General features: G+C 53.7%; 55 protein-coding genes and 1 riboswitch (2 of these 56 cut by a window edge). Of the genes, 34 read left to right on the top strand and 21 right to left on the bottom strand.

The genetic code is table 11. The features are described from left to right. The 3 genes in view from galE to LKE28_04635 are tightly spaced (at most 14 nt apart) and all read right to left on the bottom strand, a layout consistent with a single transcriptional unit that may run on beyond the window. Window positions 1–430 carry the start of a UDP-glucose 4-epimerase GalE gene (gene galE, locus LKE28_04645; GenBank protein ID MCH3907540.1) on the bottom strand. It extends 560 nt beyond the left edge of the window, so the window shows 430 of its 990 coding nt (coding positions 1–430); the start codon lies at window positions 428–430; its stop codon lies beyond the left edge, outside the window. A gap of 14 nt (window positions 431–444) precedes the next feature. Next, window positions 445–1,776 carry a phosphomannomutase/phosphoglucomutase gene (locus tag LKE28_04640; GenBank protein MCH3907539.1) on the bottom strand — a complete coding sequence of 444 codons (1,332 nt, stop codon included), beginning with the start codon at window positions 1,774–1,776 and terminating at the stop codon, window positions 445–447. 1 nt (window position 1,777) lies between these two features. After that, on the bottom strand, window positions 1,778–2,248 hold the full coding sequence (locus LKE28_04635) for a hypothetical protein (GenBank protein MCH3907538.1): 471 nt from the start codon (window positions 2,246–2,248) through the stop codon (window positions 1,778–1,780). 73 nt (window positions 2,249–2,321) lie between these two features. Between LKE28_04635 and LKE28_04630 the strand changes: the two genes are divergently transcribed. The 3 genes from LKE28_04630 (at window position 2,322) to LKE28_04620 (ending at window position 5,818) form a co-directional block, all read left to right on the top strand. Continuing rightward, on the top strand, window positions 2,322–4,715 hold the full coding sequence (locus tag LKE28_04630; protein ID MCH3907537.1) for a class I SAM-dependent methyltransferase: 2,394 nt from the start codon (window positions 2,322–2,324) through the stop codon (window positions 4,713–4,715). Between the two features lie 149 nt (window positions 4,716–4,864). Beyond that, complete coding sequence (locus LKE28_04625; GenBank protein ID MCH3907536.1) at window positions 4,865–5,272, top strand: transcriptional repressor; 408 nt, start codon at window positions 4,865–4,867, stop codon at window positions 5,270–5,272. Window positions 5,273–5,275: 3 nt separating this feature from the next. Further along, complete coding sequence (locus tag LKE28_04620) at window positions 5,276–5,818, top strand: rubrerythrin family protein (GenBank protein ID MCH3907535.1); 543 nt, start codon at window positions 5,276–5,278, stop codon at window positions 5,816–5,818. Between the two features lie 47 nt (window positions 5,819–5,865). Here the strand turns inward: LKE28_04620 and LKE28_04615 are convergent, their stop codons facing one another. Both LKE28_04615 and LKE28_04610 read right to left on the bottom strand, forming a co-directional pair. Next, window positions 5,866–6,069, bottom strand: coding sequence for a hypothetical protein (locus LKE28_04615; protein MCH3907534.1), 204 nt, complete (start codon window positions 6,067–6,069; stop codon window positions 5,866–5,868). Further along, entirely contained in the window at window positions 6,066–7,322 is a 1,257-nt protein-coding gene (locus tag LKE28_04610) for an amidohydrolase (protein MCH3907533.1), read from the bottom strand. The genes LKE28_04615 and LKE28_04610 overlap by 4 nt, the downstream gene beginning before the upstream one ends. Window positions 7,323–7,552: 230 nt before the next feature. Here LKE28_04610 and LKE28_04605 point away from each other — a divergent pair, with 230 nt between their 5' ends. Together LKE28_04605 and LKE28_04600 are read left to right on the top strand one after the other, a co-directional pair. After that, a complete protein-coding gene (locus LKE28_04605; GenBank protein ID MCH3907532.1) occupies window positions 7,553–9,082 on the top strand; it encodes a hypothetical protein in 1,530 nt (509 codons plus the stop codon). Between the two features lie 192 nt (window positions 9,083–9,274). Beyond that, window positions 9,275–10,900 (top strand): hypothetical protein, encoded by a 1,626-nt coding sequence (locus tag LKE28_04600; GenBank protein ID MCH3907531.1) that lies wholly within the window; start codon window positions 9,275–9,277, stop codon window positions 10,898–10,900. A 30-nt stretch (window positions 10,901–10,930) separates the two neighbouring features. Here the strand turns inward: LKE28_04600 and LKE28_04595 are convergent, their stop codons facing one another. Continuing rightward, window positions 10,931–12,643: a glutamine--tRNA ligase/YqeY domain fusion protein gene (locus LKE28_04595; protein MCH3907530.1), complete on the bottom strand. Its 1,713-nt coding sequence runs from the start codon at window positions 12,641–12,643 to the stop codon at window positions 10,931–10,933. 73 nt (window positions 12,644–12,716) lie between these two features. Then, entirely contained in the window at window positions 12,717–13,244 is a 528-nt protein-coding gene (locus LKE28_04590; protein MCH3907529.1) for a hypothetical protein, read from the bottom strand. Between the two features lie 118 nt (window positions 13,245–13,362). On the opposite strand from LKE28_04590, the gene LKE28_04585 reads away from it, so the two are divergent. Genes LKE28_04585 through uvrB form a run of 4 tightly spaced genes read left to right on the top strand, consistent with a single transcriptional unit; the run spans window position 13,363 to window position 18,299 of the window. Next, window positions 13,363–14,130 (top strand): phosphohydrolase, encoded by a 768-nt coding sequence (locus LKE28_04585; protein MCH3907528.1) that lies wholly within the window; start codon window positions 13,363–13,365, stop codon window positions 14,128–14,130. Between the two features lie 10 nt (window positions 14,131–14,140). Further along, entirely contained in the window at window positions 14,141–14,914 is a 774-nt protein-coding gene (locus LKE28_04580) for a hypothetical protein (GenBank protein MCH3907527.1), read from the top strand. Continuing rightward, window positions 14,892–16,187 carry a trypsin-like peptidase domain-containing protein gene (locus LKE28_04575; protein MCH3907526.1) on the top strand — a complete coding sequence of 432 codons (1,296 nt, stop codon included), beginning with the start codon at window positions 14,892–14,894 and terminating at the stop codon, window positions 16,185–16,187. Before LKE28_04580 ends, LKE28_04575 begins: the two co-directional genes overlap by 23 nt. A 3-nt stretch (window positions 16,188–16,190) precedes the next feature. Then, a complete protein-coding gene (uvrB, locus tag LKE28_04570; GenBank protein ID MCH3907525.1) occupies window positions 16,191–18,299 on the top strand; it encodes an excinuclease ABC subunit B in 2,109 nt (702 codons plus the stop codon). Here the strand turns inward: uvrB and LKE28_04565 are convergent. The 4 genes from LKE28_04565 to LKE28_04550 form a co-directional block, all read right to left on the bottom strand. Next, window positions 18,281–18,622, bottom strand: coding sequence for a hypothetical protein (locus LKE28_04565; GenBank protein MCH3907524.1), 342 nt, complete (start codon window positions 18,620–18,622; stop codon window positions 18,281–18,283). The two genes, uvrB and LKE28_04565, sit on opposite strands and share 19 nt — an antisense overlap. Continuing rightward, window positions 18,609–19,172, bottom strand: a complete 564-nt coding sequence (locus LKE28_04560; protein ID MCH3907523.1) for a caspase family protein — start codon at window positions 19,170–19,172, stop codon at window positions 18,609–18,611. The genes LKE28_04565 and LKE28_04560 overlap by 14 nt, the downstream gene beginning before the upstream one ends. Before the next feature lie 66 nt (window positions 19,173–19,238). Continuing rightward, complete coding sequence (locus LKE28_04555; protein ID MCH3907522.1) at window positions 19,239–20,096, bottom strand: caspase family protein; 858 nt, start codon at window positions 20,094–20,096, stop codon at window positions 19,239–19,241. Next, window positions 20,086–20,658 carry a hypothetical protein gene (locus tag LKE28_04550; GenBank protein ID MCH3907521.1) on the bottom strand — a complete coding sequence of 191 codons (573 nt, stop codon included), beginning with the start codon at window positions 20,656–20,658 and terminating at the stop codon, window positions 20,086–20,088. Before LKE28_04550 ends, LKE28_04555 begins: the two co-directional genes overlap by 11 nt. Window positions 20,659–21,149: 491 nt before the next feature. On the opposite strand from LKE28_04550, the gene LKE28_04545 reads away from it, so the two are divergent. Further along, window positions 21,150–21,356: a hypothetical protein gene (locus LKE28_04545; protein MCH3907520.1), complete on the top strand. Its 207-nt coding sequence runs from the start codon at window positions 21,150–21,152 to the stop codon at window positions 21,354–21,356. Here the strand turns inward: LKE28_04545 and LKE28_04540 are convergent, their stop codons facing one another. From LKE28_04540 to LKE28_04530, 3 genes are read right to left on the bottom strand one after another with little or no spacing between them, the layout of a single operon-like run. Then, window positions 21,357–22,421, bottom strand: a complete 1,065-nt coding sequence (locus tag LKE28_04540; protein ID MCH3907519.1) for an ABC transporter ATP-binding protein — start codon at window positions 22,419–22,421, stop codon at window positions 21,357–21,359. After that, window positions 22,414–24,093, bottom strand: coding sequence for an iron ABC transporter permease (locus LKE28_04535; protein ID MCH3907518.1), 1,680 nt, complete (start codon window positions 24,091–24,093; stop codon window positions 22,414–22,416). Before LKE28_04535 ends, LKE28_04540 begins: the two co-directional genes overlap by 8 nt. 1 nt (window position 24,094) lies before the next feature. Continuing rightward, window positions 24,095–25,138 carry a thiamine ABC transporter substrate-binding protein gene (locus tag LKE28_04530; GenBank protein MCH3907517.1) on the bottom strand — a complete coding sequence of 348 codons (1,044 nt, stop codon included), beginning with the start codon at window positions 25,136–25,138 and terminating at the stop codon, window positions 24,095–24,097. A gap of 32 nt (window positions 25,139–25,170) precedes the next feature. Continuing rightward, window positions 25,171–25,263: riboswitch (TPP riboswitch) on the bottom strand. A gap of 73 nt (window positions 25,264–25,336) precedes the next feature. Between LKE28_04530 and LKE28_04525 the strand changes: the two genes are divergently transcribed. From LKE28_04525 to LKE28_04500, 6 genes are read left to right on the top strand one after another with little or no spacing between them, the layout of a single operon-like run. After that, entirely contained in the window at window positions 25,337–26,056 is a 720-nt protein-coding gene (locus LKE28_04525) for a hypothetical protein (GenBank protein ID MCH3907516.1), read from the top strand. Between the two features lie 22 nt (window positions 26,057–26,078). Further along, a complete protein-coding gene (locus tag LKE28_04520) occupies window positions 26,079–26,819 on the top strand; it encodes an NAD(P)H-hydrate dehydratase (protein MCH3907515.1) in 741 nt (246 codons plus the stop codon). After that, a complete protein-coding gene (locus tag LKE28_04515; GenBank protein ID MCH3907514.1) occupies window positions 26,816–27,010 on the top strand; it encodes a hypothetical protein in 195 nt (64 codons plus the stop codon). Before LKE28_04520 ends, LKE28_04515 begins: the two co-directional genes overlap by 4 nt. Before the next feature lie 10 nt (window positions 27,011–27,020). Then, a complete protein-coding gene (locus LKE28_04510) occupies window positions 27,021–27,233 on the top strand; it encodes a hypothetical protein (GenBank protein ID MCH3907513.1) in 213 nt (70 codons plus the stop codon). 8 nt (window positions 27,234–27,241) lie between these two features. Continuing rightward, the gene (locus LKE28_04505; GenBank protein ID MCH3907512.1) at window positions 27,242–27,652 is read left to right on the top strand and encodes an NUDIX domain-containing protein; all 411 of its coding nucleotides are present in this window, start codon (window positions 27,242–27,244) and stop codon (window positions 27,650–27,652) included. Between the two features lie 46 nt (window positions 27,653–27,698). After that, a complete protein-coding gene (locus LKE28_04500) occupies window positions 27,699–28,877 on the top strand; it encodes a glycosyltransferase (GenBank protein ID MCH3907511.1) in 1,179 nt (392 codons plus the stop codon). 55 nt (window positions 28,878–28,932) lie between these two features. Here the strand turns inward: LKE28_04500 and LKE28_04495 are convergent, their stop codons facing one another. Together LKE28_04495 and glgA are read right to left on the bottom strand one after the other, a co-directional pair. Further along, a complete protein-coding gene (locus tag LKE28_04495; protein MCH3907510.1) occupies window positions 28,933–30,228 on the bottom strand; it encodes a glucose-1-phosphate adenylyltransferase in 1,296 nt (431 codons plus the stop codon). A gap of 32 nt (window positions 30,229–30,260) precedes the next feature. After that, window positions 30,261–31,691 (bottom strand): glycogen synthase GlgA, encoded by a 1,431-nt coding sequence (gene glgA / locus LKE28_04490; protein ID MCH3907509.1) that lies wholly within the window; start codon window positions 31,689–31,691, stop codon window positions 30,261–30,263. A 104-nt stretch (window positions 31,692–31,795) separates the two neighbouring features. On the opposite strand from glgA, the gene LKE28_04485 reads away from it, so the two are divergent. Next, a complete protein-coding gene (locus tag LKE28_04485; GenBank protein ID MCH3907508.1) occupies window positions 31,796–33,217 on the top strand; it encodes a hypothetical protein in 1,422 nt (473 codons plus the stop codon). Window positions 33,218–33,250: 33 nt separating this feature from the next. Here the strand turns inward: LKE28_04485 and LKE28_04480 are convergent, their stop codons facing one another. The 3 genes from LKE28_04480 to LKE28_04470 all read right to left on the bottom strand — a co-directional run bounded on the left by LKE28_04480 (window position 33,251) and on the right by LKE28_04470 (window position 36,088). Continuing rightward, window positions 33,251–34,279, bottom strand: a complete 1,029-nt coding sequence (locus tag LKE28_04480) for a DbpA RNA binding domain-containing protein (protein MCH3907507.1) — start codon at window positions 34,277–34,279, stop codon at window positions 33,251–33,253. Next, window positions 34,242–35,051, bottom strand: coding sequence for a DEAD/DEAH box helicase (locus LKE28_04475; GenBank protein MCH3907506.1), 810 nt, complete (start codon window positions 35,049–35,051; stop codon window positions 34,242–34,244). The genes LKE28_04480 and LKE28_04475 overlap by 38 nt, the downstream gene beginning before the upstream one ends. 158 nt (window positions 35,052–35,209) lie before the next feature. Next, window positions 35,210–36,088, bottom strand: coding sequence for an AraC family transcriptional regulator (locus LKE28_04470; GenBank protein ID MCH3907505.1), 879 nt, complete (start codon window positions 36,086–36,088; stop codon window positions 35,210–35,212). A gap of 139 nt (window positions 36,089–36,227) precedes the next feature. Here LKE28_04470 and LKE28_04465 point away from each other — a divergent pair, with 139 nt between their 5' ends. From LKE28_04465 to gnpA, 5 genes are all read left to right on the top strand, one after another. Then, window positions 36,228–37,463 (top strand): ABC transporter substrate-binding protein, encoded by a 1,236-nt coding sequence (locus LKE28_04465; protein MCH3907504.1) that lies wholly within the window; start codon window positions 36,228–36,230, stop codon window positions 37,461–37,463. Between the two features lie 121 nt (window positions 37,464–37,584). Continuing rightward, on the top strand, window positions 37,585–38,223 hold the full coding sequence (locus tag LKE28_04460; GenBank protein MCH3907503.1) for a sugar ABC transporter permease: 639 nt from the start codon (window positions 37,585–37,587) through the stop codon (window positions 38,221–38,223). After that, window positions 38,220–38,480: a hypothetical protein gene (locus LKE28_04455; protein MCH3907502.1), complete on the top strand. Its 261-nt coding sequence runs from the start codon at window positions 38,220–38,222 to the stop codon at window positions 38,478–38,480. The genes LKE28_04460 and LKE28_04455 overlap by 4 nt, the downstream gene beginning before the upstream one ends. Before the next feature lie 9 nt (window positions 38,481–38,489). Continuing rightward, window positions 38,490–39,350 (top strand): carbohydrate ABC transporter permease, encoded by an 861-nt coding sequence (locus tag LKE28_04450; GenBank protein ID MCH3907501.1) that lies wholly within the window; start codon window positions 38,490–38,492, stop codon window positions 39,348–39,350. 63 nt (window positions 39,351–39,413) lie between these two features. After that, window positions 39,414–41,567: a 1,3-beta-galactosyl-N-acetylhexosamine phosphorylase gene (gnpA, locus tag LKE28_04445; protein ID MCH3907500.1), complete on the top strand. Its 2,154-nt coding sequence runs from the start codon at window positions 39,414–39,416 to the stop codon at window positions 41,565–41,567. A gap of 3 nt (window positions 41,568–41,570) precedes the next feature. On the opposite strand, the gene LKE28_04440 is transcribed toward gnpA, so the two are convergent. Both LKE28_04440 and LKE28_04435 read right to left on the bottom strand, forming a co-directional pair. Then, window positions 41,571–42,614: a DUF2804 domain-containing protein gene (locus LKE28_04440; protein ID MCH3907499.1), complete on the bottom strand. Its 1,044-nt coding sequence runs from the start codon at window positions 42,612–42,614 to the stop codon at window positions 41,571–41,573. Window positions 42,615–42,690: 76 nt separating this feature from the next. After that, entirely contained in the window at window positions 42,691–44,058 is a 1,368-nt protein-coding gene (locus LKE28_04435) for a SurA N-terminal domain-containing protein (GenBank protein MCH3907498.1), read from the bottom strand. A gap of 34 nt (window positions 44,059–44,092) precedes the next feature. Between LKE28_04435 and LKE28_04430 the strand changes: the two genes are divergently transcribed. The 12 genes from LKE28_04430 to LKE28_04375 form a co-directional block, all read left to right on the top strand. Then, the gene (locus LKE28_04430; protein MCH3907497.1) at window positions 44,093–44,518 is read left to right on the top strand and encodes a hypothetical protein; all 426 of its coding nucleotides are present in this window, start codon (window positions 44,093–44,095) and stop codon (window positions 44,516–44,518) included. A gap of 42 nt (window positions 44,519–44,560) precedes the next feature. After that, window positions 44,561–46,333, top strand: a complete 1,773-nt coding sequence (locus LKE28_04425) for a hypothetical protein (GenBank protein MCH3907496.1) — start codon at window positions 44,561–44,563, stop codon at window positions 46,331–46,333. A gap of 10 nt (window positions 46,334–46,343) precedes the next feature. After that, entirely contained in the window at window positions 46,344–48,098 is a 1,755-nt protein-coding gene (locus LKE28_04420) for a hypothetical protein (GenBank protein ID MCH3907495.1), read from the top strand. Window positions 48,099–48,172: 74 nt separating this feature from the next. Further along, window positions 48,173–49,912 carry a hypothetical protein gene (locus LKE28_04415; GenBank protein MCH3907494.1) on the top strand — a complete coding sequence of 580 codons (1,740 nt, stop codon included), beginning with the start codon at window positions 48,173–48,175 and terminating at the stop codon, window positions 49,910–49,912. Between the two features lie 89 nt (window positions 49,913–50,001). Continuing rightward, complete coding sequence (locus tag LKE28_04410) at window positions 50,002–50,829, top strand: hypothetical protein (GenBank protein MCH3907493.1); 828 nt, start codon at window positions 50,002–50,004, stop codon at window positions 50,827–50,829. Window positions 50,830–50,861: 32 nt separating this feature from the next. Further along, entirely contained in the window at window positions 50,862–50,945 is an 84-nt protein-coding gene (locus LKE28_04405) for a hypothetical protein (protein ID MCH3907492.1), read from the top strand. A 25-nt stretch (window positions 50,946–50,970) separates the two neighbouring features. Next, entirely contained in the window at window positions 50,971–51,207 is a 237-nt protein-coding gene (locus LKE28_04400; GenBank protein ID MCH3907491.1) for a hypothetical protein, read from the top strand. 1 nt (window position 51,208) lies between these two features. Further along, the gene (yidC, locus tag LKE28_04395; GenBank protein ID MCH3907490.1) at window positions 51,209–53,944 is read left to right on the top strand and encodes a membrane protein insertase YidC; all 2,736 of its coding nucleotides are present in this window, start codon (window positions 51,209–51,211) and stop codon (window positions 53,942–53,944) included. Window positions 53,945–53,958: 14 nt separating this feature from the next. Further along, window positions 53,959–54,204 carry an NTP transferase domain-containing protein gene (locus LKE28_04390; GenBank protein ID MCH3907489.1) on the top strand — a complete coding sequence of 82 codons (246 nt, stop codon included), beginning with the start codon at window positions 53,959–53,961 and terminating at the stop codon, window positions 54,202–54,204. Further along, window positions 54,113–55,789: an aminotransferase class I/II-fold pyridoxal phosphate-dependent enzyme gene (locus LKE28_04385; GenBank protein ID MCH3907488.1), complete on the top strand. Its 1,677-nt coding sequence runs from the start codon at window positions 54,113–54,115 to the stop codon at window positions 55,787–55,789. The genes LKE28_04390 and LKE28_04385 overlap by 92 nt, the downstream gene beginning before the upstream one ends. 266 nt (window positions 55,790–56,055) lie before the next feature. Further along, complete coding sequence (locus tag LKE28_04380; GenBank protein ID MCH3907487.1) at window positions 56,056–57,216, top strand: exopolysaccharide biosynthesis polyprenyl glycosylphosphotransferase; 1,161 nt, start codon at window positions 56,056–56,058, stop codon at window positions 57,214–57,216. Window positions 57,217–57,232: 16 nt separating this feature from the next. After that, on the top strand, window positions 57,233–57,671 hold the 5' portion of the coding sequence (locus LKE28_04375; protein ID MCH3907486.1) for a hypothetical protein. It continues 386 nt past the right edge of the window; only the first 439 of its 825 coding nucleotides appear in the window; the start codon lies at window positions 57,233–57,235; the stop codon falls past the right edge of the window.

Genomic DNA, 57,671 nt, shown 5'->3' with positions numbered 1-57,671 from the left:
TGGTGTATCCGTAGTAGTTGGTCGGGTTCTTGGGATGCTTCTCATCGACCGGGAGGTAGGCAGGTTCCCCGTATACCGCGGCGGAAGAGGAGAGGATGAAGTTCATCACATTGTGCTTGACGCACTCGGTGATCAGATTCAGGGAACCGGTGATGTTGTTCAGAGAGTACTTCTCCGGCTTCAGCATCGATTCTCCTGCCGCCTTGAACGCGGCAAGGTGAACCACGGCATCCCATCCCTCGGACAACACCTTTCCCACGTGCTCGGCATCCATGATGTCGCCTTCGTAGAATTTCGCGTTGGGGCTGATGTTGCTCTTCAGCCCGCTGGAGAGATTGTCGTAGATGCCGACTTCATCCCCCCGATCCAAAAACGCCATGGCGACGTGCGTGCCGATGTATCCGGCGCCTCCGAAAAGCAGTACTTTCATAGGTTGTTACTCCTTCAATCAAATCGCTTGATGATGGCGGAAAGTTCGGCGAATTTCTCGTCGAGCAGCGCCTTGTCCTTCGCTTCTACCACAAGCCTGAGGTAGGGTTCGGTGTTGCTCTTGCGCACGTTGAACCACCAGGTTTTGTATTCGATGCGGTAGCCGTCGAAATCCAGCACACGGTCGGCATTGGGCGCGTACGCGTCATACAACGCCTTCATCGCTTCATCCTTGTGCACCAGCTTGAAGTTGTTCTCTCCGCTGTTGGCGTACTTGACGATGGAGTCGACGAACGAACTGAATGTCTTTCCTTCCTTCTTCAGGCGCGCGACGACCTTCAGGACGATCATCGAGGCGAGAATACCGCTGTCGCAGTTGAAGAAGTCACGGAAGTAATAGTGGCCGGCGAGTTCTCCGCCGAAGATGCCGTGGATCTCACGGATCTTCATCTTGGCGAACGCGTGCCCTACCTTCCAGATGGTGACGTTGGAGCCCAGGCTTGCCAGGTATTCCGTCGTGGACCGGCTGGTGCGGATGTCCACCAGCGTATTTCCCTTTTCCTTGGAAAGCAGTTCGCTGCCGATGACGGCGGTGATGTAGTCCGGTTGGATGAACCGGCCCCGTTCATCGATGAACATCACCCGGTCGGCATCCCCGTCGTAGATGACGCCGACATCACTGTGGTTGGCAAGCACGGCCGCCTCGAGGTCTTTGCAGTTCTTCTCCTCAAGCGGGTTGGGCTCGTGGTGGGGGAAGGTGCCGTCCAGCGTGTCATACAGGTAGTGGGGACGTTCTCCCAGCAGGTCGTGGATCAGAATGGAGGACATGCCGTTGGAGCAGTCGATGCTGATGTCAAGGTTTGAGACATCCGGCACGTACTGTTTCTGGAACGCGATGTACGGGGTGAGGGCGTCTTTTTTGATTACCTTGCCTTTGACGGCGGCTTTCTTCACCTCTTGGGTGGTCACCAAGTGTTCCAGTTCCTTCAGCCCCGTGTCGTAGCCGACCGGAATGGCCCCTTTGCGGGAGATCTTCAACCCGTTGTACTGCGGCGGGTTGTGGCTTGCCGTGATCTGCACCGAGGCTTCCGCGTTGAAGTGCACGGTGGAATAGTAGACCATCGGGGTAGTGGCCAGCCCGATGTCCCATACATCACATCCCGCGTCGGTGATGCCGTCGCAGAGCGCCTGGAAGATTTCCGGGCTGGATGTGCGTACGTCGCGGCCTACCACGACGAACGAGGCCTGAAGCAGGCCGGGAAGAAACGTCCCGATCCGATAAACGGTGTCTTTGGTGAAATCCTGGCCATACACGCCGCGGATGTCATACGCTTTGAATGCACCCATGTCACTGTTCTCCTTTGCTTGCCAGTTGGGCGAGGAATTGCTTGCGGTCCATCAACTCAAAGAAATGGACGGTGCCGTCGGAAAGCGTCACCATCTCCACGATCTGGGAGAAGACGCGCTGCCAGCCGTTTGCTGTTTTGGCGAATTTGGGTTCCAGTCTGCCGGCAGCCACCCGTTCGGCGGTCGCCCGTGTGACGGGTTTGGTATCCTTCACCTGTTCCATAGGGAACGAGGCTTCATACTTGATGTACTTCGGGGCGTCCTTCTTCTGTTTGATGGGGAAGCCCAGAAACGTCGGAATCCGCTCGAAATCCTCAAACCAGAACGAATCGCCGGCGCGATACAGGAACACGCCGTATTCCCTTTGGACCCCGTCCGAGTTGGCGTACCACGTGGAATAGGTCTTCCAACGTATCTTCGACCCTCGCTTTTCTTCCAGTTCCTGGATGAATTTCCGCGCGTCGTCTTCCATCTTCGACCCCCATCTAGCTTTTTTTTATTCTATCATATATGATGCACGTTGCAAAAGAACCAATAGAGAGACCATGGAATATTTCGAGAAGGATTTCGGGAAGATTTTGAAAGCGAACGCGTTGAAGCAACGCCGCCTGATGCTGAAGTATGATACGGACTGCATGCGGGTGTATGACCGGAACCTGGAGGAATTTCCCGTTACGGTGGATCTCTATGGGAAATATGCGAGGATCACCGATTACAGCAGGGACGGAATGGATGACCCGGCGAGAGAGACGTGCTGCGACATCGCTGGACGCATGCTGTACATCGAGAAGGATCATGTGATCTTCTACCATCGCGAAAAACGCGAAGGGCGGGAGCAGCATGGAATCCTCAGCGATACATCGGTGGTCACCACGGTCAAGGAGAATGGTTTGACCTTCACCGTGGACCTTACCAAACGAATCGACACAGGCCTGTTCCTGGACCATGCCGTAACCCGGCAGATGGTCAGGGAGCATAGCCAAGGGCTGAGGGTGCTGAACCTGTTCTCCTATACGGGCGCGTTTTCCGTATACGCGATGGGCGGGGGTGCCCGTTCGGTGGTGTCGGTCGATTTATCCGCGACGTATACGGATTGGGCGAGGAAAAACCTCCAGGACAATGGGTTTTCTGGGGAAGCGTGCCCGTGTGTGGCTATGGACGCATGGAAATACGTGGGGGGAGCGGTTCGGGATGGAAAGAAGTTTGATTTGATCATCTTCGATCCTCCGGCGTTCTCCAACAGCCACAAGATGGATTCGGACTTTGATGTACAGCGCGATTACGCGCGTTGGCTGAGGGTGCTGAATGTGTTGTTGGCCGATGACGGCCTGCTCTTGTTCTCGAATAATCTGGGAAGTTTCCAGTTGGACAAGCGCTTGATCAGCGGTTTTGATGTGAGGGAGATCACCTGGGAGGTCGCAGCACCAGGATTTGCCCATAAGAAAGGGACCGCGCGAACTTGGCTGTTAGCCAAGACTGAGACGGTGAGGCTCCACCAGGATGAACTGGTGTTCCCACCGATGAATGAAGCTGCGGAAGTGCAGCAGGATGTACCACAAATGAGTGAAGAAGAAAAGAAACAAGAAGGTTTGGATGAAGCGGCGGTGACGGAAACCGACCAGCATGTCGAACAAGAGGCGCCGAAGGCGAAGAAGACAACCAAGAAGAGCACCAAAACGACGAAGTCCGCTTCCAAGAAAACGGAAGCTCCGGAAGACGAAGTGAAGACGGATGCCGAGACTCCAACCCAGCCGGAAGCGGAAGCTCCTGCTTCTGAGACGGTCGAACCGTCTGCTGATTCCCAGCCGGAAGCTGAGGAGAAGGCGGATGACGATGTATTGACGCTCCATTGGTCTGATGACGAGCCGAAGACGGCAAAGAATGCTGAGGATGAGTCCGAAGCGGATGCGTCCGAGGATGCGGAGCCGGAGACGGAAGAAGACCGGATGGCCATCGCCAAGAAAGCGTTCCAGCCTCGTCCGTACGGCCAGGGCCGCAAGGACCATGATGACCAGGATGAAGATGCCGAAGGTGAGGAAGAAGAGGATGCTGACGCGGAATCTTCTGATGCCGGAGACGAAGATTCTGATCGCCGGGGAGGTGACCGTGGCGGCTATGGACGCCGCGATGATGACCGCCGTGGTGGATACGGTGATCGTGGTGGCTATGGACGTCGTGATGACGACCGCCGTGGCGGCTATGGCGACCGTGGCGGCTATGGACGTCGTGATGACAGCCGTGGAAGCTATGGTGACCGTGGCGGCTATGGACGTCGTGATGACGACCGCCGTGGCGGCTATGGTGATCGTGGTGGCTATGGGCGTCGTGATGACAGCCGTGGAAGCTATGGTGATCGTGGCGGCTATGGACGTCGTGATGACGACCGCCGTGGCGGCTATGGTGATCGTGGTGGCTATGGGCGTCGTGATGACAGCCGTGGAAGCTATGGTGATCGTGGCGGCTATGGGCGTCGTGATGACAGCCGTGGAAGCTATGGTGATCGTGGCGGCTATGGACGTCGTGATGACGACCGCCGTGGCGGCTATGGTGATCGTGGTGGCTATGGGCGTCGTGATGACAGCCGTGGAAGCTATGGTGATCGTGGTGGCTATGGGCGTCGTGATGACAGCCGTGGAGGCTATGGTGATCGTGGTGGCTATGGGCGTCGTGATGACAGCCGTGGCGGCTATGGTGATCGTGGTGGTTTCGGCCGCCGTGATGACAACCGTCGTGGTGGATTCGGCGGAGACCGTGGATTCTCACGTCCTGACCGCTACAGCGATGATCGCCGTGGTGGATTTGGAAAGGATCGCCCGGACCGCAAGCCGAAGCCGTATGGATTCGACAAGTTCCGTGACACCAAGACCAGAGGAGAGAACGAGAACGATAATTTCTTCTGGCTTGATGACGACAAGAAGAATAAGAAAGACGACACGTAAGTTTCATTTAGTGTCCGATACAGGGGATTCCTCGAAAGAGGAGTCCCTTTTTTGTTTGGGATGAGAATGGTCAGCGAAAGGGACCATCTTTTTCTAAAAAATATTGACACATTCTCCTTGATAGAATAAAGTACTAATAAGAATCAAATATGATTACTGAAAAACGGCAGACCATACAAAAGGAATTGGTTCTGGAAGCGGTGCTTGCGTCCGATGATCATCCCAATGCTGATGAAGTGTATCAGCGGGTGGCACGGAAGCATCCGTCCATCAGCAGGTCCACGGTGTATCGGAACCTCCACAATCTTGTCGATGAGAAAAAGATCCGTGCGGTTCGTGTCACAGACGGGCCTGAACATTTTGACAGAACGCTTTCCTCACACTATCATATCCAGTGTACGGTTTGTGGGCGGGTTAGTGATTTGTGCGTAACTTCGGGCGAAAGTCTGGAAACCATCGTTGATGCTTCCGGATACCTGGTGGAGGGCAAAGATGTCATCTACCGGGGGGTTTGTCCCGATTGTCAACATAAATTCCATCATTGTGAAGGAGTGTAAGGTATGGAACTGAAAGGATCGCAGACGGAAAAGAATTTGCAGACGGCGTTTGCCGGTGAGTCTCAGGCTCGGAACAAGTATACCTACTTTGCTTCGAAAGCCCGCAAGGAAGGGTATGTGCAGATCGGAAACATTTTCGAGGAGACCGCCAACAACGAGAAGGAGCATGCAAAGATCTGGTTCAAACTCCTGCAGGAATCTGGTGATATCGCGGATACCGCTTCCAACCTGAAGGCCGCTGCCGCTGGTGAGAACTACGAGTGGACCGACATGTACAAAGGGTTCGCCAAGGTTGCCCATGAGGAAGGGTTCACCAAGATCGCGACGTTGTTCGAGATGGTTGCCGCCATTGAGAAGACCCACGAGGAACGCTATCTCGCCCTGCTGAAGAACGTCCAGGATGGTCTGGTGTTCAGCCGCGACGGCGAGCAGATCTGGAGATGCTCCAACTGTGGACACATCGTCATCGGCAAGAAAGCCCCTGGCGTCTGCCCGGTTTGTGGTCATCCGCAGGCCTATTTCGAGCTGGTTGCCAAGAACTACTAGGTTCTGGAAAACTCGGTATGCCGGAGGCGATGTCGTCTCCGGTTTTTTCATGCCTTCTGGATGGCGTCAAGAATCCGCTCCTGGATGGCAGTGTCCGAAGCCGACTGCTCGGTTTCCATCACGGCGTCGAATATCTCATCCAGATCATCGTCATCCAGCTCTTCATCCCCTTCAAAATCCAACAAAAACAGACGGGGGATACGGGAGAGAAAGGTGATCTCTTCTGGTGTGAACAGTTCACTTGGTTTCATTCGTGCTCCTTCAGTCCGAGGAACGCCATCGGATTGGCCTGGGCGAAGCGGATCACATCCTGGTCGGAGAAACCGCTTCGGGCGAACAGTTCGTAGTATTCCAGATAGGACTCCACTTTCAGCAGGTTGATGGAAAAATCACTTCCGAACATCATCCGTCCCTTGAGGTGTTCCCGTGTCTCATCATCCTGGGCATTCAGGAAGGAAAGCACCTCGGCATAAAATGTCTCGATGGTTCCGGAGAACGAGAAGTCGCTCATCACATGAGGATAGATCTTCATCAGGTCGATGATCTGGTAGAACCACGGGGATCGTGGTTGGCCGGCGACGGTGGCTGCCAGGGAGTTGAGATTTGCCTTGGACAACCCATTGTATTGGGTTCCAAAATGGGCGAAATCAATCCGCAATTCAGGATATTGTTCCAAAGCGGGTATATAATGGTTTGGACTGGTCCATTCCCATGAGTATTTCGTCGGGTAGGTTCGGAAGCCCTGGTCGTCGCAGTGGGTGATGATGGGAAGGTCATACGTGGTGCAGAACGTATAAATGGCTTCCACCTTTTTCCGTTCTTCCTTGTCTTTCGGCCAGGCGTCGAATCCAAGGGGTGGGTAGAACTTTACGCCGAAGAACCGTTTCCTTGTATGTTCTTCCCGCACGATGGCGTGATCGGTGACTACATAGGTGTCCAGAAGATGTTCGATGTCTTGGAGCGTATGCGCTTTTGGATTGATGCCAAGGAGCGGGAAGATGTCAAACAGGTGGTTTGGGCGTTGGGCATAGTATTCCTCGATGCCTTGGACGGTCTCTTCGGCGTATTCGGTGATCTTGTTCTCTCCGGTACGTGTGTAGTACATCTTCTGGTTCTCCGATTCAAGGATGGAGAAATCCATCAGAAGCGGACAGAGGCCGACACGGTCGAACTCCATGCCACGGAAATGGAACTTCCCATCCCTGAAGAATGGTTCTTTGGGGTAGGGAAGCGTCGGATTACGATGTGTGTACACGCCTGCAAGATCGTCTTCCATCAGGGCGAAGATGCGGGCGATGGGCCCGTCAAACGCGCGGAGCGTGTTCATCAACGAAGAGAACATGTTGCTGACGTTCAGGTTCCTGCCGGTGAGGATATAGGAAGGTGAGAGCGCCCCGCTTCGGATGAAGTCGGGGAGACTGGAATCGATGGAGTTGATGAAACTTACCAGATTGGGGTGCTGCAACGTCATCACGTGACAATGGGGGTCGAAGAAATACCTCATGCCGACATGATACCGGAGAGAATGGGGGACGGCAAGGGTAAAGAGAATACGAGTTTTCCTGAAAAGGTGTATACTGTATACTCAGGATTACAAAAACAAAGATGGTGGTTTGTATGAGGAAAAAGTGTGCATTGGGTATATGTGTCGTCTTGTCCTTGACGTTGGCCCTTGGAGCAAGGTCAAACTTTGAGAAAATCTATCCCATCGATGATCCTTCCTACAAGGTAATCGTGGATTTGTACCGTATCCAAGGTCTTGCTTTGCCTTCATCTTCCGGTCCGTATAGCGGATCGGAACTGATGGCAATGCTGGAACGCATCAATGAGGCGTCGTTGAACTCCACGGAAAAGGAATGGTATACCCAGGTTCGGAACACCATCACGGGTGATGCGTCCTCTCCGGTGTTCTCCGGCCATCTTGCGGTGAACGAAGAGATGTATCTCAATACCAATTCTGATTCGTCTTACTTCCAAGGAAGAGACAATTGGATACGAGGATGGGCGAATGAGAAGCCATTCCTCCAGTTGATCTCCGAAGAGCATATCGGAAACAATTTCTATGGATACTTCGATTTCTCCTTTGGTGTGACCAAACATCTTTCCAATGGAAGAGAATTCGGAGACAGCCTGTTCTGGTCGAACACACCGTTTCTTCTGCCTGACCAGAATGATATGAAGCAGCTTGATTTCAACATGCCACTCCGGGCGTTTGTTTCTGCGGGCGGGAATCACTGGTCGTTCCAAATGGGTCGTGACCGTCTTTCCTGGGGAAATGGCACTACCGGTAATTTCATCATAGGTGACCATATCAAATACCACAACATGGCCCGGATCGCCGCTTTTGACGACAACTTCAAATATACCTTCCTGGTATCGGCGTTCCCCCATCCGCAGAATTATTATAAATATGATTCTACGGATACTTCAGCCAATGGGGTGTATACCAATGGAACGGGGGGAGTAGGATATGGACAGTCCCATCTCCTCAACGGCATCAGCATGTTCATCGCCCATCGCTTGGAGTGGAGGACGTTCTGGGACCATGTGGGGATCGCGCTGACTGAAGGGGTGATGTACATGAGTGCGGACAACCGCATCGACCTTGCCGTACTGAATCCTGCCATGCTGTACCATAACAACTATACCCGTTCCCTTTCCAATTCGATTCTCGGGCTGGAAATGGATTACACCCCGATTCCGGGATGGAACTTGTATGGACAGTGGGTCATCGACGAGTCGGTGTTGCCAGGGGAAGCCATTCCCGGAAACGATACCCGAGCAGCTGAACCGGGGGCGATGGGATACATGCTGGGTAGCACGTACACCACGACAGTAGGGGACGGCGCGTTGTCGTTCAACCTGGAAGGGGCGTACACCGATCCGTACCTGTATCTCCGTGATGGCGACGCGCAATCCAATGGAGGAACAGGACGTAACCAAGAGGTGGGACAATACGGTATCAACTACGTGGTAGGCCGTACGGGAAATGATCGGAGCAGGAGGGACGGAATACTACGACGAGCAGTTCCTTGGATACAAGTACGGTGGAGATGCCATCGTGGGGAACCTGAACGTCAAGTATGCCGTTCCGTTCCGCTGGTCGGTAAGCGGGAACCTGTTCTACATGGCCCACGGAACCCACGACAAGTGGACCGTGTGGACCCAGGTGAATACGGAGGGAATGGTCAACCAGACGACGCCCACCACGCATCACCAGACGGGGAACCAAAAGGACTCCAGCGCCACGACCACGCGAGATAGTGTCTGGCATACGTTCGTCGCCGGGGTCAATGGGGCGATGAAATTCGGACATGGCTTCAGCGGATTCCTGCAGACGGACTACATCATGATGGTCAATCCTGGGAATATCGCGGCGAATGGGTTGATCCAGGATGTCCAGATAACTTTGGGAGTGTCGTATTCAATGTGAAAAGATGGCGATTGGTATGGGTGATGCTTTTCCTGGCCTCGGCCCTTTGGGCCGCGCCAGGTGACATCATCCCGTTGCAGGATGACTTGTACGACCAGATGGACCGGTTGTTCCTTCTTGTGGGAACCGCAGGACCATCTACAGCGCGTCCGTGGTCGATGGTTGAGGCGGAGCATGAGTTCCTCCGTTTGGATGAACAGGAAATCCCTGGCGAGGTGAAACCCTTATATGAAAAGGTCGCGCGACGGTTTCAGCAGGCAACGTCAGAATTCCAGCTTGGGTTGACCATCGCTCCTGAACTGTACGTCCACCAGAACACCGATTTTACTACGGACAGCATGTGGGTGTATGGGTGGACGCGCCGTAAGCCATTCGCCAGCTTGTTCCTGCGGGTGTCGGTCGGTGGATTCTCCCTGTCAACGGGCCTGGAGTACGGTTGGGGTCGTGTGACCTACAAAGATGATCTTGTGCGTTTGGATTCCTTGGCTTCCCCATGGGTCGGTATCGGTGCGCTGGTTCCGGCATCAGATGGATCCATTCTTACCGTAGGAAACTCGTATGTGTATCAGCAACAGATCGTGGGAAATTTCCCTAATGTCACCATGCTTGAGATTGATACGCCACGACGCACCACCTTTTCGTTCGCCCTGCCATATCTTGCGATATCCGTCAGCCGTGATCAGATTTCATGGGGAACGTCCCATATCGGAAATTTCATTTTCGACGCTCATGTGGATCGCGCCGATTACCTGAGACTCAGCGTGTTTGGGAATCAGGTGGGGATGACGTTTGTGCTGATGCCGTTGGATATGGACTACAGCAATGCAAACAGTGTGGACAGCACGGTCCCCACACGGTTGTTTCTCGCCCATCGTCTTGATTGGAAACCGGTCAGATGGTTTTCCTTTGCTCTTTCCGAAAATATCATGTATTGTACGGATCAGGTGAAACTGCAGTACCTGAACCCAGCGTTCATCTATCACAACCTGAACGCTTCGGATGTGTTCAACGCAATCGCGCATTTGGAACTGGAGGTGGTTCCTGTGGCGGGATGGAAACTGTTCACTCAGTTCTGTCTTGACCAGGCGAAAGCCATTACGGAAAACGAGAAGCAACCCACCTCTTGGGGGCTCTCTGGTGGGGTGCGGCACGCGGCGCGGTGGGGGAATGGCGTAATGACCGCTTCCTTGGAAGGGGCATATACCACCCCATGGTTGTACCGAAGGCAAAACGTTGATTTCCTGATCTTCCATCGGTACGCGACGAATGTGAACTACAAGAAAATCCCTCTGTTCACCTATCTTGGGTTTCCCTATGGGGGAGACGCCATTGTCGGCGAGGCTGATCTCTCCTGGAAATCGTTTGAAGGATGGGAGATTTCTTTGAAAGGATTGTACCTGGTGCATGGGGAGGTTTCTCTGTTTTCCGCCCATAATGACAGGGGAAACCAATATGCCCCCAACAAAAGTGCGGACAAAACTCCGACAGGGGATCCGTGGTATGCCGGGTACGGGGAGATCGGTGCATCCTACCCGTTTGAGAAAAAGTGGGGAACTATGCGGTTTCGTACCGATCTTGCCGTGGTCTCGTATCAAGGAATGTGGGATGTCCAGGGGATGGTCGGAGGAGAAATACAGTTCCGGACATAAGAACGGCGCCCGTGATGGGCGCCGTCAGTGTTACGCGTTCTGGTTCTGCATCTTGTCTTTCAGCTTGGCCCAGCTGTCCTTCAGCGTCACGGTGCGGTTGAACACCATGTGTTCCGGAGTGCTGTCCTTGCAGTCCACGCAGAAATACCCGTTGCGGACAAACTGGAGGTAATCACCGACTTTGGCATTCTTCACCTCCGGTTCGCCCTTGGACTGGATGACCTTCAGGGAGTCAGGATTCAGGTCATCCATGTAGTTGCCTGTTTTCTCGCCGGGATATTCGGTGAGGAACAACTTGTCATACAGACGGACCTCGATGTCCGCGGCATCCTTTGCCGAAACCCAATGGGAAGTGCCGCGCACCTTGCGTCCATCCGGCGTGGAACCGCCTCTGCTCTCTGGGTCGTAGGTGCAGTGGACGCAGACGATGTTGCCGTCTTTGTCCTTCTCCACGGAGGTCGCCGTGATGTAGTAGGCGTACTTCAGGCGGATCTCATTGCCGGGATACAACCGATGATACCCTTTGATGGGATGCTCCATGAAGTCTTCCTTCTCGATGTACAGTTCCTTGCCGAACGGAATCGGATGGATCCCGCTGTTTTCCACTTCCGGGTTGTTTTCCGCGTCGAAGTACTCCGTCTTGTCTTCCGGATAGTTGTCGATGACCAGTTTCAGCGGATCAAGGACGACCATCAGACGCTTGGCGCGCTTGTTCAGATCCTCACGGACACAGAATTCCATCAAGGAATAGTCTACCATTGACTCGACTTTGGCCACACCCACACGGGCGATGAAATCCTTCATCGACTCCGGGCTGTAGCCACGTCTGCGGATTCCACTGATGGTGGGCATCCGTGGATCGTCCCATCCGTCGACGATCTTCAGGTTGACCAGGTTGAGCAACCGCCGCTTGCTCATCAACAGGTAGCTGACGTTCAAGCGGGCGAACTCGTACTGGTGCGGGGTGTTCTCGATGCCGTCGATGGAAGTCGCCCAGTCATAAGCGGGACGATGATCCTCGAACTCCAGCGTGCAGATCGAATGGGTGATGCCTTCGATGGCGTCACTGATCGGATGGGTGAAGTCGTACATCGGATAGACGCACCACGTGTTGCCCGTCCTGGGATGGGTGGCATATTTGATCCGGTACAGCGTCGGGTCTCGGAGATTGATGTTCGGGCTGGCCATGTCGATCTTCGCCCGAAGGATGTATTTCCCCTCGGGATATTTGCCGTCCTTCATTTCCTGGAACAAACGGAGGTTCTCTTCGATCGGGCGGTCACGGTCCGGGCTGTTCTTGCCCGGTTCAGTGAGTGTGCCGCGGTATTCCTTGACCAGCTCCGGGCTGAGGCTGTCCACGTACGCTTTGCCTTCCTTGATCAACCGAAGAGCGATCTCATACAGCTGTTGGTAGTAATCCGACGCGTAGTACTCGTGTTTTCCCCAATCGAACCCCAGCCAGTGGATGTCCTTTTTGATGGACTCGATGTACTCCATGTTCTCTTTCTCCGGGTTGGTGTCATCCAGCCGGAGGTGGCAGATCCCATGGTACTTCTCCGCCAGTCCGAAGTTGATGCAGATCGACTTGATGTGCCCGATGTGCAGATATCCGTTGGGCTCCGGAGGGAAACGGGTGACAATGGTGTTGTTCGGTACCCTCCCGTTGGCCAGATCATCCTCGATGATCTTCTCCAAAAAATTCGCGGGCGCTCCCTCGTCTTTCTTCAGCGTCGTTTCATCCATACCAAAACCTTCCTTTCGTCCTTCCAAAGGGACGTTCGAAAAAGATGCATTGATAGTACCACGATGTTGCGCTTTACGAAAGCGGCACAACGTGGAATTCACCGCATTCCGCGGAGAAAGGGACCTTTGTCGCGTTGGCGAAGTAAAACCCGAAGCTGAAGCTGCTCTCCGCTCCGGGAAGGCGGGAGGTCACGAGGGGGATGAACGTCTCTCCTGAAAAGCTGTAGCTGATCTTGAATTGGTCTTCGTTTCGTTCCAGGCGCATCCAGATATCCTTTCGTCCATTCATCGGGCAGGATACGTGTGTTTCGGTAAGATATCCCATCACCATGGAATGGATGAGAAAGCCATTCTGATGAGCTCCCGCGGCAATCTGGCTTTGGTCCGTCTGGAACACCAGCATCCCGCATTCCCCACCCGAGGGGGCGATGGAAAGAAGCACCGTGGCCGCCAGATTCTGGTCAGAAACGGCAAGGATGCTTGCGTTCCGCCCGGGGTAGGTGGTGCCGGGATCGACGGTCAGGGACAGGGAACGGTAATCCTTGTGCCATGTTTCCGGTTTTCCCAGCCACTTCAGACTGCGCATTGTCAGTTTTGCCATACGCGTATTGTAACGGTTTCTTTCCCGCAGTGCTACTGCCTCTTTCCTGTTGCGCCATTCCTGTGTATTGTATGGGTATATGAAATCACCAAAAGAAATCACACTTGAACAGCATTTGATGTCCATGCTCGATCCCAAGGAACTGAGCCATACGATAGGGTTGGCGTTGATCGCCGATCAAGAGATCCAGTATCTGCAGGAGTACGCCAACGAAGTCTCCATCAAACGGCTGGGATACAACGACCATGGCCCGGTGCACATGCGCCAGGTTGCCATCAACAGCCTGGTGATGCTGAAGATCCTTCACGAGAGTGGTGTGAAAACCAGTTTGGAAAAAGAAGAAGGCGGGACGTTTGATGATTCCGTCTGCGGCGTGTTGCTTGCTTCGTTCCTTCACGACCTGGGAATGACCGTCTCCCGGACGGATCATGAGACGATGAGTTGCATGATCGCCCGGCCCATCATGCAGCGGATTCTGGATGGTTTGATCCCTTCCAACCCACAGGAAAAGATTGCAATCCTTTCCATCGCGACGGAGGGAATCCTCGGCCACATGGCTTCCAAGAAGATCCACAGCGTGGAAGCCGGCCTGATCCTCATTGCCGACGGCTGCGATATGGAGAAGGGGCGTGCCCGCATCCCGTTGATCCTCAACACCGAGGCGAAAGTGGGCGATATCCACAAGTACAGTTCCAAGGCCATCGAGCGGGTGACCATCGGCAAAGGGGAGTCGCATCCCATCAAGATCGAGGTGGAGATGTCCAGTGACGTGGGGTTCTTCCAGATCGAGGAAGTGTTGCTGCAGAAGATCGCCATGAGCCCTGACAAAGGGTTGGTGGAGGTGTACGCCTGGGTGACGGGACAACCGAAGAAGCAGTATCTGTGAGGAGAGGAACATGATTGTCGCGATGGGTGAAGTGATTGCAGAACCAAATGGGTTTTCCGGCGTGGGCTGGGAGACAGCCGTTTCCGCGGTGAATGCTGGTGCGCCCGTGGCGTTGTTTTCTCCCATTTCCTTTGATCCGCAAGGACAGGCCATGTTGGAAAAACTGGTGGATCTGTGCATCCTGTTTGACCCAGACCTGTGCGATAATCCGGCTCCTTCCATGACTCCTGGGCATGTGGAAGGAACGGCGCCACTCTGTATTGACGAGGAGAAATTGCTTTCCGCGTTACGGGTGAACACGGATGTCCGTGTGATTTTGATGGGAGGCGTTCCGCTTTGGACGGAATCCTCCGCGAAGCCGATGCTCTCGGCCGTCCGTCGCTACGCTCCCCATCCGTCGGTGGTGTTGGAACCGAATCTGCCTGCTGGTGGCGTGGATGACCCCGTGTGGGTAAGAACGTGCCTGTCCCAAGCCGCCGAGGAGGCGGATGCCTTGATCCTCTGGGATGAGGATTCGGAGGTTTGGGGCATGGGGTGGCAGGATATCCAGCGCCAGTGTGGCGCCCATGTGATCCTCAACGGAATCTGGCACGCCCCTGATGGCACCGTCGTGACCTCTGAGGCCCCGCGTGATCGTCACGCCTATGCGGGGGCCTTGCTTGCCGCGTTGCATCAGGCTGGTGTGTTCGGGGGTGATGGTCAGGAGCCGTCGTTCTTCTGGGACGAACGGGTCATCGCCCAGGCGTTGTCGGAGGCCGCCCATGCTGAAAGCGACAAAACGTAGGATACGACGCCTGTTGGTGGAGTTCCTCGTGGTGGTGGCTGCCATCGTTGTCGCCTCGTTGTTGGTGCGATGGACACGGTCCATCGCGCGGGACAAGCAACGTGAGGAACTGAAAAAGACCTTGAAAACCGTGGTGGATACGGAAGGCGAACAGGCGTTGTTCGATCTCGCCGACCTGCATGTCAACCAGATCCTGTACGGAGACGATGGCCTGACCGTCCTTGCCGGGGACAACGCCGACTGGCAGTACAGTTTTGATGAGATGCAGAACATCCGGGTGTACCAGGATGTCAGCCCCAGTGTGGTATACATCACCACGACCGCAGCCGTCCCGTCGGCAAGCGCCTACATGGAAGTACTGCCATCCCAAGGAACGGGAAGCGGATTTGTCATCTCGCGGGATGGATACATTCTGACCAACGCCCACGTGGTGGAAGGCGCCACCAATGTCATCGTCGGGCTTTCCGACCAGAAGCAGTTCAACGGGAAACTGGTGGGATTGGATAAAGAGGATGACCTTGCGGTGATCAAGATCAACGTAGACAAGAACACCCCGTTGAAGCCGGTGAAACTGGGGACCAGTGAAGACCTCAAGGTGGGGCAGAAGGTTATCGCCATCGGCAATCCGTTCGGGTATGAACGCGCCATGACCACCGGGGTGGTCAGCGGGCTGAACCGGCCGGTAAAGACGGAAGCGGGACGGATCATCATGAACGCCATTCAGACGGACGCGTCCATCAATCCGGGCAACAGCGGCGGACCGCTGCTCAACGGAAAAGGAGAGGTCATTGGCATTTCCAGCTCGATTTATTCGGTTACCGGGTCAAGCCAAGGCATCAGCTTCGCCATTCCGATCGACACGGCCGTCTCCTTGATCCCTGATTTGATCAAATACGGCGCCGTCCGTCGGGGCTGGATGGACATCGTACCGGTCCAGCTGACCAAAGCGTTGGCGGACTACGCCAATCTCACCGTCACCCAGGGAGTTCTGGTCAGCCAGGTGCAACGTGGCGGGGAAGCGGAGAAGGCGGGGATTCTCGGTGGCAAGGAGCAGGTGAAGTACGGTTCTTCCGTCATGTACCTGGGTGGCGATGTGATCACCGCCATTGGCGACATGCAGATCACCGGCCTGAACGATTTCTACCTGGCGTTGCTTAACACGCGTGAAGGTGATAAGGTAAAGGTCACCATCAACAGGAAGGGGGAGACCAAAGTACTTACCGTCACGCTCCGGGCTCGTACCGGCGAGGATGTCAGTTCGTTGGTGAAATAGGGTATGGAAGAGATCAAGGTCGACGGTTCGTGGGGCGGACAGGAGATCACCAACATCCATGGGGAGCAGGCCATCGGTGGCCAGAAACGGTTCCGCGTGGTCGCGCCGTTCGAACCGGCGGGAGACCAGCAGCAGGCCATCGACGAGCTGGTGGAAGGAATCCGTGCCGGAGACCGTTGGCAGACGCTCAAAGGGGTCACTGGAAGCGGGAAGACCTACACGATGGCCAAGGTCATCGAGCAGATCCAACGCCCCACACTCATCCTGTCCCACAACAAGACGCTCTCCGCCCAGCTGTACCGGGAGTTCAAGACGTTCTTTCCGGACAACGCCGTCGAGTATTTCGTTTCCACATACGATTACTACCAGCCTGAGGCGTACGTCCCAGGCAAAGACCTGTACATCGAAAAAGACGCGGACATCAACGCCGAGATCGATCGTCTCCGGCTCTCCGCCTCATTCTCTCTGATGGAACGCAGGGACATCATCGTCGTCGCCACGGTCAGCTGCATCTACGGCTTGGCCAACCCAGTCTCCATCCGGGACATGGTGTGCACGTTCTCCGTAGGACAACCATTCGACCATCACAAGATGCTGGACCAGCTGGTCCGGATGCAGTACGAGCGGAACGACATGGTGCTGCAGCGCGGCGCGTTCCGGGTGCGGGGGGACACGATTGAAATCTGTCCGTCCTATCTGGAGAACGCCATCAGGATCGACATTGACTGGGACACCATCGCCCGAATCCAGTGGTTTGATCCGGTAAGCGGGGAGAAGCAGGATACGGTGCAAAGTTTTACGCTGTACCCTGCCAAACAGTTCGTCATGCCACCAGAGCAGGTCAAGGCTGCCATCGGAAGGATCCGCAGCGAGATGGAGGACCAGTACCAGTACTTCCTTTCCAACGGCAAACCGTTGGAGGCGGAGCGGATCAAGACGCGGGTGGAGTATGACTTGGAGATGCTTGAGGAGATCGGGTACTGCTCCGGCATCGAGAACTACTCCCGTCCGCTTTCCGACCGCAAGGAAGGGGAACGACCGGCCGTATTGTTGGATTATTTCCCACCGGATTTCCTTACGTTCATCGATGAGAGCCACGTGACGTTGCCCCAGGTGGGGGCGATGTACGAAGGGGACCGCTCCCGCAAGCTCAATCTGGTCAACTACGGATTCCGTCTTCCGTCGGCATTGGACAACCGCCCGTTGAAGTATGACGAGTTTGACCAGATCGTCGGCCAGCGGATCTGTTGTTCCGCAACGCCGGGGAAGATCGAGCTGGAGCATTCCTCCCAGGTGGTGGAGCAGTTGATCAGGCCCACCGGGTTGTTGGATCCGGAGATTGTCGTCAAGCCCACCGAAGGGCAGATGGAAGACCTGTACGGTGAGATACGAAAGGTCATCGCCAAGCATGAACGGGTGTTGGTCACCACGTTGACCAAGAAGATGTCGGAAGACCTCACCGATTACTTCGCCAACATGGGATTGAAGGTCCGGTACCTGCACAGCGAGGTGGAGACGGTGGAGCGAGTCGAGATCCTCCGGGATCTTCGGCTTGGAAAATTCGATGTGCTGGTTGGCATCAACCTGCTTCGGGAAGGGTTGGACCTTCCGGAAGTCTCCCTGGTGGCCATTCTGGATGCCGACAAGATCGGGTTCCTCCGCTCAGCCACCAGTTTGGTGCAGACCATCGGACGGGCGGCCCGCAACGCCGACGGCCATGTGATCATGTACGCCGACCACATCTCCGACGCCATGAAGGAAGCCATCGATGAGACGCGGCATCGCCGTGCCGTCCAGATGGCGTTCAACGAGGAGCATCACATCACACCGAAGACCATCGTCAAGAAGGTGCAGGACATCATCCAGAGGGAGAACACCGAGGCGAAGGAAAGCTTCAAGGAAAACCTGAAGATCGAACGGGCCGGGTACAATCTGCTGGAGAAAGAGGGCCGGAAGAAGTACGTCAAGGCATTGGAGAAGCAGATGCTGGAATGCGCCAAGAACCTTCAGTACGAACAGGCTGCCGCCATCCGTGATGAGATTGATCGGATCACCAAAGGGGAGCTGAACGGGACGCAGATGGATGATTCCTATCAGTTCCCGTTCGCCTGATACAACACCAGGTTTTCCGTACCCTGGAACACCATGGGGTGTTGCCCATAGGTTCCAGAAAGTGATATCTGCTGTGTTTGTTTGATGGTCCGGTACAACCCATCCAATGTAAGCGTGTCCGGTGGATCGAGGTTTCCTTGGTGATTCCATCCCATGGCGTCCAGGAGCGCCTGGGTGAAGTATCCGTGCTTGTGGCTCCACAGCCTGCTTTCTTTTCCCGTGTTGTCCGCCGTGGTGCAAGAGAGGACGAAAAGATCGTTCTGGTAGGAATGCCGGGTAAAGAACGCGCGGAACACTTCCCCAAACGGGTCATCCTCGCCCACCAACGAAACGGTTGATCCGTTTTCCTTGCACGAACGCGCCACTGTAGCAGGAATCATTGATGAAGAGTTTGGTCCCGGGAATCGCTTCCAACGCCGCGAGCAATTCGTCCACGCCAAGCAGACTCTCTGGGTTGATCGTTTCATCCTCCCTGAGAATCGGGTTTGCGTAAAGCACCAACGAACCATCTTCCACACCATGACCACTGTAGTACACAATGGTAAGATCGGCTTGGGGAAGGGAGGACAATTGCTGCAGTACGGCGGCCTTTGTCGCTTTGTCGTCTGTAAGAAGAGCAGATGATACGATTGCCGTTCCGTACAGTTGCGCAAAGGCCTCATACACTTCCGTCGCGTCGTTGATCGTCCCTCCCAGTGTGTTCGCGTTGGTGCCTGAATAGGACAGCCCGATGGAAAGCAGGTTCACCCGCTGGGTCTGCGGACTCTGGATGAATTCGCAGGAAACAAGCACCGCGCAGAGCAGCATCCCGATGATGCATCGGGACAGCGATGAGAGGATTCGTCGTAACGGTGTTCCCTCTGGCAGGTTCATGATCCTACTATCCCGGACTCTTTTCCCGTTGTCCATTCCATAAACAGGGGAGATGGGAAAAGAGGGTCAATATGAGAACAAGACAAGATCGTCCGCCGTTCCGTTGACCGTCACCCGCTGTCGGGTATCGTGCTTGGTATCCTCAAATTCCAACGCTTTGGGAAGAATGTAGGCGTACAGGGAATCCACCGTGACGTTTCCGTCTTCATCCAACGCCCCCGGGGTGGAGAGCGTGGCATCACTATCACTCGTCCATCCAAGGCCTTTCAGCAAGTAGTAGGTGAAGACCCCATGCTGGAGGCTGTCTGTTTCGATGGAGGTGGTCTCGCTGGTGGAAGAGGAGAGGATGAACAAGTCAGAGAGACCGTAGGAAGCGTCGCTGAAGAAAACGCTCCAAGGGTTGCTTCCCCATACGTTGGTATTGGAGGTTAGTCCATAGGTGTCGGCAAACGCGCCGCTGTAACAGGAGTCAAGCACAAGGAGCTTCCTCCCAGGGATCGGGCTGACCAGATCCAGCAGTTTCTTCGGTGTCATGGTCTGATATCCTGATGTATCCGGAAACGCCAAGGAACCATCCTCGAATCCATGCCCGCTATAGGTGATGATGGTAAGGTCGTGTGAAGATGCTGAAGACTGGAGTGCCTGAAGTTGTAATACAAAATCAACCTTGCTTGGTTCGGAGGTCAGTATTTTGCCGGATGGAGTACGTCCGGAATGACTGCCCCACAGGGCGAAGGCCTTCGCCAATGAAACGGCATCGTCATCCGTATAGGTGAGTGTGTCCAGATTATCATTGGTTCCTGTGTACGTGATCCCCACCACCACGTAGTTGATCTTCCCCTCCGTGGGTTCCTGGGTGAGGAACTCACAGCTTGCCAGAAGCAGCGAGCAGGCAAGGAGACCAAGGATGTGTTTAATAGCCATAGGAAAGGTTCCTCACCTCTGCTTCGTTCTGGTCGTAGGAGAGCCGGAGGACGATACCGACAGAAACGCCGATAATGTCCTTGCGGAAATCAAAGCCCAGGGGGATGGCAACGGAAACGCGCCAAAGATTGCGGGAGACGAGTTCCCAGAACGGGCCTGTTTTTGCTCCGAATGACAGGAATGCCTGGTCGACGAGATACCAGTTGTAAGAGACGAAGCCGGAGCCAAACCAGCCGAATTTGTTGGTTGCCAGCATCCGGAAATCCATACCGATGCCAAGTGAATAGAACTCTCTGCGAGAAAGATTGTCAAATACCGGGGAAGCGGAAGTGTAGCGGAACGGCGCGATGGCGGAGATTTCCCAGCGTCCATCACGGACGCCCATTGCGGTGTCGACGTCAATGGTATAGCTGGAGCGGAATGGGATGCTGTCTTGATAGCGGGCGAATCCTGCATACCAGGATGTGCCACTCTGGATGGACGTGAACATGCGCGCCGTCCCAAACAGAGGCGTGAAGGAAAGCGTGAGGGCGATAAGGCACCAGAATAACCGCTTTGACATGGCATCCACTGTACTCGATTTGGTTTCGCTTGGTAAGCTCTTTGAGCAGTATTTTTCTAATTGTTTATATAGTAATGAATAAATATGATTTTCACTGATAAAATGCGTCTTATTTAGGGATTTCATACGGAAAGGAGCGCCGTGTGAAAAATCTTTGAAATATGCTTCAGTGGTATCGTTGTTATATAAGAATGAAATAGGTCCTATTTACAAAAGAACATTCTTGCAGTACTATTGGATGCAAGGGAGAGCGTGGAATATGCCAAGGATAGATTTACGAACGCGCAGCATTGAAGCAATGCTGGCCCTATCCTTGTTTGTTCTCGACCGCGAATATGAAGGGCTGAACGACAAGAAATCCAAAGCCTGGATCAACAGCGGGGCATACCACGAGCCTCCGCAATGACACTTCCGTCTGCATGAATTCAGCGTTGGTCGAAAGACTCCTTGGCTTGAGCCAAGGGAAACGTTTCCGCACAGAAGGTGTCATCATGTTTGCCGCATTTTTTCATAAACTCAACGAGAATAATTTGTTGTCCTATCTTGCCAAGATGCGTAATCCCCAGCAAGTCGTCGTCGATCTTCACGCCCAAGGCGTGGATGTCTGCTTTGATCAGGCGGAGCGCCTGTATCATGGCATCCATGAGGAAGGGATGAATGAGGACGACGTCGAGGATATCTGCGGACTTGGCGCGTGATCACAACATGACGGCTTGACCGTCAAGAAACTGGTGGATGTCAAGCAATCGAACCCCAAGGGTGGCGGTACGCCCCTTGGGGCGTCTGTCTGAGATCGCCATGATCTGATACTCGTTCCAATGATACACCAGTTGGTAGAAGCTTCCCTGGAACACACAGGAAGCCAGCGTGGCGTCCTTGAATTCCAGATGGGGAAGAAATTCCGGAAGGGGAAGGAGCGCGTCTGACTGGAGCGTCACCTGTTCGGGACGGAAGAATATGGTCTGTTCCCCGCTTTTCGGGCTGAACACCACATAGTCGTTTCCCTCGCTTGCCAGTGTCTGGGTGATGATGCTGTAGGGGAGCGTGTTGCCTTCTCCCATGAAGGTGGCGGCGAACAGCGTCTTGGGATGGGCGTACAACTCCTCCGGAGACGCGATCTGCTCGATGCTTCCGTGGTTCATCACGATGATGGAATCAGCGATGGCCATCGCTTCGTTCTGGTCATGGGTGACGTACAGCATCGTCACTCCCGTCTCATCGTGGATGCGACGGATCTCCTCCCTGAGGTGTTTGCGCAGTTTGGTGTCCAGCGCGGACAATGGTTCATCCAAAAGCAGCAGTTTCGGTTCGCTCGCCAATGCGCGCGCCAATGCGACGCGTTGCCGTTCCCCGCCGGAAAGCTGGCCGGGTTTGCGTTTCTGAAATCCTGGAAGGGAGACGAGATCCAACAGCGCGCTTACCTTGCGCGTGCGCTCCATCTTGGGGATTTTTCTCAGCTTCATCGGGTAGGCGATGTTGTCCTCCACCGTCATCTGGGGGAACAAAGCGTAATCCTGGAACACCAACGCAACCTGACGCTGTTCCGTCGGAAGGTGGAGGATGTCCGCCCCTTCCAGCGTGATGGATGAACCATTTCCCGGTTTGATCAACCCACTGAGGAGTTGCAACGTGGTGGTTTTTCCGCATCCGGACGGTCCGATGATGCAGGCAAGTTCACCGCGCTTGACGGAGAACGAGACGTCCAACGTGAAGTCAGGATAAGATGCTTTCAGCGTACAGTCGAGACCACGGGTTTCAGGCATGGCGGTTTCCTTTCAATCCCTCGGTGAGAAGAAACACCAGGAGGGACGCGATGATCAAAATGGTGCCGAGGGCGCAAGCCCCCTGATAATTATACGAGCCGATCAACTGGTACATGACGATGGGGAGGGTCACGATGGTGCTGTCCGACAGCGTCAGTGTAGCGTTCAACTCTCCAAGACTCAGCGCGAAGGCGAACATCGCTCCGGTGATCAAACTGTTCTTCAACAGCGGAGCCTCGATCGTCCAGAACGTATACAGCCTGCTGGCTCCCAACGTACGGGCGGCCGCCACATACTGGATGGGGATCTTCCGCGCTTCAGGAATGACGCTCCGGAGCGCGAACGGGATGACAATGACCAGATGGGCCAGCACCACCAACAGATACCCTTTGGTGTGGATGTGTCGGGCAATGAAATAGTAGCCCAGTCCGATGATCACCGAACTGACCGCCATGGGCAGCATGCCAAGCAGTTCCAGACTGGAAGGAAGCCATCCTTTTCCTTTCGCCGCCGCTGCCAGAGAGAGGCTGGCAGGGATGGTCGCCAAAGCGACCACCACGGCGATGGAAAGGCTGTTCTGCAAGGCGATCCATGCGCTCTTCATGTTGTCTTTGCCTGCGATGATGCCGAACAGTTGCCGGTACCAGACAAGACTCCATTGGGACGGCGCGCTACGGCTTGCCGTCATGGTGAAGGAACGGGCCACGACGCTGATGATCGGGCCGAGGACGAAGACCGCCGTCAATACGGAATACAAGATGATCAAGGTTTTCCCCAGGGGGCTGGTAGGCTGTTGCTGGACGACGGAATGGGTGTATTCCTCCTGGGTTTTCAAACGTTTCTGCAACGCGAGGTAGATGACCAGCAACGTGATGGTGACGATCAGGGACATCAAGGCAAGAGCTGCTGCGCCGGGACCGTCCAGGCTCATCCTCGCCTTGCGGTAGATTTCCGTTTCCATGGTGGTGTAGGCGGGGCCTCCGCCCAACACCAGAATGATGGCGAAGCTGTTGTAGCAGAACAGGAACACCAAGGTGCTTGCCGAAAAAAGGGCGGGAAGCAGACGGGGCAGCGTGATGGTGCGGAAAACCGTGCCGCGGGACGCCCCCAAGGTCAGCGCCGCCTGTTCCGGATGCCGGTCCATCTGCTCCCAGTAGGTGGAGACAAGGTTCATGATGACAGGGAAGTTGTAAAACGCGTGGGCAAGGATGATCGCCCGGAGGGAATACAGGATATGGAGTGGCGGCTCATCGGTGTGGAAGAGCACCATCAGGGCGCGATTGAGGATTCCATTGTTTCCATAGAAAATGACAAATCCAAGCACCACCAGGATGGAGGGAAGCACAAACGGAACCGTGGCGACCGCCGTGACGATTTTTTTGCCGGGAAACCGGTAATTGGCAAGGAGATACGCGCCGGGGAGACCGATGGCGGTGGAAGCAAGGGTGGAATACAGTGCCTGCCGGAGGGTGAAGCCCAACACCCTGAGGGTGTACGGCTGGGAAAAGGTCGTCCGTAAGGTGGAGAGGGACAGGTGTCCCTCCCCATCAGTGAACGCTTTCGCGAGCGTGGCGCACAACGGGACCAAGAACAGGAACGCGAGGAGGAGAAACGCAGGGATTCCCATCCATGCGAGCTCTGCTGTCTTGGTCTTGCCGTGTGTGTTGGCCATGTTATTTGGTACTCATCCCCTGTTCCCACAAGGTTAGCCATGTATCCATCTTTTTGGCAAGCGTCGCGGGATCGGTGTACAGATCTTTCGGCGGTTTCGGAGCGTAGGTAAACGCGTCGGGAAGCTTTACCGAACTATTGGTCGGATACATTGAGTTGGTCATGGCGATGTCGATCTGCCCATCGGAGAGCATGTAATCGATGAACGACTTTGCCGCCTCAAGATGGCGGGAGCTCTTCAGGATACCCACGCCTTCGATGGTGGTGTCATGGCCTTCCGGGAAGATCAACGCCTGATAGCGGGTGGTGTTCTCGTACGTCACGTGGTACACCGGGCTGGTGGTGTAGGAGATGACGATCGGCGCCTCACCGCTGGTGAACAGGCCATAGGCGCTGGACCAGCCGTCGGCGATGGTCAACGCGACGTTCTGCATCGCTTTCCACCAATCCATGAAGTGGTCTTCTCCAAACACCTCGATGGTCCAGAGCAACAGACCCTGGCCGACGCTGCTGGTACGGGGATCGATCAAGATCACCTTGCCCTTGTATTTCGGGTCGGTCAGATCCTGCAGGGAATGCGGGACCATGTCCCCGGTGATCTTTTCCGTATCATAGACGAAGGCGAAGTTGCCGTAGTCGTAGGGAAGCAGACGATGGACCGGGTCGAACTGGAGGAACGTCGGGATGTCCTTCAACATCGGGCTTTCGTACGTGGCAAGCAGGTCAGCCTGATAAATCTTCTCGGCCATGGTGGTCGGAATGCCGACGACGACATCCGCTTTGGGATTGTCTTTTTCGCTGATCAGCTTGGTGACCATTTCACCGGTGCTGCCGCAGTCGACCAGATTGACGGTGTACCCCGTCTTCTCTTGGAACGCTTTCGCCAATGATGGGCCGGCACCCCATTCTCCACAGAATGAACTGGACGAGTACACCGTCAGAACATTCCCTTTGGCTCCCTCTTCTTGCGCGGGTTGCGCGGACAGAACCGCCGCGAAGCAAACCATGATGGCAAGAACCGCAAAGAAACCATGATGCTTTTGCATAAGCACCTCCTGTAGTTTTGCCGGGGACTGTATTGTTGATTGTTCTCCACTCCCTACGCTGGTATGATCCAGATCAGGTTATCGGGTATAATCTCAGGCCTTTCAGGCCACCCCCAGGACACTTCAAGCCTAGCGCGGAGGGCCCATCGTGTCAACAAAGCAGTTGACCCCCCATTGGGCGTGGGGTACAGTTGGGGCATGAAGAAGCTGGTGTACTGCTCCCAAATGGAAGCCATCGACCGTGAGACACAGAAGACAATGCTCCCCATCCTGTTGATCGAGCAGGCCGCACTCCGTCTATGGACGCGCGCCAGGGAAGTCTTTCCAGAATTGGATGCGGACAGCAAGCTGGTGTTCCTCTGCGGTGGGGGGAACAATGGAAGCGACGCGTTGGCGGCGGCGCGGTGCGCCGCGTGCGAAGGGTATCGCGACATCACCTGCATTGTGTTGCCACGGGGCAACGAGCTTCACCAAATGGAACAGTTTTTCCTTGAAACCTATCCGGTGAAACTGGTGCATCCGGAAGAAGCTGTTCCGGTGGTGCGGGATGCCGATTTCATCTTCGAAGGGTTGTGCGGCACCGGCTTGAAGAACGCGTTGGGAGGAATGGCAAAAGTACTGGTGGATGAAGCCAATGAAAACCACCACGCGCGGAAGATCGCCATTGACGTCCCCGCGGGGTTGGCGGATGAGCTCCCCTGTTCGGATGCCACGGTCTTCCATGCCGACCTCACCGTGACGATGGGATTGGAGAAAGTGGTGTTCACCCATCCGCTTCTGCGGGCAATATGCGGACGCATCGACGTGGTAAATCCCTGTTTCCCGCTCGCTCGTCTTGAGGCATGCGACACTTCGTTCTTTGAGGCGGATGACTGGGATGTGTTCCCCTTGAAGGGCGTTGCCTTCCGACGCCTATAAGAAAACACGGGGTCATTTGTACGTGTTTGGCGGAAGTTCCCGCTTCCCCGGAGCCGCGCGGCTTTCCTGTCGCGCCGCGTTCCATAGCCGTGCCGGACTGATCACTTGGTATGTGGATGATGATTGTCTCCCCATAGCCGCGTCGGAAAGCCCGTCGGTGATGGTCCGCCGTCTTTCCGATGGATTTGACCTTGCCCCAGCTGACGCGGTGCTGGCCGGTCCGGGGTGGGGCGAGGGAAGGGGGGATTTGCTCCTTCAGATCCTGAAGGCAGGACGTCCCACCGTGCTGGATGCCGATGGCATCCGCGCCTATGCCGCGGTGTGGAAAGAACAAGCGCCGACGCAAGGCCTTCTGGTGATGACCCCTCATCTGGGGGAGCTTGCCGTACTTTCCAAAGCGGTGCTTGGCCTGGATGTCTCCCATGGAAGTATCCGGGAGTTCTTGGAAGGGATCCAGGAGATCGCACGGAAGACAAAGAGCGTGCTGGTCGTCAAAGGCAGCGTGGTGGACGTCGCCACGGCGACGGATGTCACCGTTTTTGATGGCGGCAATCCTTCCCTCGGGGTGGCGGGAAGCGGGGATGTGCTCTCCGGGGTCATCGGCGCGTTGCTCGCCGGCGGCATGTCCGTCAAGGACGCCGCGTTGACAGGTACGGCGCTCCACCAGAAAGCAGGCAGGCGCGCATCGGAGGCGGAAGGATATTATGACAGTGAAGCGTTGATCGCCCTATTGGGACAGGTGGTGCGGGAGGCGGAGCGATGAGCCAGGTGTACTTCCTGGAAATCATTTTCTTGGTGTTCGGGGCGTTGTTGCTCCTCTCTGACTCCCATGGGGTGAAATATCCGTTGCTTTTGTCCCTCCGGTATGGATTTCGGAACAAACGGTGGCTGCGTGTCCTGTTGATCACCATGGGGTGCGCTGCTGACTGTTCTTTCCGCGGTGGTCCCGTATGATCCTGGCCCAATGTTCCTGGGAGACCTTTTGGTGACCATCACCATTTTCATCCTGACGGTGTGGTACATCGCCATGGCGACGCATCCGGTGCGCACCGGGGAAGAGAAGACGGTGTTGGATGAGGCTACCACCTATATCGAACGGAACAAGGATTTCTTTGGTCTGGCGGTGATCATCGTGGCGGTGGTGCATTTCTGCGTGCCGATGCTGGTGTTGCTGTAGGAGGGAACATGGAAGAGCGTATCACGACTGCCGGGGTGTTGGAGAAGGACGGCAGATATCTGGTCGGGCTCCGGATCAAAGGCGGGGCCATCGGGGGGCGATGGGAATTTCCCGGAGGAAAGAACCGGTGGGGCGAGACGGAAGCGGATACCCTCCGGAGGGAATGGATGGAAGAGCTCAATCTGGCCATCACCGTGGGTGAACTGGTCACCGCTTCCGATTTTGTGAACAAGGAAATGTTGTATCATCTCAGGGCCTACGTTGTTTTCTGTAATGACCTCTCTCCCATGACACTTCATTTTCATACCGAAACGCGGTTCCTTTCCCTCGAGGAGATGGAAAACCTGCCGTTCGCACCCAGTGACCGAACCATCATCGCTGCGCTTGCAGAGGCCAAGGGTTCATTGCCAAAGGCGTGACCTTCTGGTATTGTGAAGCGGTTTGGGGAGACCCAAAGGAGTACCTGTGATTATTGGTGAGTTCAACGATTCTTTCCCGCCGTTGATGGATGGTGTGGGCAACGTTGTCAACAATTATCGGAAGGAACTGACTGCGTTAGGAGATACCGTATATGTCGTGACGGGTGGGTATGCCGATGCCGCCGCGTACGACGAAAAGATGGGGTGGGGGGACCGGGTGTTCCGCATGCCGGGGAAAGTGGTCGAACGCCTCAAGCCGTACGGCATCCTGAAGACGCCTCATGAGCTTCGCAAACGACTGATGGACATTCCGTTTGATCTGATCCACGTCCATTGCCCATTTTATTCGGGACGTTTGGGAATGGAGATCGCCAAAGCGAAGCATATTCCGTTGGTCGGGACGTTTCATACCCAGTTCCGCGATGATATCAATGGGTACGTGCATGATTTCAAACCGTTGACCGAGATGGTTGTCCGGTTTGAGATGAAGGTGTATCAGGCGTGTGACGCGGTATGGACGCCAAGCGACGCGACACGGAGAGTGCTTCTTTCCTCGTATTATTGCCATCGCCCCGTAACGGTGATGGAAAACGCCTGTGACATGGTCATTCCGACACCGCAAGAGCTGGAAGCGATGCGCTCCCGTGCGTTTTCCTATGCCCATGTTACGGATGAAGCCCCCATTTTCCTGTACATCGGCCAACATAAGGACTGCAAGAACATTCCGTTGATCCTTGATTCGTTGGATCTCTTGCACCAACAAGGTGTTTCGTTCCAGATGTTGTTCGTCGGGGTTGGCCCCCAGATGGAAGCATACCAAAAGTATGTACAGGAACATGATCTTGCATCCTGTGTGCATTTCCTTGGCAGGATCAGTGACCGTTCCTTGGTCGCTTCCCTGTATGCCATCTCCACGTTGTTCCTGTTTCCTTCCTTGTATGACACTTCCTGTCTGGTGATGCGTGAAGCCGCTTGTTTCCAGGTCCCTGTGGTGTTTATCCGGGGGGCGTGCACTTCGGAAGGCATCGTGGATGGCGAGAACGGATACTTGGCGGAGAACACCCCAGAGTCATTCGGTGGAGCCATCAAACGGGCAATCCTCAATCCGGAAGAACATGACCGAGTGGGAAAGCAAGCCCAAAAAAGCCTGTATCGCAGCTGGACGGAGGTTGGGGGAATTGTCAGGTCCGCGTATCAACAGATCATCCAGGAACACCAAAGATAAAAAAGAAAACGTCCTTGCCTGCTGGCAAGGACGTCAGGAAACAAGAAGGAAAGAGTTACATCACCGTCCCGTTCTTGATGACGGCGTTCTTGTTGATGACGATGATTCCGTCATGGATGGAGTACATCTCGAAATCCCCTTCCTGTCGTGGAATATCGTCGATGCCGATGCGGCACCCGTCACCGATTCGGACGTTCTGGTCGATGATCGCTTTGCGGATGATCGTCCCTTTGCCAATTCCGATGTTGGGGATTCCGTTTCGGGCATTCTCCGCTTTCTGTCCTTCCGTCTCGTAGTACTGGGCGCCCATGCAGTACACGCCATCCAGGCTTGCTCCCGATTCAATGATCGTTCGTACACCGATGATGGAGTTGACGATGTAGGCGTTGGTGATGATCGACCCTTCGGAAGCCAATGAACAGCTGATGTTGCAGAAGTTCATCTTGGTCGCCGGCAGATGACGGCGATGGGTGTAGATCGGCATCTCCTCGTCGTAGAAGTTGAACTGCGGGTTGATGGACGCCAGATCCAGGTTGGTCTCATAGAACGCCTTGATCGTCCCGATGTCTTCCCAGAAGCCGTCGAACAGGAACGCTGCGACTTTCCGGGTTTTGATCACATCCGGGATGATTTCCTTTCCGAAGTCCGTCTTGTCGTTGTTCAGCACTTCCTCCATCGTCTTGGCGTTGAAGATGTAGATGCCCATGCTGGCGAGATACTCATTGGAGCTGTCCACGTTCTTGTGAAGGGCGTTCTGCATCAGCTCCGGCGGCGTCTTGTAGTCGGTGATGTCCAGATCGATCGCCGGTTTCTCGTAGAACTTGGTGATGAATCCATCCTTGTCCGCTCCGATGATGCCCAGTCCGGTCGCCTGGGAACGGGAAATCGGCTTGGCTGCGATGGTCAGCTCGGCGCCGCTTTCGATGTGGCGTTGCAACATTTCCCTGAAATCCATCCGGTACAACTGGTCTCCGGAGAGGATCAGATAGTAGTCCGCTTTCTGGTCATGGAAGTGGACCATGTTCTTCCGTACCGCGTCTGCCGTGCCCTGATACCAGCTTTCGCTGTGATACGTCTGCTCCGCCGCCAGGATCTCAACGAATCCATTGGTGAACGTATCGAAGATGTACGTGTTTGCGATATGGTTGTGGAGTGACGCTGAGTTGAACTGCGTCAGAATATAAATCTGCTTGATGTCACTGTTGATGCAGTTGGAGATCGGAATGTCCACCAACCGGTACTTGCCGGCGAACGGAACGGCTGGTTTGGATCGATCCATCGTCAATGGGTACAGGCGTGTGCCTTTCCCACCTCCCAGAACAATCGCCACGACCCTTTGTTTGTTGCTCATTGATGCTCCTCCTTCTTTCGTTTCCCTATTTCCTATGATACCTCATACAAGGCAAAATAGGAATGAGCAGATCGCTCCCATGAAAAATCGCGTGTCATGGCGCGCGTCCGTAATTTGTCCAATTGTCCATAGAACGAAAGCGCTCGCTCCAACGCCTTCTCGATTTCTTCACCTCGTTGTTCGGTGTACAGGAATCCATCACCTTGGTCAGGGTGTTCGCCCATGTCGACGATACTGTCCGCCAGTCCTCCGGTCCGTCGCGCGACGGGGATCGTGCCATACCGGAGGGAGTACAGCTGGTTGAGGCCGCACGGTTCAAAACGGCTTGGCATCAGGAAGTAATCTGCTCCCGCTTCCACCAAGTGGGCCAGGCGGTTGGAGAACAGGATGTTGACGGAGAGGTTGGGGTAGCGTGATGCGATCTCCACCATCTTGTCTTCCATCTGATTGTCTCCCGTCCCGATGATCACCATCTGGAGGTGGTGGTCCCGCACGATACGCTCCAGAGCGCAGGGGCTGCCGTCCAACAACTCGCGAAAGCCTTTCTGGTCTGCGATTCTGCTGATCATCGCAACCAGCGGGATATCAGGGGCGAGAGGAAGGCCGAACTCCTTCTGCGCTGCCGCTTTGTTGATGGTTTTCCCTTTCAAATCGTTCGCGTCAAAGTGCGCGGGGAGATTGGAATCTGTTTCGGGATTCCAATCCTGGTAATCGATGCCGTTGATGATGCCGCTCAATACGGTCTGTCGCTGTCTGAGAAGGCCGTCGAGTCCGCATCCATACGGTTCGGTGCAGATTTCCTCTGCGTAGGTCGGACTTACCGTGGTGATCCTGTCAGCGAATTCCAATCCCGCCTTCAGCATGTTGCACCGCGCGTTCCGTCCCATACCGAGAAAAAGCTTTGGGTCGGATGGGATGTCCGTCTTCAGGAAATCCAGACGGGAAAAGTCCCCTTGGTAAGCGAGATTATGGATGGTGAAGAAACTTTTGGTCGCCACGAAGAAGGGATCGTGGGAGTTCTTCAGCAGATAGGGGGCGAACCCGGTCGTCCAGTCATGGCAATGGAGCACATCCGGCTTCCACTGCAACGCTTTGCACAGTGCCAACGCCCCCTTGTCCAGGAGCGTGTATCGCTCCAGGTTATCCTCGTAGGGAAGGAACGACGTATCTCCGTAGATTCCCTTCCGCTGGGTGAACCATGGATGGTCGATGAAGTAGTAGGGTACATCTTTGACGGTTTTTGTGCGGAAGCGGACGGTTTCCGTCTGCCCATTGACCGGAATGTCACAGGAGACGCCGGCATCCCGCATTCCGTCCGTATCGATCGATCCATACAGAGGGAGCAGAATCCGCACATCGGCGCCAAGCTGATGGAGCGCGGGACTGAGGGCCCCCACCACGTCGGCGAGCCCCCCTGATTTGCAAAAAGGCACCGCCTCGCTGGAAAGCATCAATACGTTCATAATTTCATCAAACCACCGAACGGGAGTCGCGTCAAGCGAAAAAACGATGAGCGACCTGCCAGCATCCCGTTGACTTTCATCAAGACGCGTCACCAAAATGCAGTGTGACCCAGAAGAAAGATTCGGCGATGGGGAAGTTTTCCGCATCTCTTTTCGCCAATATATTCAATGTATCCATCTCCACGCTCACTGGATTATTGATCCCCAAGCTGATGGGGGCGACGCAGTACGGCTATTGGCAGTTGTATGTGCTGTACATCACCTATATTCCCTATTTCCACTTTGGGTGGGTGGATGGCATGTATCTCAGGGAAGGTGGCCTCCCATACGATCAATTGGACAAGCGAGGCCTTTCCGCCCAGTTCCGTCTGTATTGGCTGTTTGATGTCCTTGTTGCCGTGGGTATCTTGGCCTTGGGATACGCGTTTTCCGGAGGAGAGCGCCACGTGATGCGGTTCGCCGCCATCGCCGCGGTGATTCTTCTCCCCCGTCTGTTTTTCCAATACCTCCTGCAGGCAAGCGGCAGAGTGAAGGAATACGCCGACAATCTGGTGTGGGAGCGGATCATCTGCGCCGTCCTGCAGGTGATCGCGCTTTCGACGGGTCATCGAGGCTATACGGCGATGATCGCCTCTGATCTGGTGGCGAAGTCGGTGACGTTGATCCTGATCCTTGTCACCTGCAAGGATATCGCGTTCGGCACGCCGGGACCGACGAAAAAGGCGCTCGCGGAAACCGGAGAAGATTTCCGCGCAGGAAGCAAACTGACCTTCTCGACGATCAGCGGCATGCTGTTGATCGGCCTGTTGCAGTTCATGGTTGAGCTCAAATGGTCCATCGAAGTGTTTGGCATGGTGAGCTTCGCTTTGGTGTGCGTACAGGGGATACTGGCGTTTCTCGCCCAGATTTCCGTGGTGCTGTTTCCCATCCTGAAGGCGAGCAGTCCCGACCGCTACCCGCTGGTGTTCCATCGTACCGGGTGTTACATCACCAGCTTGTGCACGTTCCTCCTGGTGCTGTTTTTCCCCTTGGAAGCGATACTCCAGTGGATGCTTCCGGAATACCAGACCGGCATCCTGTTTTTGGGCATCATCGTTCCGATGATTCTGTTTGAAGGGCGCAACACGCTGTTGTTGTACACGTTGCTCAAGACGCTCCGCAGGGAGACGGACATGCTGGTCATCAACATCATCATGGCGCTCGCCGCCGTAGGGTTGACCTATCTGTCTGTCTTCGCCCTGCATGATCTGACGTTGGTGGTTTTCAGCACTTTGGCGTTGCTAACGCTCCGTTGCCTGCTCTCCGACCTGTACGTCCAGAAGCGACTCTCCATCACGGCTCCGGGAGAAATGCTGTGCAGTCTGCTCACCGCAGCCGTTTTCCTTGTTTCCTGCCTTGTCATCAAGGGGTGGATGGGAATGGCGGTGTATACCGGCTATGCGGCAGGGTATGGACTCCTCAGGAAAAACGCGTACCACAAGGCCCGCTTGTTTTTCCACGAAGCCAAAACATCGTCGGTGGTATAAACGAACGAGCCGCTTTCCAGCGGCTCGTATGCTTCAACGTTTTCCTTCGGCGTTGCTTTTCCCTTTTCGTTTCCCGCCGGAACGGCGGTCATCACGGCTCCCAAAACGGGGGCGGAACGGTTCATCGTCAAACCTGCGTCTGCCGCCACCACGACGAGCAAGATGCCTGCCGTTGGGGTTGTCCGGCCGCGCTTTGGTGATGATGGGTCGTTGGGAGGGATCCTTGGTGGCGAACGCTTTCAGGACACGCTCCGCCACATCAAGCGGGGCGGAGACAAAACTGAATTCGTCCTGGACGGTGACATCCTGGAAATCCGATTCTCTGGCGCCCACCTGTTCGGTCAGGTAATCCGTCAGCGTCTGCTTGTCCAGGCCATCCTTCTCACCACGGGCGATGAACAGCCGGGTGTAGCCGTCATTCGCTTCACTGGGGGCTTCGTCGTCGTCGCGTCTGCGTCTGTGGTCCTTGCGGTCCGACCTCCCAGAACGATCAAAGCGCGCGTCGACGGTATCCAGATCATGGTACTTGGATTCATCCAGCGCGTCTTTGTAGCAGTATTCCAACAGCGAAGAGACCACTTCCTTGGGGTCATGGTCGGCAAGGAGCTGTTCAGCGATGCCATCATAGACGGAGAAGTCGTGCTCGTCGGAGAGACGGTTCATCATCTCTGACAGGATTCGTGCCCGTTTGGCCGTCACCACCTGAGAGGGATCGGGAACTTCCTCACGCCGGATCTCCGCTTTTGCGACCCGCTGGATGAAGGAAAGTTTGCGGAATTCCCTCGGGGTGATGAACGTGATGGCGGTTCCTGATTTTCCCGCTCGTCCGGTACGTCCGATCCGGTGGATGTATTCCTCCGGGGCTTCCGGGAGCGAGTAGTTGATCACATGGGTGAGGTTCTGGATGTCGATGCCACGGGCGGCGACGTCGGTGGCCACGACGATGGAGATCAAATGCTCCTTCATTTTGCGTAGGATCGCTTCACGAGCCGGCTGGGAGAGATCTCCATGGAGCGCCTCGGCGTCATATCCCGCGGGCCTGCAGCTTCCGTCCGATCTCATCGCACTGGATCTTGGTACGGCAGAAAACAATGCCGTAGAAGTTATCCTCCATGTCGATGATCCGGGTGAGGGCCTCGAACTTGTCTGACTCCCGCACTTCGAAATAGACCTGGTCGGTCAGCACCGGGGTGATGGATTCCTGTTTGACCCGTACGATTTCCGGATCATGCATGAACTTCTCCGCAAGGCGCATGATGGGTGCGGGCATTGTGGCGGAGAAACAGAGCATCCGCTTCTCAGCCGGAGTCTGTTTGAGCACTTCCTCGATGTCGTCGATGAATCCCATGTCCAGCATCTCATCCGCTTCATCAAGCACCATGAACTTCAGCTTGTCCAGCCGAAGCGTGCCCCGGCGCAGGTGATCCAATACACGCCCTGGGGTCCCGACGACCACCTGGACGCCTCGTTGCAGCATGCGGAACTGCAATCCCATGGACGCCCCGCCGTAGATGGCGGCGACTTCCAAGTGGCGGTCTCCCTTCAAGCTGTTGATCTCCTCGGCGTCCTGAACGGCCAGTTCCCTGGTGGGGGCGAGGATCAACGCCTGGACATCGTGGTCGGAAGGATCGACGATCTCCAGGATGGGAAGCCCGAAGGCCGCGGTTTTTCCTGTTCCGGTCTGTGCCTGCCCAATGACATCCACCTTGTTCTTCAACAGCAGGGGGATGCAGGCGGCCTGTATTTTGGTGGGTTCCTCAAAGCCCTTTTCCTTGAGGGCCTGCAAGGTCTGTTCCGACAATCCTAAATCGGCAAAACTCTGTAAATCTGACATCTGGTTTCATTTACTCCAATGTGGTAAGGCGGCACTCCACGCGTCGGATCCGGAGGGAATGCGTCCGGCCATTGCGATGCAACTGTGTATGCGCCCAAGAAATGGTTGCACGCTCACTATAACGGAAACGGTGGGGAATGCCAATTGGGGGACTTCACTTATCCGGTGACCAGGCCGTTGGCAAGCGGACCTTTCTGGTTGATATCCTGGGGGAGGGAACGCTTGCGGTAGGACAGCGGGGTCATGCCGAAGGTCTCCTTGAACCGCTGAGTGAAGTAGCTTGACGAGGAAAACCCAATCTCATTGGCGATCTCCCAGACGCTGATGTTGGTGCTGCCCAACAGGATCTTCGCTTCTTCCAGACGGCGTTCCGAGAGGTATTCCATCGGAGTCATTCCGACGTGATGGTGGAACTCCCTGATCAAATGGTACTTGCTCAGGTAACTCTTCGTAGCGATCTGGTCCAACGTCAGGTTCTCCATGTAGTGGTTGTCGATGAAGTTCTTGGCGTTGGCGATCTCTCTGCGCATGTTGTGGCTTTCAGCAAAACTGAACTCCAGCCGCATCTTCCTCGTCAACGTCACGATGATCTGCAGGAACAGGCTGGCGACCATCAGTTCGTACCCGTTGATCTGGGAATGCATCTCGTGGTACATGGAGACGATCAGGGAATGAATCCGGTCATTGATGTTTCCCAAGTCGTACAACGGGCAATACGAACTGATGTCTTCCGGATCATTTTTGAACAACATGTTGGAGACTCCAAGGACGTAGTATTCCAACGGCTGGTCCGCCGATGATTTCTCCGTGTGCATCAGATTGGGGAGCAACACGATGAAATCCTGCTTCTCCACCGGAAACGATTGGGTCTGGGTGCAGATCTCTCCTTTCCCGCTTTCAATGTAGATGAATTCGGTGAATGCGTGGGAGTGGAGATTGGACGCCCAGTCCTTCTCATATTTCGAGTGGGTGACGTACAATACCTGTGGCATGACAGGCAGGTAGTGGAAGTTGATCATCATTCGATGCGTACTCATGGTGCGAAGTATAGCAGAACAACATGGTGAACGCAATAATTCTAAAAAAGAGGGCAATTAATTGATTGTTCAAGTGGGGAACGGCCCCTACGATATGGAAAAAGTGTGAAAACCCGTAGTGGGGGTAATTGGAGGTACTATGAACAGGAAACGATTGGTTGTCACTGTGGTGCTGTTGATGGCTGCTGCGTGCTTCGCGTTCGCCGCGGGATCCAGCGAAACTACCACGAAAAAAGCGGAAGGTGTCTACAGTGGAGTCACCCTGAATTTCTGGTCGATGTGGAACTCGAATGAGCCGCAGGGGCAGGTGGTCGCCGCCGCCGCAAAGGCGTTTGAGGAAAAGACCGGCGCGAAGATCAACATCGAATGGAAGGGTCGTGACATCAACAAGATCATCGCCACGGCGCTTGAAGCGGGCGAGAACATTGATGTTTTCGAAGAGGATTACCGCCGCATCGGAAACGTCTACAAGAATTACGTATACGATCTGACCGACATGGCCAAGGCAGCCAACTACGATGCCCAGAGCTATGCGTGCTTCAATGAAGAGATCACCAAGTGGGCCGGCTTCCTGGCGGCCATCACCGAGCAGCCGCAGGTCGGAGGCATCTTCTACAACAAGGAAATCTTCAAGAACGCGGGTATCACCATTCCTACCACATGGGATGAGTTCCTGGCCGTCAACCAGAAACTGGTGGACAAAGGGTATGAGCCGATGGCGCTGGACAGCGCGTACGCCGACTTCTTCTTTGGGTACCATCTTGACCGCCGCATCGGACAGGCTGTCACCACGGAACTGGTGAAGAACGGAGGATGGTCGAAGAACGCCGGAGCCGTCGCGGCCGCCCAGGATATCATCGACTACCGCAAGGCCGGCTATCTTGCAGCGGGCGCTCCGGATGAGTTCCCCTCCAGCCAGAACAAGATTGGTCTGACCGGCAAGGTCGCCATGATCGTCTGCGCCAACTATGTCTGCTCCGAGGTGAACAACACCACCGGCGCCAACATCGACTGGGGTATGTTCAACTATCCGACGATTGCCGCTCCCGCGGGCAGTGGTTCCACCAACGCCTATGCCGGCGCCAACTCGTTGGCCATCACCAAGTACAGCAAGAATCCGCAGGCCGCGTTTGACTTCCTGATGCTGCTGACCAGCGGCGAGTATGATCAGAAGATGGCCAACGCCGCCAGCCAGATTCCGGCTGATCCGCGCAACGTCGCCCCCTGCCATCATGAACGGGACGATCGAGACGCTGCAGGCCACCTCTTCTCCGCTTTCCTGGAGCATGGGGCTGAACGCCAACCCGGACATCAAGGCGAACGTCAAGACGAACATCATCGCGCTGTTCGAGGGCAAATTCGCCACCGGCGCTGATTTCGCCAAGGCGATGGACGCTCTGTACAAATAACAGGTTTGATTGGGGAGGGTCGCCATCCGGCGGCCTTCCTCCGTTTGTTTTCGGAAGTACGGCCGACAGGCCGATTGAGGGAATGCCATGCGCAACGACAAAAAGCTGATCATCGGGTTTCTGACACCTTGCATCCTGACGTTGTTCATCATGTACCTGTATCCTGTCGCCAGGACACTGGTGATGAGTTTCTTCAGAATTGAGAGCGTCACCGCGGCAACGTCAACCTGGAGTTTTTATGGACTGGGGAACTATGCGAAGATTTTCCATAGTCCTTCGTTCAAAAGCGCCATGTGGAATATGGTGCGCATCTGGCTGGTCGGTGGCATCCTGACGCTGTCCCTCGCGTTGATCTTCGCCATGATCCTGACCAGCGGCATCCGGTTCAAGAAGTTCTTCCGCGCGGCGATCTACATGCCGAACATCATCAGCGCCGTCGCGCTGGCCACCATGTGGATCCAGTACGTGTTCAACCAGGATTACGGCATGCTCAACCAGATGATCCGTTTCTTCGGCGGGACCGGAGTCAAGTGGCTCGGAACCGACCTGAAGTTCTGGGCGATGTTGTTCTCGTTCATTTTCGGCGCGGTAGGGTACTACATGTTGATCTTCATCAGTGGCATTGAGAAGATCCCCGCCGACATCTACGAGGCGGCGACCGATCGATGGCGCGAGCAAAGTCCAGCAGGCGATGAAGATCACCATGCCGCTTGCTCAAGGGCGTGACGAAGACCAACATCACCTTCTGGAGCATCCATACCACGACGTTCTTCCTCTGGTCGATGATGTTCTCTCCGGTGGATACCGAAGCGGCGACCATCGTCCCTGTCGTCTATCTGTACAATACGGTATTTGGTTCGAAAGGAAACTCCCAACGTGACGCCGGTGCCGGCGCCGCGGTAGGTGTCGTGTTGGCGCTGATCATCGTCGCCATCTATTTCGTCATGAACCGTCTGTTCAAAGACGACGACGTGGAATACTAGGAGGTAGCCATGAAACGATCACCCTATGACCGCATCAATTGGAAACGGGAATTGCATTTTCTTCCCGGATACATCGTGTTGATCGCCTGGATCGCGTTCGCCGCGGCGTTCCTCCTGTGGATCCTCGCCGCAAGCCTGTCCACATCCCGTGAGATTTTCTCGGGAAATGTGTTCGCGTTCAAGACAGGACTCCATTTTGAAAACTACGCCAAGGCGTGGAGACAGCAGAACGTCTCCCGCTTCTTCGGCAACTCATTGCTGTACGCCGTGGTTACCTGCGTCGTCGTGATCTTCATCTCCGCTCCGGCTGCCTATGTGCTTTCCCGGTACAAGTTCTTCTCCAACAAGATGATCCGTTCCAGCCTGATCGTCGCCATGAGCATTCCGGCGGTGATGATCATCATGCCATTGTTCTCCATGACGACCCGCTGGGGCATCAAAGGACGCATCCTGCTGATCGCATTGTACATCTTTTCCCACGTGCCGTACACGACGATTTATCTGTTGAACTTTTTCGCCACGCTGTCCCGAACCTACGAGGAAGCGGCGGCGATCGATGGCTGTCCTCCGGGGAAAACGTTCTGGATCATCATGCTGCCGCTGGTCCAGCCGGCGTTGGTCACCGTGACGATCTTCAACTTCCTTGGGGTGTGGAACGAGTTCTTCATGGCCTTGATCTTCGCCAATACGGAGAAGATGACGCCGGTCGGCGTTGGATTGCTGCAGATCGTCAACGCGATGAAGTATACCGGTGATTACGGTGGCTTGTTCGCCGCGGTGATCATCGTGTTCCTCCCGACGTTCGTCCTGTACCTGTTCCTCTCCGAGCGGATCATCCAGGGGGTGACCGGGGGTGGCATCAAGGGATAACGTTCCGAACGTCCCAATCTATCAGAACAAAAGAAAGCTGACTTGGTCAGCGGGAGTATTGGTGTGAGCAAAATAAACGGAAGGGTCACCATCCCGACGGATGTTGACGTTGTGCCGCAGACAATGGAAATCATGAAACGCTGGGGCGCGGACGCGCTCCGCGACTGTGACGGAACCGACTTTCCTCCCCAACTCAGGGAGACCAAGGCGAAGGTGTACGCCACCTATTATACGACGCGCAAGGACAACGCCTGGGCCAAAGCCAACCCGGACGAAATCCAGCAGATGTATCTGATGACGGGGCACAAGACCTCCCAGGGGTCGGAGCTCCGCATCCATTTGATGGAAGGGCTGTATCCTGACATGCTGAAGGTCAATCCCACCGATCGAAAGAAGTGGTGGGAAGTCATCGACCGGACCACCGGAGAGGTGGTGCCTTTGGACAAATGGTCCTATGACGAGTCGACGGGGGACGTGGTCATCGCCACCGAAGCGTACCACCAGTACACCGTCTCGTTCCTGGCGTTCATCATGTGGGATCCGGTGCACATGTACAACGCCGTGGTCAATGGATGGAAAGGGGTGGAGCGGCAGATCACGTTCGATGTGCGCCAGCCAAAGACGCGGGCCCACGCCATGGAACGCCTCCGGACGTTCATCAAGGAACATCCCTACGTCGATGTGATCCGTTTCACCACATTCTTCCACCTGTTCACGTTGGTTTTCGATGACAAGGCCCGGGAGAAGTACGTGGATTGGTGTGGATACACCGCTTCAGTCAGTCCGTACATCCTCTCGAAATTCGAAAAGGAAGTGGGCTATCCGTTCCGTCCGGAATACCTGATCGACCAGGGGTACTACAACAACCAGTACCGGATCCCTTCCAGAGAATATTTGGATTTTGTCCGCTTCCAGCACAAAGAGGTGTGCGCCCTTGCCAAGGAGATGGTGGACATCACCCATCAGGAAGGAAAAGAGGCGATGATGTTCCTGGGGGACCATTGGATCGGCATCGAGCCGTACATGGACGGGTTCGCCTCCATCGGGTTGGACGCCGTGGTAGGCAGTGTCGGCAACGGCAGCACCCTTCGGTTGATCAGCGACATCCAAGGTGTGAAATACACCGAGGGTCGTTTCCTTCCGTACTTTTTCCCGGATACGTTCCATCAAGGGGGAGACCCGGTGGGGGAGGCAAAACGGAACTGGGTCACCGCCCGGCGCGCCATCCTTCGGAAACCCGTCGACCGTATCGGCTATGGGGGATATCTGAAACTCGCCCTGGAATTCCCTGACTTCATCGATTGCGTCCAGGATATCTGCGACGAGTTCCGGACCTTGTACGACAACATCAAAGGAACCACACCGTTCTGCTTCAAGCGGGTCGCCGTGCTGAACTGTTGGGGAAAAATGCGTTCCTGGGCCGCCCACATGGTCCACCACGCCCTGTACCAGAAACAGAACTACAGTTACGCCGGCATCATCGAAGCGCTTTCCGGCGCCCCGTTTGATGTGCGGTTCATCAACTTCGATGATATCCGCCAAAACCCTGATCTGCTGAAGGATATCGATGTGATCATCAACGTCGGGGACGCCGACACCGCCCACACCGGCGGGGACGCCTGGTGTGATCCTTTGGTCATCTCCGCCATCCGTGGTTTTATCGCCAACGGCGGGGGATTCATCGGGGTGGGGGAACCGACCGGGCACCCGTGGCAGGGACGGTTCTTCCAGCTCTCCGATGCGCTTGGGGTGGAGAAGGAGACGGGATTCACGTTGGGCTACGACAAGTACAACTGGGAGGAGCATCCCCACTTTATTACGGAAGACATCCAGGAACCCATCAATTTCGGGGAAGGGAAGAAAAACATCTACGCGCTTCCTGGTACCGAAATCGTCGTGCAACGGGGCAAAGAGGTGCAACTCGCCGTCAACGAATACGGCTGTGGACGTTGTGTCTATCTCAGCGGACTGCCGTACTCATTTGCCAACAACCGGTTGCTGCATCGCGCCATCCTCTGGGCATCCCATGGGGAAGGCGCGCTCCACACGTGGTTCAGTGAGAACCCCAACGTGGAGGTGCACGCCTACGTGAAAAACGGGAAGTACAGTGTGGTGAACAACACCTACCAGAGCCAGCACACCGTGGTGTACCGGGGTGATGGCTCCTCCTTTCCGTTGGATCTGGAGGAGAACGGAATTCGTTGGTTTGAAATCTGACGGTTACCATCGGTTGAACACATCCTCGGCGAAACCGGGGAACTGTTCCAGCGTGATGACTCTGCCGTCATCCAGAATGGCTTGTCCGTCAAAGAAACCGAACACTTGATGCTGGACCGATTTGACCACCAGCGCGTTGATGTCGCTCTGCCGGTCATAGCGGGGCGTGAAGGTCAGCTCCAACCGTTGGTCGTCGCTTGTGAACGTCCATGGCTTGAGATAGGAATCGGAGGGGATGTGGAACGCCACGTCCCCGAGTTTGTGGATGATGCCGTTGTGGATCAGCACGTTCTCCGACGCCGGAGTGCGGTCTGAGAATCCGTATCCCAGATTGAAGCCGAACGGGATGCCGTCGACCAGGCCGGATGCGGAGCTCCAGTACCACCGGTTTTGGTACGTCCAGCGACCCCGTCCCCAGTCAAGCACGCCCCACGCGCTGCCATCCTGTTCGATTTGCTCCGCAACGCCGCCTCTTCGGATGGTTCCACTTGCTTCCATGCAGTTGATCTTCTCATTCAGGTAGAAGGCCTTGCGGTTTTCTTTCCAGCTGGTGACGATGTTCATCGACTCCAACCCGTTGGGTTGTTCCAGTGTCAGGTCGCAATCCAGCCCGACGCTTCCATCGGGAAGGACCAGGGACGGACAGGCGAAGAGCAGATGGCGTTTGCCTTTCCTTGTGATGAACGCCAAGCGGAGGTTATGGTTGGACCAGGAAAGATCCTGGTCCTCCCGGGAACTGTTCTTGAACCCCAACTTTCCGAAGGTGAACGGAATAACGGCGCTCCTCTGGGCTCCTTTGCCCGTCTGGTAATCAATATAGGCGATGGCGAACATCCCGCAGTATCCCATGTCACTCATTGTCGCCGTCACGCAATATGCTTTCCGTTGGTTGGTGATGGCGTAGTATTCCCATTCCTTGATACGCCAGGAAGAGGTGTGGATTTGCCCACGGTCGTACCGCCATACCGGCCTTCTGGCCCATCCTTCCTCAATGACCCGTCCTTTCACATCCAACAAATCCACCGGTTTCGTCACTTCATGCTGCATGGAGGTATTCTACGATGCATGCAGGGAAAAAGAAAGGCGGTCATTGCTGACCGCCTGAACCTTTCCAAGAGAAAAATCACGTGGAAGATGTGGTGCCCTGCCCAAGAATGTCCGTCAGGAAGACCGTCAGGAAGTTGTCCTTGAACTGGTCACTGTGCATGAAGGATTCGATCAAATCCTGCTGGGCGTACATCGCAGCGTAATACTTGTACAGCGCCGTCAGATAGGAATTGCCACTGCTGCTCTCATCCCCCACTTTGACGACCACGGTGGAAGAACCCGCTTCAAACGGATCCAGCACGGTACCAGTCTCTGAGGTGTACATTTTCTTGACGGTATCGGTGTCCGCGTAGGTGAGCATTCCATTGGGATCGGTGGTGCTGAACGAGCTGAGATAGCCGCTGGCTCCCACATTCATCGGGGTGGTGGTCACATCGGTGACCGTCACGCCGTCTTTGGAAGCCGCGGTGGCGAAGTCACTCGCTTTTGCGTCCGCCACAAACGAGGCGGCTTTGGTCTTCAGGTAATCGGTGATGATCTGGCTGTCATACAGGGACATGTAGGTCTTCACCATGGCAAGCAACGTGGGATCGGTGTAATCCGGTTGGACGGGAGCTGCGTTCACCCGGTAAATCGTCCAGGAACTGGTGCCTTCCACCGGTCCGATGGGCTTGCCAACCTCAGCGGCGAACAACTGCTGGGCGTCATCCGGATTCTTGAAATTGGACTGGATCTGGAAGAAGTACAGGTTCCCGATCTTCCCGTTGGCGGCGGCGGACGAATCCTTGCTCTCGGAAAGAGCCGCTTCTTCGAATGTCTTGTCTCCGTTGTTGATGGAATCCAAAATGGCCTGGGCGGACTCTTTGGAATCCGTGGTGATGACGGAGAGGTCAAGGGTGTAGAACAGCTGAGGGTTCTTCAACGCGTACGCCGCTGCTTCTTCATCAGGGTAGAGAGATGCGTCAAACGTGGCATACTGGAACGTCCGGCTGTTGTCCGCCATGGCGGCGACATAATCCTGCTCGGCGTTCGAGGTGAGTACGGTGCTGATGTCATTGTAAACGATGGAAGGTGCCAAGGACTCCCTGACGCTCTTCTCGATGCTGGCCTTCTGCTCGGTGGTCGCTTTGTTGTATGTCGCGGCGTCAAACTTGCCATCTACGTTATAGTATCCCGAATCAATGATCCTGCGGTTGACAACGGCGTTGCTGGCGATGATGCCGGCTTTCTTGGCCATCTGGTTCAACGCGGTGTAGATCACCGTGCTGTCATAGGCATTCTTCCAAATCTGGTAGGCGACCTGCTCGGCGCTGGTGTTCGCGCTGGTCTTGTACTGGTTGGCGTAGTTCTGGTACTGCTCATAGAAGTAGTTGCCATAGGCGTATTCGATCTTTTCCTTGCCATAGGTGCCGAAGACCAAACCGCCACCTTGTTTCGGTCCCATGACCGCTTCAATCGTGGGGGCTAAGACAAAGGATATGGAAATCAAGATCAGGACGATGATGCCCGAACCACCATCCGATGGAAAGTTTCCGTTTGGGTTTTGCGAACGCAACCGTCTTGCCTGTTTTGTCCTGTTTGCCGGTATTTCCCGTCGCGTTGGTTTTCGTCAGGTTTGTGGCTGTTGCTTTCTTTTCTGCGTCCTGCGCAGGTTTTTTCTCGTCATTGGAAGGCATATGGACCTCTATGTTGTAAAGTTACCGCTTCTGCGGACATACAATGAGAAAAATACCATCAATGAGAGATACCTGTCAATTGAAATAGGGCTTGCCATGACTTGGTGCTCTGTAAAAAGCGAAAACCCAAGAAGGCGAAGGGAAAAGGGAGTTTTTCCTGATTTATCGACAGATGTTGCAAGAGTAGTCTATAATGGCAAAGAAATTTGTTTGGTGCCTAGGAAATGAGCATCGTTATGAACGATAAGACAGAGAGGAAAAGAGAAGCGTATGAAGCGAACGTTTTTATTTCTGTGTGGTATCGTGCTTGCCATAAGCGCTGAAACGCTTTTCGCTGCGAGATACGTTTCCGTTCCGGTCGATTCACGCGTGTACCAGATCATGGATAATGCCGTCGCGAAAGGCGTGATTTCTCAGATTCCCAATATACGTCCTTATACGGCGAATGACGCGATCAGATATCTTGAAGAGATCTCCCAGTCAGATTTGATCACGGAAAAAGAACGGAGTGATGTCCGGTTCTGGATCAATGAGTTGGAACGGCAGTATGGTTCAAATGAAATTCCCAACCAAAATGTGTGGCGTCAGGGGTTTTATCGGTTCAACGACGAACGATTTCAGTCAAACGTAACGATTGGCGCGCGTTTCGCGGTTCAGGAAACCGGTGGCACCTTGTTGGAAAATCCCTCGTTCGCCTACGACAGCCGCAATGCCGTCACTGCCTACCTGAAAGGTGATTTGGGCACCCACCTCAGCTATTCGATGGATTTTACCTTCCGCGTGGATCGTCTGGATGACAGCGTGTTCCTCCCCAGTGAGTTTTCCATTCCCGCCGAAGGATTTTACCAGTACCTCAAATGGGTACAAGAAGGAACCGCCCAATCATTGCCCATGGCGGGATTCGCCAACAGCAATTCCATGTCTCCCGAATTCGTGGGAAGCTTCTTGGATTCCCGCTTGATCGTCCGATTTGCCTCCATCCCGCGAGACTGGGGTCCTGGTTTGGGTAACCTGTTGCTCTCAGGAACCGCCCGTTCCTTTGATGGAGTGGATGCCATCTTCTCCTTTGCCCCGAATCTTCGGATGGGGTTTGTGACAGGATCGTTGGGCGTTTTCAATATGACGGATAATGGGAATGAGACGGTTGTTGATTATACCAGGTCGGAATCCCTTACCTATCAGAATAATTATTCCGCACACCGTGTCGAATGGGATGTCACGCCACATTTTACCCTTGGGGTAAGTGAAGGGGTGGTGTATCGGCGTCGGTTGCTGTTCGGGTACCTCAATCCGTTTTCTGTCTATTATATCGTGCAGGGTGCTGATGGCGACCGTGATAATTGCATCGCATCCATGGATTTCCAATATACGCTTCCTGGGATTGCGAGGATGTACGGTTCCTTTGTCGCCACTGAGGTGAGCGCATATGGGGGATTCGGGAAGATCCTGGTTAATCCACGGAATGCGATTGGACTACAGGGTGGGATGGATATTCCTCTGAATGTGGGTTCCTTTACGACACTGACCGCCCAAATAACCTATCTTTCCCCATTTGTATATACCCACTATCTCAACAAGGATGATGACGATGCTGATTATTCCACGACATATATCAATAAAGGACAGGCTCTCGGCTATTCGCTTAGCCAGAATACCATCGAGTATCTGCTTGGCCTGAGGACAAGCCTCGCTGAGGGGCTGACCGGTAAGACGACGGTGAAGTTGCAGCAGCGAAGTTATCAGTATGGAAAATCAAATTTGAGTACGGATTTTGATTACGACAGTGACGATTTGTATGCCTATGAGGATTTCTTCGCTTTCATTGGCAACTACAAGCTTTCTCTTGAGCTTGGGCTTGAGAAACAGTTCTCATCGTTCCCCCTGACAATTAGTGGATCTCTTCGTTTCCAGTCGGAATGGGACAGACCGATTACAAATGAGAGCAATGATCAGAACAAATATGGATATACCACAGAACTCGGGGCTTGGGCGTCACCTGTATTCGGCCTGTATGGAACGATTGGGGTGAAGTTGTACTATTAGGGGAGGGAATATGAGACGAATCGTGCGGGTCTGTCTGGTTATATCGTTGCTCTCCGCCACAGTTCTTTGGGCCGCGACGCCCCAGCAGATCATTCCGCTGTCAAATCCCCTGTATGACGATGTCGACACGCTCTACCTCCTGACAGGACTCCCTGCCGCTTCCTGGAGTCGGCCGTGGACGGTCACCGAAACCCGGATGATCATGGATCGTCTCCCCGCGATATTGACTCCTGAGGCTGAGCGTATCCGTGACCGAGTCATGCAGACGCTTGACGAGCAGCCCAAATGGAAGCTGGATGATTCCACCTCTCTCAGTTTGCATCTGGATGCCAATCTGGAAGGGTATTTCCATACCAATACGGAAGATTACACGTCGTATTTGGATTGGAACTACAGCTATACGGATCGTCAGCCAATGCTCCGCGCCCGATTGGACGCCAGTTTCTTTGATCACGTATATCTGGGAATGGAAGCACAGTATGGGTATGGGCTGACAGCACGGCAGGCGTACGATTCTCAAAATGGAGAGGATGCCGCATTTCATACGTTCAACGCATCGTCAACGGAGAATGTTGGGGCCTACACAACAGAAAATACGGATTTAGTCGGAACCATTACTCCAAGCTTTCCTGGTTTGCGTATTTCCCTGTACCAGCATATGTTCCAGTCAAATGTGATGCTCAGTCCCAATGACTGGGAGTACACATGGCCAAAACGGGCGGTGTTTTCGTTCGGCGGAAACCACTGGAACATCAATCTTAGCAGGGACAAGCTCTCTTGGGGAAACTCGCGGATCGGGAATTTCATGTATGACAACCATCTGGATTTCATGGATTATCTCCGGTTCAGCCTGTTTTCCCAAAACTTCAAATTTGATACAGTCTATGGATTTTATACACCGTACCCAATGAATTATTCAGGTACAACGTGGAATGGAATTGAAACGGGTATCCGTATGATGCTCAGTCATCGGTTGGAGTTCACTTGGTGGGAAAAGGTGAAATTCACCATATCCGAGGCGTTGATGTATTACAACAGCAATGGGTCGTTGAATGCCAGTTACCTCAATCCTTCCTTGATCTTCCATAATCTCTCCGATTCCAATCTGTTTAATTCCCTCCTTACGGTGGAATTGGACTATACGTTCACGCCTGGGTGGAGCTTATATGCCCAATTCTGTATGGATCAGGCGACAGCCATTAATGAGGAAGGTGGAAACAACGATCCTGCCGCCGGAGGGCTTTCCCTTGGAGCGCGGCATGCCAAGGAATTGGGAGGCGGCCTCTATACCACCGACGTGGAACTGGTTGGGACGCTTCCCGCATTGTATCGACGGGAAGGGATTGACTTTATCATTGCCCAACGGCGTATCAGATTGGTGAGGGGTGTTGATGAGAACGCGTATTACTATTTATATGATTACTTGGGTTTCCCCTATGGTGGTGATGCGTTGGCGTTGCAATGGCGTAATGTCTGGAGTAAGGGAAATCTGAAACTGGAAGGGACCCTGTTCTCCATGGTGCATGGGGAGATCAACATGTTTTCTTCCTGGGAAGAGGTAAAGGCCGCGACGTTCCTCTCCGATGACCTGCTTTGGACGAATATGCTTTCCTTCCAATCCACCTACACGTGGAAACCCTGGCATCTTACCTTGATCGGGAGGATGGATTTGATCGGGAAAACCACCTATGTCGCGGATTCTCAGACCTTGGATGGATTTTCGTTTGACGCGCAATTCGTGGGAAGTGTCCGGTATTCTTGGTAATCATTTCCTTGTGCAGAATTGACTGTTTTTCTTCTGTGGGATAGGCTGACGAAGTCTTGTACAAGGAGAAGAGGATGAGAAAAAGACATATCATACTTGTGCTCTTGCTTCTTTTTGTGAGCATCTCCATGTGGGCTCACGAACAAAACGCAGTAGGTGATTCCGCTCCATCCAGTCAGAAATTCATGATCGCCGGTTATTCGTTCACCATTACCGGCAAAACGACGGAAAGCGCCCTTCGTTCCCGGATCGTTCCTGCCGGTGATGAAATCTTTCCTTCGGAAGAAGCAATGCGGGCGGCATTGGATGCCAAAGTCCAGAAGTTGGTCAACCTCAGGGTGTTCAGCAAGGTGGAGTACGCACTTGTGTATACCAACGAGTCTCGTGGCATCCGGTTCTATCAGGTCACATTTATCATTGTGGATGCGTCCTCCATCCTTCCGTTCCCGTATGGAAAGTACGATTCCAATATTGGCACGCGTGTGGGACTGAAATTATACAATAAGAATCTCTTTGGGCAGCTTTCCAATCTGTATCTCGCGGGAAACGTCACCATTCCCGACAGCGCGTTCCAGGATGACGTGGGAAATGGTTGGAAGGAAGGGACGTACTACGGAGAAATGAATCTCAGTCAACTGGCATTGGGAAAGCAAGTCCGGCTTAATCTGGCGACCCAGTATTCCTACAATATGCAGGATCCCACATCCTCATATTTTTATTTCAATTTTAATCCTCAGAACATGACGATCGACCACAAGGCGCTTTCCATGAATATGTGGTTGTACCTGCATCCAAAAACTGCTGATTTGCAAGGCGATTGGTATTTTAACCAAATAGGGAACTCGTTCAATTGGGGGCCGTTTGCGCTGAGCCTCGGAGGCTTTTCCCTGTACAACAAATCCATTGCGTATGACGTCAATACGTCGGATTATTATTTCTATACCCTGTCCCATTTCCGCTACCATGGATTCAAAATCGGAACGCAACAGATCGATACGCGGCTTTCGCTGGAAACAAAGGGAGCATACGGTATTCTTGATTGGATGGATATCAGTGGCACGATAGGAACAGGGTTCAACGTTCGGGACTGGTTCAATTGGTATAATGAAATAACTTTGCATAACAAGATGTATCCGGATGATCCTCTGCTGTATGAGTTGTTTTGGGAATTCAACAGCACGCTTTCCCGTTCTTCCATCAACTGGAAGGGGAATTTCCGTACCGGGTTGGATTTTCAGATCCATGGGAACATGGCCATCTTCCCCAAACGAACATTTGAAGGTCGGCCATATCGTCCGGGTGATATCGATTACCAATGGCTGGAAATTCGTACCTCATGGTTTCCCTTTGCCACCTCATGGTTCAATCCTTCGTTCCGGCTCTCTGGCATCCTTTCTTCCAAGAAATATTATTTCCTCCCAAGTAACACCGACGACTATGTGTCGGAATACATTCGCGGTATTCGGGATAACAATGATTATGTTTATGTTAAGGGAGAGGCTTGGAAGAGAGCGTTGGTGCTGAACTGCAACTTCACCACCTCGTTCATCACGCTTCGGAATTTTGCCCATTCGTATGCGATTCCGTTTGTTGATATCGCGTTGGTCAATGATGTCAATGGATTGAACAACGGAAATGACAACTGGTTGGTTGGCGCGGGCATGGAAGGCGTGGTGATTCTGGACCGCTATCCCGCTTATCCCATCCGGGCGTCTTTGGGGTTCAATATGGAAGACGTATACCGAAAACTTACCGGAAACGGGACTGGTTCTGTTGAGTACGAATTGTACATTGGTTTATATTTCTTTTTCTGAGACAAAAGAGAGGTTTGTTCCATGCTCGTCAGCGGAAGGCAGGTAATTCTTCAATGATTGTTTGGTATATTGATCCCGGAACGGGGAGTATGCTGTTCTCAGTGGTGGTGGGGATCGCCGCGACGGCGTATTTTTCTTTTCGCGCGTTGTTTGTCAAATTGAAAATGACCTTTTCCTCCAAAGAGGCCAGAGCGGAGATGAATCGTCCCGCAGTCCCGTATGTCATCTACTGTGAGGGACGCCAATACTTCAATGAGTTTTCTCAGGTGGTCGAGAAATTTGAGAGCAGGGGACTTCCTCTTGCTTACTATACAGGGAGTGAAGATGATCCTGTCCTGAAGAAGTCGTGGAACCATGTCCATGCCGAATACATCGGGGTGGGGAACAAAGCGTACGCCAAACTGAACTTTCTCAGGGCTGACGTGGTGTTGATGACCACGCCCTCGTTGGATGTCTACCAGCTCAAACGTTCCAAGGATGTGAAGAAATACGTGCATATTCTTCACGCCCCGAGCGATGCCACCGGATACCGTCTGTTCGGATTGGATTTCTTTGATGCGGTGTTGCTTACCGGGGAATACCAGAAAAAGGACATTCAGTATCTGGAGCAGAAACGGCATCTTCCTCCCAAAGACTTGGTGGTGGTCGGATGTACATATCTGGATGTCCTCTCGAAAAAGCGGGACGCTATGGAGAAGAAATCCCATCCCTTTACCGTCCTCGTTTCTCCCTCCTGGGGACCGTCCGCGTTGCTTTCCCTCTACGGGATTTCCTTGTTGGATCCTTTGTCGAAAAGCGGTTGGGATGTCATTGTCCGTCCGCATCCCCAATCCCGATTGGTTGAAAAGCGCATTGTTGGACTACGCTTCAGAAACGATATAGGGGGAAACCAAACGTCAGATGGGATTTTGAAGTGACAACAGTGGCGCGCTGAGCAGGTGCGGATATCATGATCAGCGACTTCTCAGGGATCATCTTTGACTATACTTTCCTGTACGACAAACCGGTGAATCTATGTAGCGCAGGATTTTGACAAACGGCCGTACGATGCCGGGGACGTGAAGGATGAAATGTGGCAGTTTGAGGCGGTTCGCAGATTTGGAATCGAGGTGAAACCTTCCGATTTCCCCCATATCAAGGATGTCATCCAACACGCTTCTGACAGAGTGGAATTGAGAAACGCACGGCATGCGGCGAAACAAGAGGCATGGATGTACCCAGGTGAAGCGGCAAACCGGGTTGTTGACTATCTGGTGAGCGTGGAGTCTCAGCTTATAGGTGGGGAGGCTAAGTAAGATGGGAAGCGTTTTATATACCTTGTTTATTTTCCCCATCGCCGAGGTGATCGAGCTTGCGTTCACCGCCTTGTATCGGGTCTCTGATAATTTCGGAGTCGCGATTATCGGTTTGAGCTTCGTCGTCACGTTGTGCACGCTTCCCATTTATATGGTTGCCGAGCATTGGCAGGAAGTGGAACGAAACAAAGTAGCAGAAATGGCGCCGGAAGTGAAGAAGATCCGGAAGGTGTTCAAAGGGGACGAACGGTTCATGCTCCTGTCTGCCTATTACCGGGAATGTGATTATAAGCCAATTTACGCCCTCCGCTCTTCGTTCTCCATTTTGATCCAGATTCCGTTCTTCCTCGCCGCATACCTGTTCCTGTCCAATCATCCTGATCTGAAAGGATTGTCATTCTGGTTCATCAAAGATCTCGGCGCGCCGGATGGGATGATCAACATCGCGGGCCGGACGTTCAATCTGCTTCCCATCATCATGACAGTCGCCAACTGCATCAGCGGGGCGATCTACTCCAAAGGACATCCGGTAAGAGAGAAGGTGCAGATTTACGCTCTTGCCGCCGTCTTTCTGGTGATACTGTACGCCTCTCCCGCGGGATTGGTCCTTTACTGGGCGATGAACAATATTCTGTCGCTGGTAAAGAACATTTTTTACAAGATGCGGCATCCGCTTCGCATGTTGTACGGGATTTTCTGTGTGGTGTGTCTGGGGATCAGTGGATATTATTCCAAGCATGGGACCGGTCAGAAATGGAAGATTTATGCCATCTACGCGATTTCGTTGATCATCTTTCTTATCCCCCTTTGGTATCGTCTTGCCAAGTGGTATTCGGCCACTTGTGTAGGGTGGTTATGTGATCATGACAGACTCCGGTTCCTGTTGTTTTTCCTTGGCATGCTGGGCGTAACATTGCTGATTGGCGCGCTGATACCCTTGAATCTGATCTCCACTTCCCCCACGGAATTCGCCAACATGGGACCCTATGCCAGTCCGTTGGATTTTGTGGGGATCACCATGCTCCAGGCGTTGGGGTGCTTCATCATCTGGCCGGTGTGCTTGTATTTTCTTTTTCCCAAAAAGATTCAGCCGTTCTTTGTCGTGTTTTCCGGGGTTGTTTTCCTTGGAGCCTTGATGAATACCTTCTTGTTCCCCGGGAATTATGGGACCGTATTTACGGATTTGGGCTTTGCGAATAGTGACTTGATGAAAATGCAAGGCATCAAGAATTATGTGAATCTTGGACTGCTTGTGGGACTTTTTTGTCTGCTTTCCTGGCTGTTCCATCGGAGGTTTTCTCGGGCCATCTCTTTTGTCCTCGTGATTCTTATGATTGCAGTTTCCGCCCAGTCCGTGGTTCGGATGCATGGGATTTCTCAGAAGTACCGCGAGTTGTTATCCCACCAAGAGGAGACAGAGACAGCCATCAGTGATGATACCAAGTTTGAGCCGATGTTCCATTTTTCCCGTACCGGGAAGAATGTGCTGGTAATCATGTTGGACCGGGCCATCAGCGGATATGTTCCGTACATTTTTCAGGAAGACCCGTTGCTGTATCAGCAATTCACCGGTTTTACCTATTATCCGAATGCGATTTCGTTTGGCAGCCATACCCTCTATGGGACCCCAACACTGTATGGGGGGTATGATTATACTCCGATCAAGATGCAGAAGCGGACGGACAAGACCCTTCAGCAGAAACAGAATGAAGCCATCACGTTGCTTCCTGAGATTTTCTCATCAGAAGGGTATGATGTGGTGACGTTGAATCCTCCCTATCCTGATTATTCATGGGATTTTGTGGAAGGGCCTTTTGCCGGGATGGAACATGTCACCGCAAAAGGAATAAATGGGCGATACAGCGAATGGTGGAAGAATACACGTTTCCAGGAAGGTGAAGTAGGGTATGGCCAAATTCTTTCCTCCAATATGATCAGATACGCGGTATTCCAGGCAGCTCCGCTCGTACTTCGCTGGCCTCTCTATGACAAAGGCGAATATCTCAACGCGTTGAACCATGAGATTGATTTCAACGTTTTGGGTTCCGTTTTTGTCAATCATTATTCCACAATGGTGGCGCTTCCCTATATTACGGATTTTAATGACGGGAAAGGAAACCTGAATATGATGGATAATGAGATGACGCATGAGGATCGATTGCTTCAGGCTCCCGATTATGTTCCTTCTCTCAAGCCTATCTTGCTTGATTCGACTCCATTTCCCAAAAGCTCTTTATATCATGTGGATGCGTCCGCATTCCGTCTCCTGGGGACATGGTTTGCGTATTTGAAGGAAAATGGGGTCTATGACAATACCAAAATCATCATTGTCAGCGATCATGGGTTCGCCCTTGCGGATGATATGGCCGATAATTTCAACCTTCCCAATGGAGAACAAATGTCTTGGTATCGCGCTTTGTTGATGGTAAAGGATTTTGATGATACCGGTGACCTCAAAACAGAGCACACTTTCATGACAAACGCCGATGTGCCTGCGTTAGCGTTGCAGGGTGTTGTCGCAAATCCTGTTAACCCGTACACACAAAATCCCATCACCATGGAGGAGAAGAAAAATGGTGAAGTGGTGACGACCAGTAACATGTGGAATGTTTCATTCATCAAGAAGGATCAACCCTATCTTCCTATCCCTAAAAATGATTGGCTTTCGGTACATGATGATATCTTTAATCCAAAAAACTGGACGAAATATGTATTTCAGGTTACAACAAGCAAGTAGGAAAGGAAGCAAACATGCAGGCGATTATTCTTGCGGCGGGGATGGGAAAGCGGTTGAAGGAATTGACCAAGGACGTGACCAAATGCATGGTTCAGGTCAATGGGAGCACGTTGATCGAACGGGCGCTCTCCCAATTGGACCGGCTGCATCTCTCCCGTGTGGTGATCGTTGTCGGGCTATCAAGGGAAGAAACTGGAGGAGTATGTCCGGACGCTTGGCATCAGCACTCCCATCGTGTTCGTCGAGAACCCGGTGTATGACAAGACGAACAACATTTACTCGCTGTATCTCGCAAAAACATATCTGCTTCAGGAAGATACGCTTCTTCTGGAATCTGATCTGATCTTTGAGGAAAAAGCGCTTCGGTTGTTGCTGGATAATCCATATCCCAACCTGGCGTTGGTTTCCAAGTATGAGAGCTGGATGGATGGGACGGTGGTGAAGATGACGGAGGATGGCACGATTCTGGACATCATCGACAAGAAACATTTCCAGTTTTCAGACTGCGCATCCTACTGCAAGACCGTCAACATCTACAAGTTCTCCAAAGCGTTCTCCCAGACGCATTACGTTCCGTTCTTGGAGGCGTACTGTAAGGCGCTTGGCAACAACCAGTACTACGAACAGGTGCTGAAAGTCATCGCGCTTTTAGACAATCCGGGGATCAAGGCGATTCGGTTGGAAAATTGCAAATGGTATGAGATCGACGACATCCAGGATTTGGATATCGCCGAAACGTTGTTCGCGAGAAGCGGAGAAGAAAAACTTTCGTTGATGGAGAAGCGATACGGAGGATACTGGCGGTATCCCGGGTTGTTGGATTTCTGCTATCTGGTCAATCCGTATTATCCACCCCAGAAGCTGGTGGATGAGTTGCAGGCGAGTTTCCCTACGTTGCTCCAGTCGTATCCTTCCGGGCAGAACGTCAACCGTTTGCTTGCCGCGATGCATTTCTCCATCCATCAAGACCAGATCGTGGTGGGCAACGGCGCGAGTGAGTTGATCAAATCACTGATGAGCCTCCTTACCGGTGATTTAGGAGTGATCCATCCTTCCTTCGCGGAATATGGGAATCGGTACGCCAATGGGAAATTGGTTGTGTTCGTTCCCCAAAATAGAGATTACACCTACACGTCAGAAGATCTGATCTCGTTCTTCCAAACCCATCCCATCTCCACATTGCTTGTGGTCAACCCAGACAATCCTTCCGGGAATTTGATCGGAAAAGAGGATCTTTTGCGATTGCTCGCATGGGCGGAAGATCGTCATATCCGCCTGATCGTTGACGAATCGTTCATCGACTTCGCCGATTATCCCTTCACATTGCTGGATTCCCAGTTGTTGGATTCCCATCCTGATTTGGTGGTCGTGAAGAGCATTTCCAAGAGCTATGGGGTCCCCGGACTTCGGCTCGGGGTACTTGCTTCCGGGGATAATGTGTTGATTGGTCGTCTGGCAAAGGATGTGGCCATCTGGAACATCAACTCGTTCGGTGAATTTTTTCTGCAGATCGGGGACAAGTACCAAGATTCGTATCTCGCTTCCCTTGAGGCGATCAGGGCGGAACGGGCGCGTTTTGCCAAAGCGCTTTCCCGAATTGGAGGGATTCGTCCGATTCCCAGCCAGGCGAACTATGTGATGTGTGAGGTGACGGAGGGCAGGAGCGCCCGCCAGATCGCCATCGCTTTATTGGACCAGCACGCCATTCTGGTCAAAGACCTTTCCCGGAAGGATGGGATCGATGGCAAACAGTACATCCGGTTAGCCGTACGGAATCAGAAAGATGACGATTGTCTGCTCACTGCCCTTGAAGACGTCACCATTTCTTCACGAAAGTTCGGTTGACAGGTAGCGGGAACCTTTCCATACTTTGCATATGCGCCCTTCCATAAAAAACAGTTATGAGAGGAAATTTGGCTTTCCTCAATTTGTGAAACGGTTTGTCTTTGATGCGATTTCCGTATTGGGAGCTTGGTTTCTCGCATATTTCCTGCGATTCTTTGTTCTTCCCGGGGCAACCGGAAGCAGCCTGATGTTTTTTACGGGATTGGCTCCTTTTGTTCTTCTTTCGACGCTCTATTTCCTCAATCGTAACAAATTATATCAGTCAGATGTCTCCAAGACGTGGCGGAAGGAAGCTGGCGAATTGTTCACCACGACCTTTGAAGTGTTCGCTACGTGGATTTTCATCTTTTATTTCTTCTTTGGTGATAAAGTCAGTCGTGTCATGCTGGTTCTCTTCGCCGCTTTTTCTTTTTGTATTTCTGCTCATTGGCAGAACCATCGTGAATGCCGTATTGACGCGTCAGTACAGCAAGGGGAAAGGTCTGAGAAGGATATTGCTTGTCGGGTATGGCAAAAAGATGGAGGAATACGTCGGCACAGCTACGGAAGACGAACATGGACTTCGGTTTGTCGGTCAGTATGATGGGGAAGGAGGGTGGTTGTCGTTCCCCCATATCCAAGCGACCTCCTTGGTTGACGCGGTGGAGCAGGTAAAGGCGGACATCGTGGTGATCTCCTTTCCTCCCGAGGCATACGATCAAACGAAGGCCCGGGTTGGAGAAGGCTTGGATCTGTTTGCCCAGAAAGTGATTTTCCTTCCCCATATTCCCCAGTCCTACGCGGGAACCTATATTTCTGACTTCCACTATATTCCGATGCTTCGGATCAATGGCGCGGAACTGTCGTTTTTCAAACGTATGGAGAAACGATTCTTTGACATTGTGGTCTGTTTGGTCGGTGTGATACTGCTCTCTCCTCTGTTCCTGCTCCTTTCCATCCTGGTGAAAACAACATCCAAAGGACCGGTGATCTTCAAGCAAAAACGGGTGACCCGTGATGGCCGGATATTCGACATGTACAAGTTTCGTTCCATGCGCATCGATATGCCGGAAGGGAAGGTCCACTGGACGGAGGAGAATGATCCGCGGATCACCAAGGTGGGGCGATTCATCCGTCGGACCAGTCTGGATGAATTACCTCAATTTTTCAATGTTCTGGGGGGCTCAATGAGTCTTGTGGGGCCAAGACCTGAACGGCCGGAATTGGTGGAGGAGTTCAAAAAAACGATTCCTGGATATGCCATGCGGCATCGGATGAAAGCGGGCATCACCGGGTGGGCCCAGGTCAATGGACTTCGGGGAAACACCTCGTTGGCCAAGCGGATCGAGTTCGATCTGTACTATGTGCGCAATTGGAGCATATGGTTTGACATGAAGATCGTGATTATGACATTCTTCAAAGGGTTCGTCAACAAAAACGCCTATTGATGGACAATGGAGTACGATGAAACGGATATACATCAGCGCGGTGTGCGCAGTTCTTCTTTCGATAAGCAGTCTGTTCGGACTGGAATCCTATCGGTCAATTCTTCCCCAACTGAGTGAAGCGGAATACCAAACGCTGGCGCAGGGAGGGAGTTTGAATGGGGATACCCTTGGAGGAAAGGATCTTTCCACGATGACGCCAAACGTGGGAGTGATGGGGGAACGGATGGCGCAAGCGAAGGAAAACAGCGATGAGAAGAACTTCGCGTTGGCCTATGTCACGTTGATCCCATACGCTCCAGGTCTCTCTCGCGAAACGGATTCAGAGCGACAGCTGACTATTTTTAATACGATGCGCCAGATCTCCACCCAGAAAGAGATTACCTATCTTTCCAGTCGACATGGCAACAAGCCGTATCCGTTGTTCAAGGAATCTTCGTACATCAGTGATCCCAAGG

This window comes from Sphaerochaeta sp. (assembly GCA_022482495.1).
Classification (GTDB): Bacteria; Spirochaetota; Spirochaetia; order Sphaerochaetales; family Sphaerochaetaceae; genus RUG023.
The sequence above is the reverse complement of the archived record's forward strand: the minus strand, read 5'-3'. Positions and strand labels throughout refer to the sequence as shown.

Bases quoted from the DNA above. Each gene is read 5' to 3' on its own strand.
- LKE28_04640 (MCH3907539.1), bottom strand. From the start codon at position 1,776: ATGGGTGCATTCAAAGCGTATGACATCCGCGGCGTGTATGGCCAGGAT.
- LKE28_04635 (MCH3907538.1), bottom strand. From the start codon at position 2,248: ATGGAAGACGACGCGCGGAAATTCATCCAGGAACTGGAAGAAAAGCGA.
- LKE28_04630 (MCH3907537.1), top strand. From the start codon at position 2,322: ATGGAATATTTCGAGAAGGATTTCGGGAAGATTTTGAAAGCGAACGCG.
- LKE28_04625 (MCH3907536.1), top strand. From the start codon at position 4,865: ATGATTACTGAAAAACGGCAGACCATACAAAAGGAATTGGTTCTGGAA.
- LKE28_04620 (MCH3907535.1), top strand. From the start codon at position 5,276: ATGGAACTGAAAGGATCGCAGACGGAAAAGAATTTGCAGACGGCGTTT.
- LKE28_04615 (MCH3907534.1), bottom strand. From the start codon at position 6,069: ATGAAACCAAGTGAACTGTTCACACCAGAAGAGATCACCTTTCTCTCC.
- LKE28_04610 (MCH3907533.1), bottom strand. From the start codon at position 7,322: ATGAGGTATTTCTTCGACCCCCATTGTCACGTGATGACGTTGCAGCAC.
- LKE28_04600 (MCH3907531.1), top strand. From the start codon at position 9,275: ATGCTTTTCCTGGCCTCGGCCCTTTGGGCCGCGCCAGGTGACATCATC.
- LKE28_04595 (MCH3907530.1), bottom strand. From the start codon at position 12,643: ATGGATGAAACGACGCTGAAGAAAGACGAGGGAGCGCCCGCGAATTTT.
- LKE28_04590 (MCH3907529.1), bottom strand. From the start codon at position 13,244: ATGGCAAAACTGACAATGCGCAGTCTGAAGTGGCTGGGAAAACCGGAA.
- LKE28_04585 (MCH3907528.1), top strand. From the start codon at position 13,363: ATGTCCATGCTCGATCCCAAGGAACTGAGCCATACGATAGGGTTGGCG.
- LKE28_04580 (MCH3907527.1), top strand. From the start codon at position 14,141: ATGATTGTCGCGATGGGTGAAGTGATTGCAGAACCAAATGGGTTTTCC.
- LKE28_04575 (MCH3907526.1), top strand. From the start codon at position 14,892: ATGCTGAAAGCGACAAAACGTAGGATACGACGCCTGTTGGTGGAGTTC.
- uvrB (MCH3907525.1), top strand. From the start codon at position 16,191: ATGGAAGAGATCAAGGTCGACGGTTCGTGGGGCGGACAGGAGATCACC.
- LKE28_04560 (MCH3907523.1), bottom strand. From the start codon at position 19,172: ATGAACCTGCCAGAGGGAACACCGTTACGACGAATCCTCTCATCGCTG.
- LKE28_04555 (MCH3907522.1), bottom strand. From the start codon at position 20,096: ATGGCTATTAAACACATCCTTGGTCTCCTTGCCTGCTCGCTGCTTCTG.
- LKE28_04550 (MCH3907521.1), bottom strand. From the start codon at position 20,658: ATGTCAAAGCGGTTATTCTGGTGCCTTATCGCCCTCACGCTTTCCTTC.
- LKE28_04545 (MCH3907520.1), top strand. From the start codon at position 21,150: ATGTTTGCCGCATTTTTTCATAAACTCAACGAGAATAATTTGTTGTCC.
- LKE28_04540 (MCH3907519.1), bottom strand. From the start codon at position 22,421: ATGCCTGAAACCCGTGGTCTCGACTGTACGCTGAAAGCATCTTATCCT.
- LKE28_04535 (MCH3907518.1), bottom strand. From the start codon at position 24,093: ATGGCCAACACACACGGCAAGACCAAGACAGCAGAGCTCGCATGGATG.
- LKE28_04530 (MCH3907517.1), bottom strand. From the start codon at position 25,138: ATGCAAAAGCATCATGGTTTCTTTGCGGTTCTTGCCATCATGGTTTGC.
- LKE28_04525 (MCH3907516.1), top strand. From the start codon at position 25,337: ATGAAGAAGCTGGTGTACTGCTCCCAAATGGAAGCCATCGACCGTGAG.
- LKE28_04515 (MCH3907514.1), top strand. From the start codon at position 26,816: ATGAGCCAGGTGTACTTCCTGGAAATCATTTTCTTGGTGTTCGGGGCG.
- LKE28_04510 (MCH3907513.1), top strand. From the start codon at position 27,021: ATGTTCCTGGGAGACCTTTTGGTGACCATCACCATTTTCATCCTGACG.
- LKE28_04505 (MCH3907512.1), top strand. From the start codon at position 27,242: ATGGAAGAGCGTATCACGACTGCCGGGGTGTTGGAGAAGGACGGCAGA.
- LKE28_04495 (MCH3907510.1), bottom strand. From the start codon at position 30,228: ATGAGCAACAAACAAAGGGTCGTGGCGATTGTTCTGGGAGGTGGGAAA.
- glgA (MCH3907509.1), bottom strand. From the start codon at position 31,691: ATGAACGTATTGATGCTTTCCAGCGAGGCGGTGCCTTTTTGCAAATCA.
- LKE28_04480 (MCH3907507.1), bottom strand. From the start codon at position 34,279: ATGAGATCGGACGGAAGCTGCAGGCCCGCGGGATATGACGCCGAGGCG.
- LKE28_04475 (MCH3907506.1), bottom strand. From the start codon at position 35,051: ATGTCAGATTTACAGAGTTTTGCCGATTTAGGATTGTCGGAACAGACC.
- LKE28_04470 (MCH3907505.1), bottom strand. From the start codon at position 36,088: ATGAGTACGCATCGAATGATGATCAACTTCCACTACCTGCCTGTCATG.
- LKE28_04465 (MCH3907504.1), top strand. From the start codon at position 36,228: ATGAACAGGAAACGATTGGTTGTCACTGTGGTGCTGTTGATGGCTGCT.
- LKE28_04460 (MCH3907503.1), top strand. From the start codon at position 37,585: ATGCGCAACGACAAAAAGCTGATCATCGGGTTTCTGACACCTTGCATC.
- LKE28_04450 (MCH3907501.1), top strand. From the start codon at position 38,490: ATGAAACGATCACCCTATGACCGCATCAATTGGAAACGGGAATTGCAT.
- LKE28_04440 (MCH3907499.1), bottom strand. From the start codon at position 42,614: ATGCAGCATGAAGTGACGAAACCGGTGGATTTGTTGGATGTGAAAGGA.
- LKE28_04435 (MCH3907498.1), bottom strand. From the start codon at position 44,058: ATGGGACCGAAACAAGGTGGCGGTTTGGTCTTCGGCACCTATGGCAAG.
- LKE28_04430 (MCH3907497.1), top strand. From the start codon at position 44,093: ATGGAAATCAAGATCAGGACGATGATGCCCGAACCACCATCCGATGGA.
- LKE28_04425 (MCH3907496.1), top strand. From the start codon at position 44,561: ATGAAGCGAACGTTTTTATTTCTGTGTGGTATCGTGCTTGCCATAAGC.
- LKE28_04420 (MCH3907495.1), top strand. From the start codon at position 46,344: ATGAGACGAATCGTGCGGGTCTGTCTGGTTATATCGTTGCTCTCCGCC.
- LKE28_04415 (MCH3907494.1), top strand. From the start codon at position 48,173: ATGAGAAAAAGACATATCATACTTGTGCTCTTGCTTCTTTTTGTGAGC.
- LKE28_04410 (MCH3907493.1), top strand. From the start codon at position 50,002: ATGCTGTTCTCAGTGGTGGTGGGGATCGCCGCGACGGCGTATTTTTCT.
- LKE28_04405 (MCH3907492.1), top strand. From the start codon at position 50,862: ATGATCAGCGACTTCTCAGGGATCATCTTTGACTATACTTTCCTGTAC.
- yidC (MCH3907490.1), top strand. From the start codon at position 51,209: ATGGGAAGCGTTTTATATACCTTGTTTATTTTCCCCATCGCCGAGGTG.
- LKE28_04390 (MCH3907489.1), top strand. From the start codon at position 53,959: ATGCAGGCGATTATTCTTGCGGCGGGGATGGGAAAGCGGTTGAAGGAA.
- LKE28_04380 (MCH3907487.1), top strand. From the start codon at position 56,056: ATGTCTCCAAGACGTGGCGGAAGGAAGCTGGCGAATTGTTCACCACGA.